Raw genomic sequence first — 56,746 nt, 5'->3', positions numbered from 1 at the left:
GCTGCCGGTGGCGTCCCGGGAGACCGACTTCATCTACCACCCCTCCGCCTCCCGCTACGCCATGCTCGCCGCCATCGACGTCCTGGCCCTCGAACTGGCCATGCGCCATCGCGAGCGCTCCCGCGACAAGCTGCGCCGCCTGAAACTCACCCTCGACGCCCACCGCGGCGGCGACAACCGCCAGCCGCTGGGAGACTGAGATGACCTACGACCTGCTGATCCGCAATGCCCGGGTGCTCGACGGCACCGGCGCGGCGCCCTTCCGGGGCGACGTGGCGGTGTGTGGCGAGCGTATCGTCGCCATCGGTGACCTGGGCGACGCCGCCGCACGCACGCTGATCGACGCCGGGGGCCGCTACCTGGCGCCGGGCTTCATCGACGTGCACACCCACGACGACACCAACGTGATCCGCACCCCGGCGATGCTGCCCAAGCTCTCCCAGGGGGTGACCACGGTGGTGGTGGGCAACTGCGGCATCAGCGCCAGCCCCGTGACCCTCGAGGACGAGGTGCCCGACCCCATGAACCTGCTGGGCCGGGTCGAGGACTTCCGCTACCCGAGCTTCGCCGCCTATGCCGAGGCCGTGGACGCGGCCACCCCCAGCGTCAACGTCGCCGCCCTGGTGGGGCATACCAGCCTGCGCAGCCAGGCGATGGACGACTTCGCCCGCCCGGCCGGCAACGCCGAGATCGACACCATGGAACGCCTGCTGCGCCGGGCCCTGGCCGAGGGCGCACTGGGGCTCAGCTCGGGGCTCGCCTACCGCAACGCCTTCCATGCGCCCACGGCGGAGATGACGCCGCTGGTGGCCGCGGTGGGCGAGGCCGGCGGCGTCTACACCACCCACCTGCGCGACGAGTTCGCCGGCCTGCCGGGCGCCATGGACGAGGCCTTCGCCACCGCCCGCCAGGGCCGGGTGCCGCTGGTGATCTCGCACCTCAAGTGCGCCGGCGCCGGCAACTGGGGCGGCGCCCCCCCCGCCCTGGCCAAGCTGGAGGACGCGGCGCGGGGGCAGCGCGCCCACTGCGACTGCTACCCCTATACCGCCGGCTCCTCGACCCTCGACCTGGGCCAGGTCACCGACGAGATCGAGATCACCATCACCTGGTCCGAGCCGCACCCCGAGCAGGCGCGCCGCCCGCTCAAGGCGATCGCCGAGGAGTGGAACCTGTCGCTGCGGGAGGCCGCCGAGCGCCTGCAGCCGGCCGGGGCGGTCTACCACAACATGAGCGAGGACGACATGCGCCGGGTGCTGGCCCATCCGCTGTCGATGGTCGGCTCCGACGGCCTGCCCAACGACCCGCATCCGCACCCGCGGCTGTGGGGCGCCTTCCCCCGGGTGCTGGCCCGTTACAGCCGCGACCTGGGGCTGATGCCGCTGGCCGAGGCGGTGCGCAAGATGACCTCGCTCTCGGCGGCCAACTTCGACCTCGTCGACCGCGGCGAGATCCGCGAGGGGGCCTATGCCGACCTGACGCTCTTCGACCTCGCGACCCTGGAGGACACCGCCGACTACGCCACGCCCGTCGCCCCGGCCCGGGGCATCGAGCTGGTGGTGGTCAACGGAACGATCGCCTACCGCCAGGGCGCGGCCACCGGCGAACGCAGCGGGCGCATGCTGCGCCGCACCCAACGCATCGCCAATTCCCTGACCCCACACAGCATGGAGGAGTCCCCATGAGCATCACCCGTTACGGCGTCGAAGGCGGCGTCGGTACCGGCGGCCAGACGCTGCCCTTCGCCCGCGCCGTGGAGGTCGGCGGCTGGCTGCTGGTCTCCGGCCAGACGCCGATGACCGACGGCGAAGTGGTCGAGGGCGGCATCGTCGAGCAGACCCGACTGGCCTTCGACAACTGCCTGGCGATCATGCGCGAGGCCGGCTACGAGGTGGAGGACGTGGTGCACGTCACCGCGGTGCTCACCGACGCCCGCTACTTCTCGTCCTTCAACAAGGTGTTCCGCGAGGTCTTCGGCGACCATCCGCCGGCGCGCATCTGCAGCGTCCAGGACCTGGTGGTGGACTGCAAGGTGGAGGTGGACGTCAAGTGCTTTCGGGCCGACCGGGCCTGATGAAGGGAGTGCCGTGCTCCCGGCAAGGAGCACGGCACCGGACCGCCGCGGTGGACTCGTGACACAAGACGCCGCGGCAATCGTCACATTGCTTACCCTCGGCCGCGGCAACGGCCGGGCAAACAACGACAAGAGGCTACCATGAACAGCCAGATTTTCCTCGCCACCTTCGTGGCCTACGTCGTCGCCATGATCGGCTTCGGCTGGTGGATCTCCCGCCACAAGCGCGGCAGCGGCGACGACTTCCTGCTCGGCGGACGCAGCGTGCCGCTGTTCCTCACCATCGGCACCACCGTGGCCACCATGGTCGGCACCGGCTCGAGCATGGGCGCGGTGGGCTTCGGCTACGCCAACGGCTGGGCCGGCGCCCTCTACGGCATCGGCGGCGCCGTGGGCGTGCTGCTGCTGGCCCTGCTCTTCGCCCCGGTGCGCAAGCTGCGCTTCATGACCATGAGCGAGGAGCTCTCCTACTACGTGGGCGCCAACCGCCTGGTGCGTTACCTGGTGGCGCTGCTGATCTACGTCGCCTGCATCGGCTGGCTGGGCGCGCATATCCTCGGCGGCGGCCTCTACCTGTCGTGGATGGCGGACATCGACCTGACCACCGCGCGCGTCCTGGTGGCGCTGGGCTTCGGCATCTACTGCGTGATCGGCGGCTACTTCGCGGTAGTGTGGACCGACACCGTCCAGGCGGTGGTGCTGTTCGCCGGCTTCCTGCTGATGGCGGTACTGGCCCTGGTCGAGGTCGGCGGTTTCGGCGGGCTCGCCGCGGGCATGGAGGCCGGCGCCGCCGGCTTCCTCGGCATCGGGGCGATCGGCGGCCTGCCGGCGCTGTCGCTGGCCGCGGTGATCGCCGTGGGCGTGCTGGCCACTCCCTCCTTCCGCCAGCGCATCTACTCCGGCGAATCGGTGGCCTCGGTGCGCCGCTCCTTCGTGATCACCGGCGTGCTCTACCTGGGCTTCTCGATCATCCCGGCGATCATCGGCATGGCCACCCACGCCTTGAACCCGGGCCTGGAGAACAGCAACTTCGCCTTCCCCTTCCTGGCCACCGAGATCCTGCCGCTGGGCCTCGGCCTGCTGCTGCTGGTGGCGGGGCTGTCGGCGACCATGTCCAGCGCCAGCTCGGACGCCATCGCCGGGGTCTCGACGCTGATGCGCGACCTCTACGTGCTGGCCACGGGGCATACCCCCTCGGCGCGCAACGTGGTGCGCTTCTCGCGGCTCGCCCTGGTGGCCACCATCGGCCTGGCCCTGGCCTTCGCCCTGACCTCGGACAACGTGATCACCTACATCACCAGCATGATCGCCACCGTCATGGCCGGTCTCTTCGCCTGCGCCCTGCTGGGTCGCTTCTGGCCGCGCTACAACTGGCAGGGCGCGGTGGCCACCCTGGTCAGCGCCTCGGCCACCTCGCTTTCGATCATCGCCAACGCCGACTGGAGCGCCTACTGGGGCAACCCCAGCATCCCGGCGGTGCTGGCGGCCCTGGTCGCCGGGGTGGCGGTCAGCCTGCTGACCCGGGCGCCGCGCACCACCCCGGAACAGGCCCTGGCGATCCTCGACGAGGAGCGCAAGCGCATGGAGCAGGCCCCCGATGCGGCCCTGACGGAAAACCAGGTCGCCGCCACCGGCCGCTAACGCTCCCTCACCGTTCCAGAGCCGGTAACGAATGGGCCCCGCCGAGCGATCGGCGGGGCCCATTTCCGTGTGGGCAACCGTCAGGCCGTCAGTTGCCGTACCGCCAGTTCCACCCCGCGCAGCTCGGCCAGGCCGCGCAGCCGGCCGTAGAGCGGATAGCCCGGGGCGGTGTCGCGGTGCCGGTCGTCGAGCATGTGATGGCCGTGGTCGGGGCGCAGCGGCAGGCGCGGGCCACCCTCGCGCTCGCGGCGCCGCTCCTCCTCCACCAGCGCCTGGATCACCGCCACCATGTCGACGTCGCCGTCGAGATGCGGCGCCTCGTGGAAGGAACGCGGATCCGGTGACTCGCGCCGGGTGGAGCGCAGGTGGGCGAAGTAGACCTTCGGCCCGAAGCGCCGGGCCATGTCGGCCAGGTCGATGTCGGCGCGCACCCCGTAGGAGCCGGTGCACAGCGTCAGGCCGTTGGCCGGGCTGGGCACGGCGTCGAGGAGCCACCGGGCGTCTTCGGGGGTGGAGACCACCCGCGGCAGCCCCAGCATCGGGCGGGGCGGGTCGTCGGGGTGAATCGCCATGCGGATGCCCACCTCCTCGGCCACCGGGATCACCGCGCGCAGGAAGACCGCCAGGTGCTCGCGCAGGCGGTCGGCATCGATCTCGGCATAGTCCGCCAGCACGCCGCGGAACTGCTCCAGGGTGTAGTGCTCCTCGGCCCCCGGCAGGCCGGCGATCAGGGTATCCACCAGCCGGTCGCGCCCGGGTTGGTCCAACCCCTCGAGATAGGCCTTGGCCTCGGCCTGCTCGTCCACGCCGTACTCCGCCTCGGCGCCGGGGCGCCGGAGCAGGTAGAGGTCGAAGGCGGCAAACGCCACCTGGTCGAAGCGCAGCGCGAGCGCTCCGTCCGGCAACGACCAGCTGAGGTCGGTGCGGGTCCAGTCGAGCACCGGCATGAAGTTGTAGCAGACGGTGTCGATGCCGCAGGCCGCCAGGTTGCGCAGGGTCTGGCAGTAGGTGGCGATCAGGGCGTCGCGCTCGGGCCGGCCCTGCTTGATCGCCTCGGGGACCGGCACGCTCTCCACCACCGACCAGGTCAGGCCGGCGGCCTCGATCAGCGCCTTGCGCTCGCCGATCGCCTCCAGCGACCAGACTTCATCGTTGGGCACCTCGTGCAGGGCCGTGACGATGCCGGTGGCCCCGGTCTGGCGGATCTCCTCGAGGCGGATGGGGTCCTTCGGGCCGAACCAGCGCCAAGTGTGTTCCATGGGGGATCTCCTCTCAGGCCTCTTTATGCGCTACTGCATGCCAGGGCGGCGAGCGCCCCGTCGAGGCCCTGTTCGGTCAGGGACCGATAGGCCGTGAGCACCGCTTCGGCAAAGACCGCATCGGCCGCCAGGGCCGGCGGCACCACGTCGTCCATGGCCAGGAAGGCGGTGACCAGCGCCTCGGGGGCCTGGCCGTGACGCGCGTGGAGCTCGGCGAAGCGCGGCGCCAGGGGGTCGTCCACCGCATAGGGTTGGCCCTGGCGGTCCCGGCCGGCGGTATAGCGAATCCAGGCGGCCAGGCCCAGCGCCGTGCAGGGCGTCGCCTGCCCCGCCTCGCGGCGTGCCAGGCTGCCCTGCAGCCAGCGCTGCGGCAGCTTCTGGCTGCCGTCCATGGCGATCTGGTGCAGGCGGTGGCGCAGGCTGTCGTTGGCGAAGCGCGCCAGCAGGGAGTCGGCGTAGGCGGCGAGATCGGTGCCCTCGGGCATGGCCAGGGTCGGCGCCGCCTCCTCCAGCATATAGCGGCGCAGCAGGGCCCGCAGGTCGTCGCGGCTCACCGCCTCGAAGACCGTCTCGATGCCCGCCGGCGCGCCCAGGTAGGCCAGCAGCGAGTGGCTGCCGTTGAGCAGGCGCAGCTTCATGGTCTCGAAGGGCGCCACGTCGGCGACCATCTCCACCCCGTCGGCCGCCCAGTCCGGCCGCCCCTGGGGGAAGTCATCCTCCACCACCCACTGGGCGAAGGCCTCGCCGACCACGGCGTTGGGGTCCGCCACGCCCAGCTCATCGAGCCGGGCGAAGTCGGCCTCGGTCATGGCCGGCACGATGCGGTCGACCATGCTGCAGGGAAAGGCCACCTGGCGCTCGATCCACTCGCCCAGGGTGGCATCGCGCCGCTCGGCCAGCTGGATCACGGCGTTGCGGGTGCGCTTGCCGTTGTCCGGCATATTGTCGCAGGAGAGCACCGTGAAGGGTGGCAGGCCCGCCTCGCGACGCCGCGCCAGCGCCTCCACCAGGATCCCCGGCGCCGTGCGCGGCTGGGTGGGCGTGGCGATGTCCGCGGCGATTATGGGGTCGTCGGCGAGCAGCTCGCCGCTGGCCGGGTTGAGGAAGTAGCCCTTCTCGGTGACGGTGAGGGTGACCAGGCGCGTCCCGGGTGCGGCCAGCCGCGCCAGCAGGGCCTCGAGGTCACGCCCCCAGCGCCCCTCGGCGTCACGGCCGCTGAACAGTGTCTCCTCGATCACCCCTATCTCGCGCAGGGTCAGGGTCTGGCTGTCGGCGTACTCCGCCACGTGATAGCGATGGCCGGCCTCGCGCAGGCCATCCACCAGGCCCACGCTGGCGCGCAGGTTGGCGCTGCAGACCCCCCAGGCGGTATCACCGGTACGCTGACGGTAGCGCTCCAGGTAGACCGCCTGGTGGGCGCGATGGAAGGCGCCGAGACCCAGGTGGACGATGCCGATGCGGCCCGCCTGGGGCGCCGCGGGGAGATGGGTCAGATTCATGGGCATGCCTTTCGTTACAGGATTCGATGGTGTGTCGCCTATTCGCCCAGCAGCAGGGTCGGCAACCACAGCGAGATCGCCGGCACATAGGACACCAGCAGCAGCACGGCGAGGTTGCAGATCAGGAAGGGCACGATGGCCCGCGCCACGGTCAGCATGGGCAGCTTGCCGATCCCCGCGACCACGAACAGGCAGACCCCCACCGGCGGGGTGGTCAGGCCGATCATCAGGTTGAGCACCGCCATGACGGCGAAGTGCACCGGATCCATGCCCACGCCGGTGGCCACCCCCAGCAGCGCCGGGAAGAGGATGATCAGCGCCGCGATGGTCTCCATGAAGGCGCCGACGAACAGCAGGATCAGGTTGAGGATCAGGATGACGACGAGCGGGTTCTCGCTGATGGTCAGGATCAGGGCGGCGATCATCTGGGGGATCTGCTCGCTGGTCAGGATCCAGCCGAAGAGGTTGGCCAGCCCCACCATCAGCAGCAGCGCCGCGGAGGTGAAGACGGTGTCGGTGAGGATCGCTGGCAGCTTGCGCCAGGAGAGCCCCTTGTAGACGTACATGCCCACCACCAGCGCATAGAGGCTGGCGACGATGGAGGCCTCGGTGGGCGTGAAGAAGCCGCCGATGATCCCGTAGAGGATGATCGCCGTCATCAGCAGCGCCCAGAAGGCGGTCCTGGCCTCGCGCAACAGCTGCAGGAAGGGCACCCGGGTCCCCTTGGGATAGCCGCGCCGCACGGCGAGGATGTACACCGTGACCATCATCGCCAGGCCCAGCAGCAGGCCCGGGACGGCACCGGCCAGGAACATGCGACCCACCGAGACCCCGGAGAGCGAGCCGGCGATGATCATCGGCACGCTGGGCGGAATGATCGGCCCCACGGTGGAGGAGGCGGCGGTGACGGCCGCGGCGAACGGCTTGTCGTAGCCGGACTTCGCCATGCCGGGGATCATCACCGAGCCGATGCTGGCCGAGTCGGCCACGGCGGTGCCGGAGATACCACCGAAGATCATCGAGCCCCCCACGTTGGCCAGGCCGAGTCCGCCACGGATATGGCCCAGCAGCGCATTGGAGAAGCGCACGATGTTCTCGGTGATATTGCCGACGTTCATCAGGTTGCCGGCCAGCACGAAACCGGGGATGCACAGCAGCACGAAGGTGTCGATGCCGGCGTACAGGCGCTGCGGCACGATGGTCAGGGAAATGCCTTCCAACAGCAGGTAGGCCAGCGAGGCGATGCCCAGGGCGAAGGCGATGGGCATGCCGATCAACAGCAGGACCAGGAAGGCGCTGAACAGGATGATCACTTCCATCACGGCTTCTCCGATGCGGTGCGCTCAGGCGAACGAAAGATGGCGACGAGCCCCTCCAGGAAGCCGATGGCGCCGTAGACCAGCAACAGCGCGAACATCACCACCGTGGAGAAGAAGATGTAGAGCATGGAGACCTCGAGGGTGGGTGAGGTCTGAAAGGCGCCGTTCTGGGCGTACTGCCAGGCATAGGGCAGCACCACCCCGGCGAAGCCGGCGATCAGCAGGCAGATCAGCGCCTGGTAGGCGGCCCGCGTGCGAGGCCCCAGGTGGTGGTGGAAGAGCTCCACGCTGACGTTGCGATGCTGGCGCAGCACCACCCCCGCCGCCAGGGCCACCATGTAGATGAACAGGTAGCGCGACAGCTCCTCGGTCCAGGCCAACGAGAACGGCAGGAAGAGGCGCGCCGAAATCTGCAGCAGCACCGTACCGGCGATGGCCAGCAACGCCAGGACGGCGAGGACGGTGAACAGGGTGTCGACCCAGCCGATCAGGCGCCCCAGGGCGCCCCGAAAGGTGGGCACGGACGAGAGGGAATCCAGCCGCTCGAGCACTTCCTGCTCGGCCGCCTTGTAGTCGGAGTCCATACGCATTCCTCGTGGTGCCGGCGGGCACCCTTGTGCAGGGGGACGGGCCCATGCCCGGCATGGGCCCGTCCGGATGCGATATCACAGGTCCTGGATGGCCTCGAACAGTTCGCGCTGCTCTTCATTGAGGGCCTCGAGCACCGCCGGGCGGGCCTTCTCGGCGAAGGCGTCGATATCCACCTCGACGAACTCCATGCCGCGCTCCTCGAGATCCTGACGCAGGCGCTCCTCGTCCTCGGCGAAGAGCTCGGCCTCATGGGCCTGCATGGTGTCGGCCGCCTCGAAGACCACCTCCTGCAGCTCCTCCGGCATGCTCTCGAGCTTGTCCTTGCCGATCACCACGTAGATCCAGCTGCGCACGTGGCCGGTGAGGTTCACGTAGTCCTGGACCTCATCGAAGCTGGCGCTCTCGATCAGGCTCAGCGGATTCTCCTGGGCCTCGATGGTGCTCTGCTGCAGGGAGGTGAAGACCTCGCTGAAGGCCATGGGCGTCGGACGCGCCCCCAGCGCCTCCCAGGTATCCACGAACAGCGGCACGTTGGGCACGCGCAGGCGGATGCCGTCGAGGTCGTCGGGTTGCTCGATCGGGCGGTTGGAGGTCAGGTGCCGCGGGCCGCGCTCGAACCAGGCCAGGGGCACCAGGTTGGCACGCTCGGTGATCTGCGCCTCGATCGCCTCGCCGATCTCGCCGTCGACCGCGGCACGCAGCTGCTCGGAGTCGCGGAAGGCATAGGGCACCGCCATCATGGCGGCCTTGGGCGCCCAGTTCTGCAGGCTCTCGCCGGTGATGGTCATGTCCGCGGTGCCCAGCTGGATGCTGTTGATCACGTCCATCTCGGCGCCGAGCTGCTCGTTGGGATAGAGCTGCACCTCGATCCGGCCGTCGGAGTTGGCTTCCACCTCCTCCTTGAACTTCACCGCGGCCTGGTGCCAGATGTTCTCCTCGTTGGCCAGGTGACCGAATTTCAGCGTGAAGTCCGCTGCCAGGGCCGCCTGGCCGCCGATCAGGGCCGCCCCGAGGACGGCGCCGGTGAAGAGCTGTTTCATCATGGTTGAACTCCTGCACGTTGCTGTTGTGCGTTGTGGTGGTGCCTGGGTTGGCGTACCCCTCAGGCGCCGATCTGGATCAGCACCTTGCGGGCCTGCTCGGGATGGTGATCGAGGATCTCGATGCCATCCGGCATCTCGTCGAACGGCAGCCGGTGACTGACCAGCGCCAGGGGATCGAGACGGCCGGCGGCCATCAGCTCGAGCACCTCCGGAAACTTGCGGTTGTTGAGGCGCGACCCCACCAGGGTCAGCTCCTTCTTGATCACCTCGAGTTGCACCAGGTCGCTGGGCGCGGGACTGAAGCCCAGCAGGCCGATGCGACCGGCCGGCGAGGCCAGGCGCAGCATCTGCGGCAGCAGCGCCGGCACGCAGGCGGCGTCGGCGATCAGCGGTACGCCCTCGCCCTCGGTCAGCTCGAGGACCGCCTGTTCGACGTCCCGGTCGCGGCCGTTGAGGACATGGCGCGCGCCGAGCTCCTGCGCCACCGCCAGGCGCTCGTCGATGACGTCGGTGACGATCACCTCCTCGATGCCCTTGGCCCGGGCCATCTGCAGGATGGTCAGGCCGATCACCCCGGCGCCGAACACCAGCAGGCGGTCGCCCGGGTGGGGTTGCATGCGATCGAGGACATTGGCGGCGATGGTGTAGGGCTCCACCAGGGCGGCGGCGTCCAGCCCCAGGTGCTCCGGCAGGTGATGCAGGTTGGCCGCCGGCACGGCGACGCGCTCCTCGAAGCCGCCGTCGCGGTGTACCCCGATCACCTCCAGGGCGGTACAGACGTTGGGCCGGCCGATGCGGCAAGGGTAGCAGTGGCCGCAGCTGATCACCGGATCGATGCAGACGCGATCGCCCACGGCAATGTCCTCGACGCCCTCGCCCACGGCCTCGACCACGCCGGCGAATTCATGGCCGGTGATGCGCGGGAATCGCACGAAGGCGTTGTCGCCGTGGATGATGTGCATGTCCGAGCCGCAGATGCCGGCGAAGGCGACACGTACCAGCGCCTCACCGGGAGCGGCGCGCGGCGCCTCGACCTCGGCCAGGCGGTAGTCGAGCGGCGCGTTGACTTGGAATGCCTTCATGAACTCTCTCCTCACCAGTGCCACAGGGTGCCGTCTTCCAGCCGGTTGACCGGCAGGCTGGCACGCTTGTAGGGATACTGCTTCGCCAGCTCCTCATCGATGTCGACGCCGTGTCCCGGCGCCTCGCCGACGAGGAAGTGGCCGTCCTCGAAGCGGTAGTCGTGGGGGAAGACCGCGTCGGTCTCCCCGGTATGGGGCATATGCTCCTGGATGCCGAAGTTGGGCACCCAGGTGTCGAAGTGGATGGCCGCCCCCAGGCACACCGGCGACAGGTCGGTGGGACCGTGGAAGCCGGTGCGCACGTGATAGAGACCGGCCAGGTCGGCGAGGCGCCGCAGGTGGGTGATGCCGCCACCGTGGGAGAGCGGCGTACGGATGTAGTCGATCCACTGGTTCTCGAGCAGCTCCCGGTAGTCGTGGATCGAGTTGAACACCTCGCCCACCGCCAGCGGCGTGGTGGTGTGCTGGCGAATCAGCCGGAAGCCCTCCTGGTTCTCGGCCGGCACGCAATCCTCCAGCCAGAACAGGTGGTAGGGCTCGACCGCCTTGCCCAGGCGCGCCGCCTCGATGGGCGTCAGCCGGTGATGGACGTCATGCAGCACGTGCAGGTCGTCACCGAAGCGCTCGCGCACCGCGGCGAACAGCTTGGGCACGTGATTGAGGTACTTCTCGGTGCTCCAGACGTGCTCGGCGGGCAGCTCGGAGTCCGCCGGTTCATAGCGTTCCCCCTCGCGCTTGGCGACCCCATAGATGGTGGGGATGCCGGGCACGCCGGCCTGCACCCGCACGGCGCGATAGCCGAGCTTGACGTGTGTCTCGACCTCCTCGAGACAGGCGTCGATGTCCTTGCCGGTGCAGTGGGCATAGGTCATCACCCGCTCGCGGCTCTTGCCGCCCAGCAGTTGGTAGAGCGGCATGCCGGCCAGCTTGGCCTTGATGTCCCACAGCGCCAGGTCCACCGCGGCGATGGCACTCATGGTTACCGGGCCGCGGCGCCAGTAGGCGCCCCGGTAGAGGTAGTGCCAGATGTCCTCGATGCGCTGCGGATCGCGGCCGATCAGCGCCGGGATCACGTGCTCCTCGAGATAGGCCACCACGGCCATCTCGCGGCCGTTGAGGGTGGCGTCACCGATGCCGTAGACGCCCTCGTCGGTGACGATCTTGAGGGTCACGAAGTTGCGCCCCGGGGAGGTGACGATGGTATAGGCGCGTTCGATCTTCATAGGCTCGCCTCCTCGACGAGTGACTGGGTCTGGGTCTGCTGGGTTTCGAACATCTCGGGGAAGCGGCGCACCAGGTCGGGCAGGGAAGCGAGGATCTCGCGCAGGTGCTGGCGCATGGCCTCATCGGCCGCCTGCGCGTCGCGATGCTCGATGGCCGTGACGATGGCGGCGTGTTGGTCGATGAGCCGGGCGATGGGGGTGGTATCGGGTACGCTGAGGTAGCGCACCCGGTCGAGCTGCGCCCGTACCTCCTCGACCACCTTCCAGGCGGCCTGCTGTTCCACCCCCAGCGACAGGGTGCGATGGAAGATCTCATCGAGGTGGTAGAAGCGGTCATGGTCGTGAGGCTCGATGCAGCGCCGCTGGCGCTCCAGCAGGTCGTGAAGCTCTGTCAGGGTGGCCGCCGACACGCCCTGGCTGGCCGCCCGCCGCACCACCGCCACCTCGATGGCCTCGCGCACGAAGCGCGCCTCGAGCACCGCCCGCTGCGAGATCTTCACCACATAGGTGCCGCGCTGGGGGCGCACCTCCACCAGGCCGGCCTCGGAGAGCCGGATGAAGGCCTCGCGCACCGGCTGTCGGCTCACCGAGACGGTCTCGGCGATCTCCTTCTCCGACAACGCCTGCCCCGGCACCAGCACCATGCGGATGATCGACTGACGCAACACCTGATAGAGCCGCTGACGAACCGAGTCGCCGCCGCGCGTCTCCTGCCATAGCGCCTGCAAGGTCGTGTTCATGATGCTCGCCCCGATTCGATGGACAGGGAGGCCGGGCCTCCATGACTGATATGACTAGTATGGTAGTATGGCAACAACAAACATTCGCCTAGACTTTGGTAGAAGGATAGACGAGGGATTCCCCGGGTGGCCGGGGAATCGAACGGCTGGGGAGGGACGGCGGGTTCGAGGGGATTATCGCCTGCCCGGGGCGGGCAGGCTGCACCCGACGGCGATCGTCAGGCAGGAGGCGTCGCTGGCGGGAGCCTCGTCGAGGGACGGGAGGGAGGCGTGGTGCCTCAGTGATTGTCCCGCGGCGGGCTCTTGCGTGCCACGTCGCGATACCGGGTCGCGCCCTCCAGGGTCATGCCGCGATCCAGCGGCTCGACCAGCGAGCGCTGGATCTCCTGCCAGGGCGTCTGGTGGCCCGGGTAGCGATAGCCGCCGCTCGCCTCCAGCCTCCGGCGGCGGGCCTCGAGCTCGGCGTCGTCGATCAGCAGCCGCACCTCGCACCGCCCGAGGTCCACGCGCAGCCGGTCGCCGCTCTCGAGCAGCGCCAGCGGCCCGCCGGTGGCCGCCTCCGGCGCGGCGTTGAGGATCGACGGCGAGCCCGAGGTGCCCGACTGGCGGCCATCGCCCAGGCACGGCAGGGATTCGATACCGGCACGAATCAGCGCCTCGGGCGGCTGCATATTGACCACCTCGGCGCCGCCGGGGTGGCCCACCGGGCCGGCGCCGCGCATCACCAGGATGGTGCGCTCGTCGATGGCAAGCTGAGGGTCGTCGATGCGCGCATGGTAGTCCTCGGCGCCGTCGAACACCGCCACCCTGCCCTCGAAGGCGTCGGGGTCGTCCGGATCCTCGAGGAAGCGCGCGCGAAAGTCGGCGGAGATCACGCTGGTCTTCATCAGCGCCGAGTCGAAGAGGTTGCCCTTGAGGTTGAGGAAGCCGGCGTGCTCCACCAGCGGGTTGACGTAGCGGCGGATCACCTCGGCGTCCCGGGTCTCGCGATCGACCAGGTTGTCGGCCAACATCTTGCCGTTGACGGTCGGCGCCGCGCCGTGGAGCTTCCCCGCCCCGAGTAGCTCGTGCATCACCGCCGGCACGCCACCGGCGCGATGGAACTCCTCGCCGAGGTAGGCGCCGGCGGGCATCACGTTGGCCAGCAGCGGGACCTCGTGGCCCAGGCGCTGCCAGTCGTCGTTGTCGAGCTCGACGCCGGCGTGGCGGGCGATGGCGTTGACATGGATGGGCGCGTTGGAGGAGCCGCCCAGCGCCGAGCAGGTGACGATGGCGTTCTCGAAGGCCTCTCGGGTGAGGATGTCGCCGGGCCGCAGGTCCTCCCAGACCATCTCGACGACCCGTTCGCCGGTCTGGTAGGCGACCAGGCCACGCTCCTTGTAGGGGCCGGGGATCATCGCCGAGCCGGGCAGGCTCATGCCCAGTGCCTCGGCCATGGAGTTCATGGTCGAGGCGGTGCCCATGGTGTTGCAGTGGCCCACCGAGGGGGCGGATTCGGTGATCCGCGACAGAAACTCGGCGTAGTCGATGTCGCCGGCGGCGAGCCGCTTGCGCATCTCCCAGACGATGGTCCCGGAACCCACCCGCTCGGCGCCGTGCCAGCCGTTGAGCATGGGCCCGCCGGAGAACACGATGGCCGGGATGTTCACGGTGGCCGCGGCCATCAACGCCGCCGGGGTGGTCTTGTCGCAGCCGGTGGTCAGCACCACGCCGTCCAGCGGATAGCCGTGCAGCACCTCCACCAGGCCCAGGTAGGCGAGGTTGCGATCGAGCGCCGCGGTGGGCCGGCGCACGTTCTCGTGGATGGGGTGCATGGGGAACTCGAAGGGCACCCCGCCGGCGGCGCGGATGCCGTCCTTGACCCGCTTGGCGAGTTCCACATGGTGGCGGTTGCAGGGCGTGAGATCGGATCCCGACTGGCAGATGCCGATGATCGGCTTGCCGCTGGTGAGCTCCTCCAGGGTGATGCCCTGGTTCATGTAGCGCTCGATGCACAGCGCCGTGGTGCCGGGGTGGTCGGGGTTGTCGAACCAGTCGCGCGAGCGCAGCTGGTCGGGCGTGATGCGCGGTCGTGGGGTCATGGTGAACCTCCGCTCTCAGTGTGAATGGCGCGGCACCTCGGCACCCCGGCAGCCCACCAGGAAGTCGAAGTCGCAGCCCTGGTCCGCCTGCAGCACGTGCTCGATGTACAGCTGCCGATAGCCGCCGTCGCTGGCGATCCGCCGCGACCGCTCGGTGGGGTCGTGTTCCGCCAGCCGCGCGGCGAGCTCGGCGTCGTCGACCTCCAGCTGCAACCGCCCGGCGTCGCAGTCGAGCGCGATCCAGTCGCCGTCGCGCACCGCCGCCAGCGGGCCGCCGGCGGCGGCCTCCGGCGCCACGTGCAGCACCACGGTGCCGTAGGCGGTGCCGCTCATCCGCGCGTCGGAAATGCGCACCATGTCGCTGACACCCTGCGCGAGCAGCTTGGCCGGCAGCCCCATGTTGCCCACTTCGGCCATGCCGTGGTAGCCCCGCGGCCCGCAGTGCTTCATCACCAGGATGCTGTCGGCGTCGACCTCCAGGTCGGGGTCGTCGATGCGCGCCTTGTAGTCGTCGAAGTCCTCGAACACCACCGCCCGGCCGCGGTGTGTCATCAACTCGGGGCTCGCCGCCGAGGGCTTGAGTACCGCCCCCTGGGGCGCCAGGTTGCCGCGCAGCACGCACATGCCGCCATCCTCGCGCAGGGGATTGTCCAGCGGGCGGATCACCTCGTCATTGTAGAGCGGCGCGTCCTTGACGTTGTCCCACAGGGTCCGGCCGTTGACCGTCAGGGCGTCCCGGTGGGGCAGGCGGTCGGCCTCGCCGAGGCGCCTGAGCACCGCCGGCAGGCCGCCGGCGTAGTAGAACTCCTCCATCAGGAAGCGCCCCGAGGGCTGCAGGTCGACGAGGGTCGGCGTGCCACGGCCGATGCGCGTCCAGTCGTCCAGCGCCAGGTCGACGCCGATGCGCCCGGCGATGGCCTTCAAGTGGATCACCGCGTTGGTCGAGCCGCCGATGGCGGCGTTGGTGCGGATGGCGTTCTCGAAGGCCTCGCGGGTCAGCACCTGCGAGAGGCGCAGGTCCTCGTCGACCATCTCGACGATGCGATTGCCGGACAGGTGCGCCAGCACGTAGCGCCGCGAGTCCACCGCCGGAATCGCCGCATTATGCGGTAATGAAACGCCCAGCGACTCGGCCATGCAGGCCATGGTCGAGGCGGTGCCCATGGTGTTGCAGGTGCCCGCCGAGCGCGACATCCCGGCCTCAGCGGCCATGAAGTCGTGCATCGAGATCTTGCCCGCCTTGACCTGCTCGGAGAGCTGCCAGACCACGGTACCCGAGCCGATGTCCTTGCCCTCGTGCTTGCCGTTGAGCATCGGCCCACCGGTCACCACGATCGTCGGAATATCACAGCTCGCGGCCCCCATCAGCAGCGCCGGGGTGGTCTTGTCGCAGCCCACCAGCAGCACCACCGCATCCATGGGATTGCCACGGATCGCCTCCTCGACATCCATGCTCGCCAGGTTGCGGGTGAACATCGCCGTGGGGCGCAGGTTGGACTCGCCGTTGGAGAACACCGGGAACTCCACCGGGTAGCCGCCGGCCTCGAGGATGCCCTTCTTGACGTGCTCGGCGATCTTGCGGAAATGCGCGTTGCACGGCGTCAGCTCCGACCAGGTGTTGCAGATGCCGATGATCGGCTTGCCCTGGAACTCGTGGTCGGGGATGCCTTGGTTCTTCATCCAGCTGCGGTACATGAAGCCGTTCTTGTCGGCGCGGCCGAACCATTCGGCGCTGCGCAGGGGGCGCTTGCGGTCGCTCATTCTCTCTTGCTCCTTGCCTGGGGCGCAGCCGGACACACCTGCACCCGCATGGTCGATGGCGACGAAGGTAACCCTTGACGCCCTCGAAGTCGACACATACGAAAGTATATGTTGAACAAATATGGCAAATGTTCAACATTGTGCCCGTCACCTCGTGGCACAGGCCACCCCACAATCAACAGACCCCGACGGAGAGTCCCATGCTCAAGCGCACCTCCTGCCTCCTGCTCACCGGCTCCGCCCTGCTGCTGGGGCTGTCGACCGCCCAAGCCGCCGAGTACGAGTGGAAGTTCCAGGCCTCGGAGACATCCGGTGAACCCAGCTTCCAGATCAAGCAGGAGTGGGCCGACAAGATCACCACCATGACCGGCGGCCGGGTCGAAATCGAAGTCATGCCCATCAACAGCGTGGTGGGGCCGACCGAGACCCTGACCGCCGTCAGTTCCGGCATCCTGCAGGGCCATATGACCGACCCCAGCTACTTCTCGGGCCAGGACCCGGCCTTCGGCATGCTGGGTAACCTCGTCGGCGCCTGGCAAAACCCCTACGACTTCCTGGAGTTCATGAAGCACGCCGAGGGCGAGGCCCTCTACAACGAGTTGGTCAACCCCTACGGCGTGCAGCTGATCGGTGCCGCGACCTTCCCGCTGGAATCCGTGCCCTCAACGGTGCCCATCGAGACCCTCGAGGATTTCGAAGGGCTGAAGATCCGGGCCCCCCAGGGCATGGTCTACAACATCTTCGAGCGCATCGGCGCCACGCCGGTCAACCTGCCCGGCTCCGAGGTGTACACCGGCCTGGAGAAGGGCGTGATCGACGCCGCCGACTCCACGGTGCTCTCCAACAACGACGCCATGGGTCTGCACGCCTTCGCCCCCTACCCGCTTTACCCGGGCTTCCACTCCATGCCGATGATCGCCGTGTCGATCAACAAGGAGATCTGGGATGGGCTCCCCGAGGAGCTGCAGATCACCCTCAAGACGGCCTTCGACGGCATGGCCTACGACCTGATCGCGCGCCTCAAGCAGCAGGACATCGAGACCCTGCAGAAGCTCCAGGATGACCCCGAGGTGCACCCCTTCGACCTGCCGGCCGAGGAGCGCAAGAAGTTCCGCGCCGCCGCCGAGGAGGAGTGGCAGGAATGGGCCGATGAGAACGCGATGACCCAGAAGATCTACGACTCGGCCACTGCCTTCCTGCGTTCGCGCAACCTGCTCTGAACCGGCGTCTTCACCCCCAACCGACCCATCGCCCGAGGCCCCCCTCGGGCGATGGGCGCAGAGACGAGCCATGTCGCAAAAAACGTCTGACACTCAAGACCTCGCTCCGGATACCCAGGACCTTTCCGACATCCTCGAGAAGGTGGAAGAGGTCTCCCCCGAGCGTAACGCCCTCGACCGCGTGATCGCCCGCGGCGGCCGCGGCGCCGCCTGGCTGGTGCTGCTGGCCATGGGGATCAGTGTGGTCGAGGTTTTCATGCGCTACGCCTTCAACAATCCCACCTCCTGGGTTCACGAGACGGTGGTGTTCCTGATCGCGGTCATCTTCGCTCTGGGCGGGCCGGCGGCGATGGCCCGCAACAGCCATATCCGCGTCAAGGTGCTCTACGACAGCGTCGGCCCCCGCTTCAGGGGCTGGATGGACCGTTTCAACGACCTCGTGACCCTGGGTTTCTGCGTGTCCATGAGCTATGCCGCCTTCCACATGTTCTGGGGCGCCTCGCACAACCCCCTCGGCGAGTGGCAGCTGGAGCGTTCCGGGACCTCCTGGAACCCGCCGTTCCCGGCGTTTGTCAAGGGCATGATCCTGTTCGCCCTGGCGCTGATGACCCTGCAGGCGTTGCTGCACCTGATCCAGTCGCTGCGTGCTCGCCCTGCCGCCGAGGAGACACGCTGATGGATATCGGAACCGCAACGCTGCTCATGGTCGGCGCCATCTTCGCGCTGCTGGTCACCGGGCTGCCGCTGGCCTTCATCACCGGCCTGGTGGCCATGGCCTTCACCTTCGGCTGGTTCGGCGAGACGGCCCTGCCGCTGGTCACCAGTCGGATCTACGGCTTCATCACCGAGTACTCGCTGGTGGCCGTGCCCATGTTCGTGCTGATGGCCTCGCTGCTCGACCGCTCGGGGATCGCCAAGGACCTGTTCAACGCCATGCGCGTCTTCGCCGGCCGCCTGCCCGGTGGCGTGGCGGTGCAAACCATCGTAGTGGCGTTCTTTCTCGCCGCGCTGTCGGGCATCATCGGCGGCGAGATCGTGTTGCTGGGCATCCTGGCCCTCCCCCAGATGCTGCGCCTGGGCTACGACAAGCGGCTCTCCATCGGCGTGGTGTGTGCCGGCGGCGCCCTGGGCACCATGATGCCGCCGTCGATCGTGCTGATCATCTACGGCCTGATCGCCAGCGTGTCGATCGCCGAACTCTTCACCGCGGCCGTCACCCCGGCGGTGATCCTGATGGGCTCCTACATCGCCTACGTGCTGGTGCGCTGCCTGAAGAATCCCGCGCTTGGTCCACCCCTGGATGAATCCACCCAGGACAACCCCTTCGCCGGCAAGCTCGATGCCGTCAAGGCCATCCTGCTGCCGGGCATGATCGCCTTCCTGGTGCTGGGGACCATCTACGGGGGGATCGCCTCGGTCACCGAGGCGGCGGCCATGGGCGTGTTCGGGGTACTGCTCGCCATCGCCGTCCGAGGCGAGTTCACCCTCGGCATGCTGCACCACAGCCTGGGCCAGACCCTCAACACCTGCGGCATGATCATCTGGATCGGCATCGGCGCCGCGGCCCTGGTCGGGGTCTACAATCTGATGGGTGGCAACCGCTTCGTGTCGGGCATGATTCTGGGCCTCGAGGTCGCGCCCATCGTGATCATCCTGGTGATGATGGCGATCATGCTGGTGCTGGGGCTCTTCCTCGACTGGATCGGCATCGCCATGCTGGCCCTGCCGATCTTCCTGCCCATCGTCACCCAACTGGGCTACGACCCCATCTGGTTCGGCATCCTCTTCGCCGTGAACATGCAGGTCTCCTTCCTGTCGCCGCCCTTCGGCCCTGCCGCCTTCTACCTGAAGAGCGTGGCGCCACCGGATATCAGCCTCAAGGACATCTACTTGTCGGTGCTGCCTTTCATGGCCATCCAACTGTGCGTCCTTGCCGCACTGCTGATGTGGCCACAACTGGCGATCTGGCCGCTGTGATGCAGGCACCCCCTACTCGGAGGACACTCCCCATGCGCTTGATTCAATGTGAACATCAGGGCCAGGCTCACGCCGCCCTGGTCGAGAGCGCCGAGCGGGTCCGACTGCTCGACGCCGACACCTACACCCTGGCCCGGCGCGCCATCGCCGCCGGCCGCCCGCTCGCCGAAGTGGTGGAAGCGGCATTGACCGAGATCCGCCTCGACTACCAGCAACTGGTCGACGAACGACAGTTGCTGCCGCCGCTGACCCATCCCGACCCGGCTCACTGTCTGGTGACCGGCACCGGCCTGACCCACCTGGGCAGCGCCGATACCCGCTCGGCGATGCACGCCAAGACCCAGGTCGATGAGGCCGAGTTGACCGATTCCATGCGCATGTTCCAGCTGGGCGTGGAAGGCGGCAAGCCGGCCCCCGGTCAGGTGGGCGCCCAGCCGGAGTGGTTCTACAAGGGCGACGGCGACTGCGTGGTGGCCCCCGAGGCGGCGCTGCCTTCGCCGGCCTTCGCCGAGGACGCCGGCGAGGAGCCGGAGCTCGCCGGGCTCTACGTGATCGGCGACGACGGCCAGCCCTGGCGGGTCGGCTACGCCATCGGCAACGAGTTCTCCGACCACGTCACCGAGCGCTTCAACTACCTGTGGCTGGCCCACTCCAAGCTGCGCGCCTGCAGCTTCGGCCCGGAGCTCTTGATCGGCGAGTTGCCCGACCACCTGGAGGGCACCAGCCGCATCGTGCGCGACGGCGAGACGCTGTGGGAGAAGCCCTTCCTCACCGGCGAGGCCAACATGGCGCATAGCCTGGCCAACCTGGAGCACCACCACTTCAAGTACGAAGGCTTCCGGCGTCCCGGCGACGTCCACGTGCACTTCTTCGGCACCGCAACCCTGAGCTTCGCCGACGGCGTCCAGCCCCGCGACGGCGACCGCTTCGAGATCGCCCTGGCCGAGTTCGGCCGGCCGCTGCGCAACCCGCTGGGTGTGGAACCGGACGCCCTCCCCGTCGACATCCATGCACTCTGATAATCAGGAGTTCCCCATGACATTGGAAGGCAAGCTACTCATCGGCCAAGAGGCCGTCAGCGGCAACTCCACTGCCATCAACGCCGTCGACCCGTCCACCGGCAAGACGCTGGACCCCACCTATGCCGGCGGCAGCAAGGCGAACGTCGAGCGCGCCTGCGAACTGGCCGAGGCGGCGTTTTCCACCTACCGCGAGACCTCACTGGAAGCGCGCGCCGCCTTCATCGAGGCCATCGCCAGCGAGATCGAGGCGATCGGCGACGACCTGATCGAGCGCGCCATGGCCGAGACCGGCCTGCCCCGGGCCCGCCTGGAAGGCGAGCGCGGCCGCACCTGCGGCCAGCTGCGGCTGTTCGCCTCGGTGGTGCGCGCCGGCGAATGGCTCGACGTGCGCCTCGACCCCGCCCTGCCCGATCGGCAACCCATGCCGCGGGTCGACCTGCGCCAGCGCCACGTGGCCCTGGGGCCCGTCGCGGTATTCGGTCCCAGCAACTTCCCGCTGGCCTTTTCCGTGGCGGGCGGCGATACCGCCTCGGCGCTGGCCGCCGGCTGCCCGGTGGTGGTCAAGGCGCACTCCGCCCACCCCGGCACATCGGAACTGGTCGGTCGTGCCGTGCAGGCCGCGGTGGCCAAGTGCCAACTGCCCGAGGGTGTCTTTTCCCTGCTGTTTGGCTCAGGCCGCGAGGTCGGCGCCGCGTTGGTCGCCGACCCGCGCATCCAAGCGGTGGGCTTCACCGGCTCGCGCAGCGGGGGCACCGCGCTGATCGAGATCGCCCAGAACCGCGCCCAGCCGATCCCCGTCTATGCCGAGATGAGCAGCATCAACCCGGTGTTCCTGCTGCCCGAAGCGCTCCAGGCACGCGGCAAGGCCATCGCCGAAGGCTTCGTCGGCTCGCTCACCATGGGGGCCGGCCAGTTCTGCACCAACCCAGGGCTGATCATCGGGGTGAAGGGCGAGGCCCTGGACGCCTTCCTCAAGGCCACCGGCGAGGCCCTCAAGGCCAGCGCCGCCCAGACCATGCTCACCCCCACCACCCATCGTGCCTATCAGGAAGGCGTGGAACGGCTGTCGAATCACGCCAAGGTACGGGAAGTCGCCCGCGGACAGGCCGGCGATGGCCCGCACGATTGCCAAGCGGCCCTCTTTGCCACCTCGGCAGCCGACTTCATCGCCGACGCGAGCCTGCAGCACGAAGAAGTGTTCGGCGCCTGCTCCCTGGTCGTCGAGTGCACCACCCTGGAGGATCTTCGACGCATCGCCGAACGACTCGAAGGTCAGCTCACCGCCACCCTGCAGCTGGACGACGGCGACGTCGAGGCGGCCCGTACCCTGCTGCCGGTGCTCGAGCGCAAGGCCGGGCGGGTGTTGGCCAACGGCTGGCCCACCGGCGTCGAGGTCTGCCACGCCATGGTCCATGGCGGGCCCTTCCCGGCCACCTCGGACGCGCGCAGCACCTCGGTGGGCAGCGCCGCCATCCAGCGCTTCCTGCGCCCGGTGTGCTACCAGAACCTGCCCGCGGGCCTGCTGCCCGAGGCACTCCAGGACGGCAACCCGCTGAACCTCAGCCGCCTCTATGGTGGTAAACGCGAAGGATGACCCGATGATACCAGCGGTAACGGGCCCCTTAGCGCCCGTTACCGCTGAGGCGCACAACACATCGTCAACTCAGGACTAGCACACAGCGTCATAGCCGAAGAATCAATCGATTTGGTTTCTGCGATGCAGCTTTCATAAACATTGATCCTCCTCAGCATCCGGCAATACAGCGGCGCTTCCTAATTTTCGGTAATTAAATCAGAGTCTTAAAAAAAAGCCGCATACGAAAGTATATGTTGAACAATACAGGCATATGTTCTACATTTCTATTGGGATAGGCTGAAGGGCCACGCTTGGAGGAAATTCGAGCCGAACAAGACGCATGACCTATTCCAACATCTTTATGCAGACTGCATTTCGCGGTTACAACAACAGGAGAGGGCTCCATGAAGAAAATCTTACTAAAAAGCATTGTTGGTGGCACATGCATCCTTGGAATCACAGCGGCAAGTACAGGAACAGTGCTCGCACAGTCATATTCCGCCACGTTTGCCTACTTTGATTCAAACGTAGACTTTCAACTTCCCGCCGCCGAAGCCTTCAAGAATTACATAGAAGTAGCCACCGATGGTGATATGGAGATCAATATCACTACCGTTGGCGGACTAGGAGGGGACGAACGTGAAGTCTTGGACCAGTTGCGACTGGGTGAGCTTCAGTTCATGACACCCAACGCCGGGGGCCTCGCCGGGGCATTCCCGGCGGCCCAGGTGTGGAACCTTCCCTTCCTCTTCGCCGGTCGCCATATCGCCTGGAAGGTATTCCAGGACCGCGAGTATATCTCTCTGGTAAACGATCAAATCCAGGCCGATACCAACGGGCAATTGCGCTTCCTTGGCGCGGCTGAAAACTCTGTCCGCCATCTCTATACTACCCGCGGCCCTATCCGTGAGCCGTCCGACCTTGATTCCGAAGGCATCAAGATTCGCACCATGCAAGCTCCGATGCATCAGGCTGTCTGGACTGAGCTCGGCGCCCCCTCGGTCGTTGCCCTACCAGCGGCGGAGCGCTATACCGGCCTTCAGACGGGGCTCATCGATGCAACCGAAGGGGGGCTAAACTCGGCCTGGAATGCCGGGCTGCTCGAAGTTGCCGATTATGTGTCGCTGACCGCACACATGTATGACGTTACCAGTTATATTGTAAGTAACAGCTTCTTCGAAAGTCTGCCTGAACAATATCAGAGGATTGTGGAAGAAGCTTCCTCGCTTGCCATCGATGTACAGAATTCTCATGCACTCATTGAGGACAACAAAGCATTGACACGCATTATCGAAGCTGGAAAAACAGTCGTAGAACCAAACGCCGAAGAGCGTGCTGCATGGCGCGAACTGGCTGAACCCGTGGGCCGTGAATTCGTCGGTGAAGTTGCCGACCCTGACTTCATGCAGGCAACTCTCGATACCGTATCCCGAGTGGAAAACTCCTTCTACACTCAGCAATAAGCCAACCCCACACCATTATGACTGAAAAGCCCCTGGTAAGCTCTATGCAAGCCAGGGGCGCTTATTACAACAGCGTAACCTGGAGATTTCACCGTGGTCATTGTGCTGTTACTGGGGATTCTTTTTTTCCTTATCTTTTTAGGCGCTCCCGTATTTTTGGCGATGATCTTTGCCAGTCTTGTGCACTGGGTCGATGTCGGGCGCGACTCCGCTCTGATCGTCCTAGTTCAGCGCTTCTACGGCGGCATGACATCCTTCACCTTGCTGGCAATACCGATGTTTCTTCTGGCCGGCAACATCATGACCAAGGGGGGCTTGACCGACCGCCTGATCGGACTTGCCCGGGCAATGGTCGGCCATTTCAAGGGAGGACTTGCCCAGATCAACATTCTTTCCAGTGTCTTCTTCGGAGGTATTTCCGGGTCTGCCTACGCCGACATTGCAGCAATGGGCACAGTCTTTATTCCATCGATGAAGAAGGAGGGATACCCGGAAGGCTTGGCAGGAGCGATTACCGCCGTGTCAGGAACAATGGCGCCGATGATTCCGCCTAGCATAGTGCTGATTGTCTATGGATCGACATTCGGCGTTTCTATTGGCGCTCTTTTCGCTGCCGGACTCAGCGTGGCGGTATTGATCGCCATTTGCTACATGACCATGACATACTTTCTCATCCGAAAGCTTGGGGTACCCTCTTATCAGAAGGCGTCTTTCAGAACGATAATGGTGGCATTGAAACATGCGTCAGGCCCGCTCGTACTCCCCATCGTAGTGGTTGGCGGCATCTTTGGTGGATTTTTCTCTCCTACTGAAGCAGGGGCAGTAGCAGCGGCGTATGCCATGTTTATTACAGTGGTCATCTATCGAAGCATCAAGGTACGAGATTTGCCAAAGATATTCCTGGAAACGGCACTCACCAGTGGAGCGGTGATGATGCTGATCGGCGCGGCCTTCGCACTCTCCTATGTCATGGCAGCCCGTCATGTTCCGGTAGAGATCACATCGGTCCTGTTGAACCTGACGTCTGACCCGTTCCTTATCTCGATCCTTATACTCGCCATGCTCTTCATCGTCGGCCTGTTCATCGACCGTACAACTGCGGTTCTCCTGTTCGGCGCCATCGTCATACCGATATTCACCACGCAAGCGGGATTCAGTTCCATCCATACGGCGATGATCATCGTCATGGCACTCGGGATCGGACACTTGACGCCGCCCGTGGGGGGCACCTTGCTGATGACAGCGCTGGTTGGAAAAATGTCGGTGACATCGATCGTACGCTATATCTGGCCATTCATTCTCCTCGAAATTGCGATCACGACATCAGTTATCCTGTTTCCTGCCATCAGTGAAACCTTACCTAGATGGCTTGGCCTAGGCGGACTTTAAGGGAGAGCTTCATGATACTTTTTAGTGTCTTTAAAACCGTCGCTGCAAGATTCGATACGTTTTGTGGATATGTGGACCGAGCATCACGGTACACCCTGATTTTCTTGTCAAGCCTTATCTTCATTCTGCTGATGCTACAGGTGGTGATGCGGTATCTGATTCGCTCACCACTCGCCTGGGTAGAAGAGCTCACGAGTTACGCCCTCGCATATCTAGTGCTATTTGCTTGCAGCTCTTATATACGTTCATGGCAACACATTCGCGTAGATACTTTTGCCAACGCGTTTCCAAAAAGCCTTCAAACTATCACTTTTGCCGCCATCAACATCCTGGTGATCTACTTTGCCTACCTCATCATTTTTTCCGGTTATCGTTTAGCACTGTTGGGCGCCGGCGACCTCACTCCCAGCGGGGCCTTCACCCTTTACTGGCCAAGAATGGCATTGGTGATAGGTGGCGCACTAATCATGTTGCAGGCATTCAACAATCTTTTGCGCGCTATTTCCGGAAAGGTGGAAACATTACTGGCGTCAAAGTAACAGGTCGGCTTGCCAACATGGCGAATTGTGAACTGACGAACAAGAGGGGTCATCGTGAAAAAAACTGAAATTCTTGTACCCGTACCTCTGCGAGACATGATCATCGAACAGCTCGATGAAAAGTTCACACTGCACCGTCTGTGGGAACAATCCGATCCAGAAGCCTATCTGGACGCTATTGCCCCACGCATCCGAGGCTTGGCGAATGGCGGCCATCATGTCATCAATGCTGCCCTGCTGGATCGACTACCAGCGCTTGAAATCATTTCCTGCTTTGGTGTTGGTTACGATCACGTGGATGCTGCCTATGCAGGGGAAAAGGGTGTCATCGTCACCAATACGCCCGACGTCTTGACCGATGAAGTCGCCGATGCGGCCGTCGGCCTGCTAATCGCCACGCTACGCCAATTCCCACAGGCCGACCGTTTCGTCCGGGAAGGCAAGTGGCGGCAGGGGGCATTCCCCTTGACCGCAAGCCTGCGCGAACGAACCATCGGCATGGTAGGGTTGGGAAGGATCGGACTCGCCATCGCCCATCGCCTGGAGGCATTCGGCGTTCGGGTCATCTATCACAGCCGCACACCTAAGCATGGCGTAGGCTACACCCATTATCCTTCCCTCATCGACATGGCGAGCGATGCCGACGTTCTGATTGTCACGACGCCTGGCGGAGCCGGCACTCAGCATTTGATCGACGCCCAGGTGCTGGAGGCTTTGGGGCCGCAAGGTGTATTGATCAACATCGCCCGCGGCAGTGTCGTCGATGAGCCGGCCTTGATCGACGCACTCCAGAACCGAACGATTCTGACCGCAGGCCTCGATGTGTTCGAGGACGAGCCGAACGTGCCGCAAGCGCTTACCGACATGGACCATGCCGTTCTCCTGCCACATGTCGGTTCGGGTTCGGTCCACACCCGCAATGCCATGGGCCAACTGGTGATCGATAACCTGACGTCCTGGTTCTCAAACAAGGGGCCGCTGACGCCAGTCGTCGAGACTCCGTATCCATCCAAGAACGATTGAAAGACAACGATGCCCGGCATCCAGATAGAGGGAGAGCAGCATGTCATTCGTCATCAATTACTTGACCCGGATTCGTTTTGGTCATGGAGCCATCGAAAGTCTCGGAGAAGAACTCGAACAACTCGACGTCAAGGTCCCCCTAGTGGTTACTGACAAGGGTTTGAAAGCCAGTGGGCTAGTCGACGAATTCATCGAGGCCAGCAAATTACCGGCCGAGGTGGCGATGTTCGACGAGACACCGGCTAACCCCACAGAAACGGCGGTAGAGAACGCACTCAGAGTGCTAGAGGATCATGGCTGCGATGGAATCGTAGCTGTGGGAGGCGGCTCCAGCATCGACCTTGCCAAGGGGGTGGCCTTGCTGGCGACACATAAGCCCCCTTTGCGGCAATACGCCCTGATCGAAGGAGGATTACAACGCATTACTGCCGGCACCTTGCCACTCGTCGCAATCCCCACTACTGCCGGCACCGGAAGCGAAGTCGGCCGTGCGGCACTCATCTCCATGCGAGACAAGCGAAAATTAGGATTCCTTTCACCGCACCTCATCCCATCTGTGGCCATCTGCGACCCACAACTGACCCTGAGCTTGCCACCCTTCCTTACCGCAGCGACGGGTATGGATGCCATTTCACATTGCGTGGAAACCTTCCTTAGCCCGAAAGAGAACCCTCCCGCGGATGCCATTGCCTTGGATGGACTGGGACGCGCAACACGTCACATTCACGAAGCCGTCAAAGACGGAAACAATCAGCAAGCTCGTCAAGAAATGATGATGGCGGCACTCGAAGGCGCGATGGCCTTCCAAAAAGGCCTCGGTGCAGTCCATTCACTGTCGCATGCACTGGGTGGCTTCCACGAGTTGAATCTACACCATGGAACACTGAATGCCTTGCTCATGCCTGTGGTTCTGCGATTCAATCAGAGTCATTGCAAAGACAAGTACGAGCGTATCCGACAGGTGATGAACCTTGCCCCTGATACCGACCTAGCGGCAGCATTCGAGGAACTTAATGAGAAACTCGGCATACCGACGCGCCTTGAGAAACTGGGTGTGACCGAAGATATTCTGGATCAGGCTGCCCAGTGGGCCTATGAAGACCACTCCACTCCCACCAATCCGAGACCTGCTCGGAAAGAGGACTTTTACCAAATGCTGACCGACGCTTTCTGACGGTGTATTGCCGAACAGGTCGGAATGGTATCCCCATGTAGCGATTGAAGGAATCAAGATGAACAATTCTCGGAACATCGGCTTTATCGGTACGGGAATCATGGGCACACCAATGGCTAAACGCCTCGCCGAGGCAGGACATCGCGTGCGTGCCTGGAACCGTACCCCGGGCAAGACCGGCACCCTCACGCCACTGGGTATCGAGATCATGAGCACGCCCAACGAGGCTGCTGACGGAGCCGATATCGTCATCGTCATGCTCAGTTCCGGTCCCGTCTGTGACGAGATCCTCCTGGGTCCAGATCGCCTTCTCGACGCCATGAAGCCAGGCAGCACAATCGTAGTCATGAGCTCGATTCCAGTCGAAACAGCACAGTGCCAGGCCGAAGCGGCCAAGGCACAGCGCGTCCACTATCTGGATGCACCGGTATCCGGAGGCGAGCAAGGCGCCATCGACGGCACCCTGGCGATCATGGTCGGGGGTGACAAGGCGGGCTTCGAGATGTCTGAGCCCGTCTTCGAGTGTCTCGGCAGGTCGGTGCATGTCGGCCCGGCAGGTAGCGGGGAACTGGCCAAGCTCGCCAATCAGATGATCGTTGCCAATACCATCACCACAGTCGCCGAAGCCCTTCTGCTGGCGGAGCGGGGCGGAGCCGACCCCAGCCGAGTGCGTGAAGCCCTGCTGGGTGGCTTTGCCGATTCGACGATATTGCGCATCCACGGCCAGCGTATGATTCGTCAGGATTTCACGCCAGGTGGTCCCGCGAAATGGCAACTGAAGGACACCCGCACGGCCCTGTCGCTCGCTGATGAACTGGATCTCGAATTGCCCGTAGGGTCACTGGTGAATCAGCTCTTCGAGGACCTCGTCGCGCATGGTGATGGCGAGCTGGACCATAGCGCCTTGATTCGGGAACTGAGACGTCGTAACGGCATGCCGTCATAGCGTTCGGAGACAGGGCCAAGCCCCTCACCATCGACTGCCCAGGCACGCCATGTATTGCACCTAGCATGTCGATTGCCAATTCTCAACCTTCATCTCCCTTGGCCAGGGACGTAGCATTAAATCCGGCGATCACATCAGAAATCATCGGCACATAATCCTCACCGTGGCCCGAGTTGACGGCTAAGGCGTAAGTATTTTTCACCGCGTTGGCAAGAGGGTTAGCCATGCTGGCTTCGCTGGCCATGGCATCGAGATAGCGCATATCCTTGAAACCATTTCGCAATGTGAACCTGTGAGCATCGCGATCTCGTTCAAGCACATACTTCATGTAGGTTTGATAAAATCCACAATCCATTCGGCTACCGCGAATCACGCTATCGAAACGGGCAGGCTCTATCCCTACATTTTGTGCGAGGGTCAACGCCTCGGCGTAAAGCGCACCATAGCCGAGAGAGAGGAAGTTATTGATGAGCTTCATCTTATGGCCTTCGCCGACTTCGCCAATATGCACGACGCGTCCTGCCCAGCTATCCAGTACCGGCTTTATTCTCGCAAACGTGTCCGCATCGCACCCCACCATGGTGTCGAGCGTGCCTTCCCATGCCTCTTTGGGGGAACGACCGAGGGGAGCATCGACAAGGGTGACGCCCATCGCGTCTAGTTCTGCAGCCAGTGTCAAGGTGGAAGTTGGGTCTGAGGTGGAGGCGTCGACGACAATTGATCCGGGCTGAAGGCCTTCAGCAAGTCCACCTGGATCGCGAATGATGGCCTCGACTTCACGCGAGCTAGACACGCAAAGAAACACGATATCGGAAGCGACTGCCACGTCCTTCGCGGTCGCGACCTCTTTCGCTCCACGGCTGATCAGGTCCTCGACAGGCGTGCGGTTCCTGTGCGCCATGACCGTCAGCGAAAACCCCTTCTCGACGATATTCTTTGCCATGCCATGTCCCATAAAGCCGACGCCGATAAAGCCAACGCGTTGGTTATCCTCTGTCATACTTTCTCTCCTGTCATCTTGATCTTTCGGATCGCCGCTGTCATCGCGTGCGTCGAGGGTCCCGCCATGCAGCATCGCCGCGTGCGCCTTGATGGCCCACCAAATTCAGGAATATGGCAGCATGCATTCCCCTACAGCCTCACTGAATGTTGAACATACGACAAAATAGTTCAACAGATACTTTGGTGGCATCAGAGAAAATGGCAGTCCATCTCAACGCAAGGCGGGTTGGGTACTGGACAACAGCTGGCTCCACCGGCGTCGAGGTCTGCCCTCCCGCCTACCCCTGACCGGGCATCGCCAGCATATCGCCCAGCAGGCCGTCGCCCGGCTCGATGCCCAGGGCATCGGCCGTGCCCTCCAGCACCGCCTGGGAGGCCTGGAAGGCGCCACGGGCATCGCGGGTGCGGATGCACTCCATCACCCGGCGGTGGCGCTCCAGGCTATCCTCGGGGTCCGTGGCACTGATATTGGACTCCGCCACCAGCAGCTGGATCGACGGGCGCAGGATGTGCGACAGCTGCGACCAGACGATGTTGTGGGTGGCCTTGAAGATGGCGACGTGGAAGGCGACGTCGTAATCGCTGTGCAGCTTGCGCTCCTCGGAGTTGCCGGCGCTGCGCAGGTTCTGGCCCATGCCCTCGAAGGCCTCCTCGATGGCCACCAGGTCCCGTGCCTTGGCGCGCCGGGCCGCGGTCATCGCCACATAGGGCTCCACGTCCAGGCGGAAGGCCAGGATCTCGCGCTGGATGCGTGGGTTGGGATAGGCGAAGCGGGTGATCCAGTCGGTGACCTGGGGATCGAGGATGTTCCACTCCTCGTAGTCCCGGACCTTGGAGCCGTGCCCCGAGATGCGCTCGATGATGCCCACGTCCACCAGCTGGCGCAGGTCGCTGCGCACCGCCGAACGGTTGATGTCGAACTGCTCCGCCAGGGCCATCTCCTTGGGCACGAAGTCCCCCGGCTGGTAATGGCCGGAGAAGATCGCCTCGGCGAGGAAGTCGGCGACGCTGGGACGGCGGGATCGGGAGGCTTTCACGGGGGCAACACGCTGTCGGCAAACAATGCCACATCTTTCCATATGTTCAACATTACGACAAGATTCGCATTGCCCGTTCTATCGCCTTGGGCCATACTTTGACCTACCATCAGGCTAGCATCCTGTCATACCACCAATGCGCCACGGCTCCTCGTTCAACAACCCGATACAATCCAGGAAGCCCGCACCATGCGATTGAAGGACAAGACGGCCCTGATCACCGCCGCCGGCCAGGGCATCGGCCGCGCCACCGCCCTGCGCTTCGCCGCCGAGGGCGCGCGGGTCATCGCCACCGATATCGATCCCGACAAGCTGCGCGACCTGGAAGGCGTCGAGGGCATCGAGGCCCACCGCCTGGACGTGCTCGACGCCGCGGCCGTGGAGGCCCTGGCCGGCGAGCTGCCGCCCCTGGACGTGCTCTTCAACTGCGCCGGCTTCGTGGCCGGGGGCAGCCTGCTCAGCGGCTCGGACGCCGACTGGGAGTTGTCGCTGGCCCTCAACGTCACCGCCATGGCGCGCCTGACCCGCGCCCTGCTGCCGGCCATGATCGACCACGGCGGCGGCAGCATCATCAACATGGCCTCGGTGGCCTCGAGCCTCAAGGGCGTGCCCAATCGCTGCGCCTATGGCACCACCAAGGCCGCGGTGCTCGGCCTGACCAAGTCGATCGCCGCCGACTTCATCGACCGGGGCATCCGCTGCAACGCCATCTGCCCCGGCACCGTGGACTCCCCCTCGCTGCGCCAGCGCATCCGCGACCAGGCCCGCCAGCAGGGGCGCCCGGAGGCCGAGGTGCAGGCCGACTTCCTCGCCCGCCAGCCGCTGGGGCGGCTCGGCACCCCGGAGGAGATCGCCGCCCTGGCCACCTATCTCGCCGCGGACGAGTCCGCCTACACCACCGGCACCGCCCAGGTCATCGACGGCGGCTGGCTGATCTGAATCGGAAGGAGACCCCATGAAACTGCTGCGTTTCGGCCCCCGGGGCCACGAGAAACCCGGCCTGCTCGACGCCGATGGCGTGATCCGCGACCTCTCGGCCCACCTGCCCGACCTCGACGGCCGCCACCTGGGCCGCGAGACCCTGGCCCAGCTGGCCGAGCTCGACCCCTCGCGCCTGCCGGAGGTCCCGGCCGAGACCCGCCTCGGCCCCTGCGTGGGCCGCGTCGGCAAGCTCATCTGCATCGGGCTGAACTACTCCGATCACGCCGCCGAGACCAGCGCCGAGGTACCGCCGGAGCCGGTGGTCTTCAACAAGTGGACCAGCGCCATCTGCGGCCCCAACGACGACGTCATCATCCCCCGCGACTCGCAGAAGACTGACTGGGAGGTGGAGCTCGGCGTGGTGATCGGCAAGGAGGCCCGCTACGTGAGCGAGGCCGAGGCCATGGACTTTGTGGCCGGCTACTGCGTGGTCAACGACGTCTCCGAGCGCGAGTTCCAGCTCGAGCGCAGCGGCAGCTGGGACAAGGGCAAGGGCTGCGACACCTTCGGCCCCCTGGGCCCCTGGCTGGTCACCCCGGACGAGGTCGCCGACCCGCACGACCTGGCCATGTGGCTCGAGGTGGATGGCCAGCGTTACCAGGACGGCAGCACCCGCACCATGGTCTACCAGGTTCCCTTCCTGATCCACTACCTGAGTCGCTTCATGAGCCTGCAGCCGGGCGACGTCATCTCCACCGGCACGCCGCCCGGGGTGGGAATGGGCCAGAAGCCGCCGACCTACCTGAAGCCCGGCCAACGCATGCGCCTGGGCATCGAGGGGCTCGGCGTGCAGCAGCAGGCCGTCGTCGCCGAACCCAGCCGCTGATCCGGAGGCCATCATGCGAACCGTCGTCTGTCAGGAACCCGGCCGCCTGAGCCTAGAGGAGCGCGCCGCGCCGACTTGCGCGCCCGGCGAGGCCCTGCTGCGCATCCGCCGGGTCGGGGTGTGCGGCACCGATATCCACGCCTTCGGGGGCAACCAGCCCTATTTCCAGTACCCGCGGGTGCTCGGCCACGAACTGGCCGGCGAGATCGTGGCGGTGGGTGACGGGGTCGACCCGGCGCAGATCGGCCGCAACGCCTACGTCATCCCCTACCTGCACTGCGGACAGTGCCGGGCCTGCCGCCAGGGCCGCACCAACTGCTGCCGCCGCATGCAGGTGATCGGCGTGCACCGCGACGGCGGCATGTGCGACACCCTGGCGGTGCCCGCCGACCACCTGGTGACCTCCGAGACCCTGCCCCTGGACCAACTGGCCCTGGTCGAATGCCAGGCCATCGGCGCCCACGCCGTGCGGCGCAGCGAGCTGGCCGAGGGCGAGCTCGCCGTGGTGGCCGGGGCCGGCCCCATCGGCATGGGCGTGGTCCAGCTGGCCCGCGCGCGCGGCGCCCGGGTGGTGGTGGTCGACACCAACCCCGAGCGTCTGGCCTTCTGCCGCGAACGGCTGGGCATCGCCCACACCCTGAATCCCGCCGAGGAGGACGTCATCGCGGCACTGGAAGCCCTCAGCGACGGCGAGCTGGCCGACGCCGTCTTCGACGCCACCGGCAACCCCGCCGCCATGCAGCAGGGCTTCGACCTGGTCGGCCACGCCGGCCGCTACGTGCTGGTCAGCATCGTCAAGGCGGACATCACCTTCCACGACCCCGACTTCCATCGCAAGGAGATGACCCTGCTCTCCAGCCGCAACGCCACCCGGGAGGACTTCGACGAGGTGTGCCGACTGATGGAGGCGGGCCGCCTGCCGGCCAGCACCATGATCACCCACCGCGCCGAGCTCGATGAACTGCCCAGCCGCATGCCCGCCTGGTGCGCCCCGGGCAGTGGCGTGGTCAAGGCGATGATCGAACTCGATTCCCCTGGACACGCTGAAGCGGAGGCCGACCATGCCCCAGACCATCGCCAGTGATCTCGGCCAGTTGGCCAGCCTGCGCGTGCATGCCGACGACAACGTGCGCGTCGCCCTCAAGGACCTGCCCGCCGGCAGCGAGATCGACGACGACGGCCACCCCCTGCGCCTGGCCGAGGCGGTCCGTCACAAGCACAAGTTCGCCCTGCGTGACCTCGCCCCCGGCGAGGCGGTGATCATGTACGGCGTCACCGTGGGCCGCGCCACCCGGCCCATCGCCGCGGGCGCGGCCATCACCACCGAGAACACCGAGCACAGCACCGCCACCAGCGAGCCCCAGGCGCAGCGCGGCGAGTGGCGCGCCCCCGACGTGGCGGCCTTCCGGGGCGCCACCTTCGACGGCTACCCCCGCCCCGACGGCAGCGTCGGCACCGCCAACGTCTGGCTGGTGGTCCCCCTGGTGTTCTGCGAGAACCGCAACATCGAGGTGCTGCGCCAGTGCGTCGCCGACGCCCTGGGCGAGGATCCCTTCCGGGACTACAAGCGCATGGCCCGCGAGCTGCTCCACGGCGCCGCCGGCCAGGCGCCGGCCGAGCCACCCGGCGAGCGGCTCTTCCCCAACGTCGACGGGGTGCGCTTCCTCACCCATACCCTGGGCTGCGGCGGCACCGACGACGACGCCGAGGCGCTGTGCCGGCTGCTGGCCGGCTACATCTGCCACCCCAACGTGGCCGGCGCCACGGTGCTCAGCCTGGGCTGCCAGAAGGCGCAGATCGAGATGCTGCGTGCCGCCGTGGCCGAGCGCGATCCCCATGGGTTGCGCCCGGTGCACTACCTGGAGCAGCAGGCCAGCCACAGCGAGTCGGCACTGATCCGCGAGGCGCTGACCACCATCTTCGACGGCCTGGCCGAGGCCAATCGGGTCGAGCGCGCCCCGGCGCCGCTCTCGGCACTGACCCTGGGCGTGGAGTGCGGCGGCTCCGACGGCTTCTCGGGACTCTCCGCCAATCCCCTGGTGGGCGCGGTGGTCGACCGCCTGGTGGCGCTGGGCGGCAGCGGCATATTGAGCGAGTTCCCCGAGCTGTGCGGCGTGGAACACGAGTTGATCGCCCGCTGCACCGATGACGCCGTGGCCGAGCGCTTCCAGGCCCTGATGGGGGCCTACCAACGGCACGCCGCCCGGGTGGGCGCCGACTTCTCGATGAATCCCTCGCCCGGCAACATCCGCGACGGCCTGATCACCGATGCCATGAAGTCCGCCGGTGCCGCCAAGAAGGGCGGCGACAGCCCGGTGGTCGACGTCCTCGACTACACCGAGCCCCGCACCCGGGCCGGCCTCAACCTGCTCTGCTCGCCGGGCAACGACGTGGAGTCCACCACGGCGCTGGCCGGCTCCGGCGCCAACCTGATCCTATTCACCACCGGGCTGGGCACGCCCACCGGCAACCCGGTCACCCCGGTGCTCAAGATCGCCAGCAACAGCGAGCTGGCCGGGCGCATGGGCGACGTCATCGACTTCGATGCCGGCCCCATCATCCGCGGCGAGACGAGCATCGACGCGCTGGCGGAACGCCTGCTGGCGCTGTGCCTCGACGCCGCCTCGGGACGCTACCGGTCCCGCGCGGTGCAGCTGGCCCAGCACGACTTCATTCCCTGGAAGCGCGGCGTCTCCCTGTAAGACGGGACCCAACAATGGAGCCGGCCCGCTGCCGATGGCAGAGCGGGCCCGGCCAAACGGCCGATAACTCCACCGGGGCGCCCGACGCACGGCGGCGCCGAAGCATCGAATCACGCCCCTGCGCAGGCCCCTCAGTCGGCGGAGAGGCGCTTCTTGAGCTGCATATAGGTGCCGTAGTGGCGGTCCAGGTGGCGGCGCATGGCCGCCTCGGCGGCGTCCGGGTCGCGGGATTCGAGGGCCTCGACGATCTCGATGTGGGCCGCCAGCGCCGCCTTGTCCTCGTCCTTCTGCTGCAGCACCTGGGCGCGGCGGTCGTCGAGCCACTCGGAGAGCGCCACATGGATGGCGTCGAAGATGGGATTGCGGGCGATGCTCGCCAGCACGCCGTGGAAGTCGTTGTCGGAGCGCTTGAAACGCGCCTCGTCGCCCATGGCGTCGCGATTCTCCTGCAGGGCCGCGCGCAGGCGTGCCAGGTCCTCGTCGCTGGCGTGGCGCGCCGCGTAGCGGGCCAGCGAGATCTCGAACAGCGCCCGGGCCTCCTGGAAGTACTGCTGGCCGTCGGGCTTGGCGAGCAACTGGCGGGTCACCCCGGAGAGCCGCGCCATCACCGCCTCGGCGGTGGGCCGGATCACCCGCGCCCGGGTGCCGCTGTTGATGGCGATCAGGCCCAGCTGCTGAAGGTGGAAGAGCGCCTCGCGCACCGCCGGGCGGCCGACGCCGAACTGCTCCATCAGCTCGCGCTCGGAGGGTAACTGGTCGTTCTCGCCGAGCCGCCCCTCGAGGATCTCCGCCTCGAGCTGCTCGGCGACCTGTTCGGAGAGCGTCTTGCGCTCGATCCGGTATCGGGACATGGGCTGGTTCTCCTGGTTACCCCGCTGTTGGCTGCCATGTTACTGCATTTAAGCCCCCTCCGGCTCAGGCCAGGGGCCGCAACGCCTGCACCTCCAGGGCCTCGGCCAGTTCGGCGTAGGCACGCTGGTTGGCGCTGTCCAGCGGGATGCCCTCGGCGTCGCGGCGCGCCCGGCAGGCCCACTCGCGGTCCCCGGGCGCCATGACCCGGGCGCCGTCGCGGCCCGGCTGGGCGCGCAGGTCGTCCAGATAGGCACGCAGGCAGGCCGGGAAGGGGTCGCCCGGGGCGAAGGCATCGGGCCTGAGCGCCAGGCAGAAGTGCCCCACCCCGCGCGGGGTCGCCATGTCGGGGCCGCCCATGGGCAACAGGCGGAAGCCGTGCAGCATGCCGGCCAGCGTCGAGCTGAGCACCTCCACCATGCCGCCGAGCCCCGCCCCCTTGAAGCCGAAATCGCTGCCCCCCAGCGGCATCAACGCCGCCACCTCCGCCGGGGTGCGGGTCACCTCGCCCGCCGCATCGGCGGCCACCTGGTCCGGCAGCTCGCGGCCGATGGCCCCGTACTGCTGGACCCGGTTCCAGGGGATCGAACTGGTGGCCATGTCGAGCAGGTAGGGCGCCTCGCCCTCCACCGGGGCGGCGAAGGCGATGGGATTGGTCCCGTGGAAGGGCCGGCTGCCCTGGTGCAGCAGCACGAAGGGGTCGGAGTTGCACACCGTCAGGCCGATCAGGCCACGCTCGGCGGCGGCCAGGGCGTAGCAGCCCGCCGCCCCGAAGTGCGAGGAGTTGCCCACCGCCACGGCGCCCACGCCCACCTCGTCGGCCATGGCCGCGGCGTGCTCCATGGCGGTGTAGCCGGCCAGGTGCCCGAAGCCGTCGCCGGCATCCAGGTAGCCGGTGGCGGGCAGGCGCCGCTGGAAGCGCATCCGGGGCGCCCCCGCGATGCGCCCGCCCTGCAACGCGCGGATGTAGTGCGGCAGCAGGCGCAGGCCGTGGCTGTCGGTGCCCATCCGCGAGGCGGTCACCAGCGCCCGGGTCACCGCCTCGGCCGAGACGGCATCGGCGCCGGCGCGCGCCAGCGCCGCCAGCATGAAACGTTCCAGCTCGCCACGCTCGACGCGGAAATCCTGGCAGGCGTCACTCATCGGTCGGTCTTCCTCATGATCAACGGTATATCAGGGTCGGCAACCACATGGAGATCGCCGGGATGAAGGTCACCATCAGCAGGGCGATCACCAGCGGCACCAGGAACGGCAGGGTCCCGCGCATGCACTTCTCGAAGGAGATGTTCGACACCCGCGAGAGCACGTAGAGCACCATGCCCACCGGCGGCGTCAGCAGCCCGATCATCAGGTTGAGGACCATGATCACCCCGAAATGCACCGGGTCGACCCCGACGCCCATCGCCAGCGGCAACAGCACCGGCACCAGGATGGTGATGGCGGCGATGGTCTCCATGAAGCAGCCGACGATGATCAGCACGAGGTTGATGATGATCAGGGTGGCGACCGGGTTGTCGGCGAAGGGCCCGAGCAGCTCGACCACATGCTGGGTGACCTGGTTGCTGGTCAGGATCCAGGCGAAGATCGAGGCGCCGGCGACGATCAGCAGGATCACCGCGGTGGTCTCGATGGTCTCCATGCTGACCCTGAGCAGGCGCCGCCAGGTCAGGCTGCGATAGACCACCCCGCCGAGGAAGAGCGCATAGACGACGGCGGCGATGGCGGCCTCGGTGGGGGTGAAGGCGCCGCTCATGATGCCGCCGACGATGATCACCGGGGTGAGCAGCGACAGGAAGGCGCGTTTGAAGGTGTGCCCCAGCACCGACAGGGCGAAGGCCGCGTCGCGGGGATAGCCGCGCCGCCGCGCCAGCAGGGTGATCATCACCATCAGCACGGCGCCCATCAGCAGTCCCGGGATCAGGCCGGCCACGAACAGCTGGCCCACCGACACCGAGGCCATCACGCCGTAGATCACCATGGGCAGGCTGGGCGGGATGATGGGGCCGATGGTGGAGGACGCCGCGGTGATGCCCACCGCGAACTCCTGATCGTAGCCGGCATCGCGCATCGCCTTGATCTCGATGGTGCCCAGGCCCCCGGCGTCGGCCACGGCGGCGCCGGACATGCCGGAGAAGACGATGCTGGCGCCGACGTTGACGTGGCCCAGGCCGCCGCGCATCCAGCCCATCAGGGCCTTGGCGAAGTCGAAGATGCGCGTGGTGATGCCGCCGTTGTTCATCAGGTTGCCGGCCAGGATGAAGAAGGGGATGGCCAGCAGCGGGAAGCTGTCGACGCCGTTGATCATGCGGTGTACCACCACCACGTCGGGCACGCGCCCGGTCAACAGCACATAGATCAGGCAGGACCCCGCCAGACTGACGGCGATGGGCACGCCGAGCACCAGCATGGTGAACAGCGCGGCGAAGAGGAACAGCAGGTACTGCTCGGTGACCGCCAGGGCGATGCAGCCGAGGATGGCGAGCGCCGCGATGATCGGTGGCAACAGGGCCCCGCGCCGCCGCAGGATCAGGGTATTGGGCATGGACAGGCTCTCCCGGTCGTCGTCACCGTGACCCCAGCAGCTCGCTGGTGCCGCTGCGCCAGTGGCGAATGGCCACCTGGACGGCGCGCGCCAGCATCAGCAGGAAGCCCAGCATCACGATGTAGTAGAGGTAGCTCTTGGGGATATCCACGGACGCCATCAACGCCGTGGTGCGGCCGGCCAGCTTGAAGGTGATCCAGGCCATGGCGGCGAAGAAGGCGATGTTGACCAGGTCCACCAGCGTCGAGGCCGTACGCGCCATCCAGGACGGCATGTAGCGGTAGAAGAACTCCACGGCGATGTGCGAGCCCTTGCGCACCGCCATGGTGCCGCCCATGAAGCCCACCATCACCAGCAGGTAGCGGGCCATCTCCTCGGTCCAGGCGATGGAGTTACCCAGCACGTAGCGGGTGAAGAACTGCAGGAAGACGTCCAGCGCCAGCAGCCAGAAGATCCCCAGGGTCAGGTAGTCCTCGAGGCCATGGTCTCGCGCGTCGAAGGTATCCTCCTCGAGGAAGTCGAAGGCGGGCGCCTCGTCTCGGTCCGATTGGTTCATGTCAGACTCCCGCGCACCACCCCCGCCCCGGGGGTGGTGCGACGTCCGCGATGGCAGGTGGGGTTACTGGCCGATGGCCTGGAGGCGGTCGTAGGTCTCCTGGTCCCAGGTGGCGGCGTCGCTGTTGTGGGCGGGCAGCGTGGCCTCGCGGAAGGGTTCGGTGTCCACCTCGTTGACCGTGGTGCCCTGCTCCTCGAACCAGCTCACCAGTTCCTCCTCGGCCTGCAGGATGTCCTGGGTGATGCGCTCGCCGGCCTCGGCGTAGACCTCGCGGAAGATCTCGCGGTCCTCCTCGGAGAGGCGGTTCCACAGCGGCCCGCCGGCGATGGTGATCAGCGAGTCGGTGATGTGGCCGGTCAGGTTGATGTAGTCCTGCACCTCGTGGAAGGCCTTGGCCTTGATGGTGGGTAGCGGGTTCTCCTGGGCGTCGACCACGCCCTGCTGCAGCGCCAGATAGACCTCGGCGAAGGCGATGGGGGTGGGATTGGCGCCGACCGCCTCGGGGAACATCATGTACATGGGCGCGTTGGGCGTGCGGATCTTCAGGTCTTCCATGTCCTCGGGGGTGTCGATCGGCTCGTTGGAGGTGACGTGGCGGCGCCCATAGTAGTTCATGGCCAGCGGCACATTGCCCGTCTCGTCCTGATAGCCCTGGGAAATCTCGTCGAAGAGGTCGCTGTCGGCGTAGGCCTGCCAGTGGTCGAAGTCGCGGAACATGTAGGGCGCGCCGGCGATGCCGATGGGCCCGTAGAAGCGCCCGGCGAACTGGTTGCCGGTGTAGATCAGGTCGACGGTGCCCAGTTGCAGGCCCTCGTTGATGTCCGCCTCCTTGCCCAGCGAAGAGGCCGGGTGCACGGTGATGGAGTAGCGGCCGTCGGTGCGCTCCTCGATCTGCTCCGCCGCCCACAGGGCCCACTCGTGGTAGGGCTCCGAGGTCTCGTAGACGTGGGCGAAGTTCAGCTCCTCGGCCTGAACGGCACCGGCCAGGCTGACGCCACCGGCGATCAGCATGGCGGTCATCACCCGGGATAGCGTGAACTGGCGTTGAGGCTTGTCGCTCATCTTGTACTCCTCACAACCCTTGGGTTTGTTGTGCTTGTGGTGGGAACGGTGGCGCTCGCGTGCTTACCTGAGCGTCTGGCTGTATACGTATCATACCACCAACTTCAAGCTAGCCCTTCCCGCCGCCCCACGCAACCAATGGCCCGGCTTTCGGCATTCGCCTTTAGTAGCAGCCGCGGTGCAGGCGCTGTAACAGGTCCGGCGCCCCGAAGCCGCCGGCCTTGGTCATCACCAGGCGACGCGGATCGCCATCCAGGCGACCCAGGGCCACGCCCGGCGCCCACTCGGCCTCGACCCGGATGAAGCCGACCCCCAGGCGGGTCAGGGCCGCCATGGCGGTATCGCCTCCGGTGAGGAACAGCAGCCCCCGAGCCTCCGGCGACCAGGTCGCCAGCACCTCGGCCACCCGCTGCCCCATGGCCAGGGCCACCGCCGCCGGATCGTGCGCCTCTCCCTCGCCGCCGGGCACCAGCAATCGAGCCGGCGTCACGCTATCCGGCGGGTGAGCGGCCAGGGCATGGCATACCGGCAGCGACGGCGCCTCCGCCTGCAGCCGGTCGCGTTGCTCCAGCGCCCGGGGGCTGCGCGAGCCCAGCGCATAGAGGCGGTGGGTCACCCGCTGCAGCGGCAGCGAGGCGGCGCCGAGCCGGCCGAAGCAGCGCTGGGCGATGGCGGTGGCCAGTCCCGCGGCGCCCACCATCAACCAGGCATCGCGCTGGACCAGGGCGGCATCGTAGAGGCGGGCCAGGTCCTGGGCACTTTCGGCATCGGCCACGCAGTCGTGATCGGGCAGGGCGTCGTCCCCGGGGCGGTGGCGCCCCAGCACGACCCCCGCGGCGGCGAAGGCGCGATCCAGCGGACCGGTCAACGGCGCCGAGCGGGCATCGTCGGCATAGGCGCTCGCGGCCAGCGGCACGCCCTCCACCCACACCGCGGCGTCACGCACCACCCGCCCCTGGGCCGGCACTGCCGGTGCCACCAGCAGGCGGCGCCCGGTGGCCTCGCGCATGGCCAGGCTCTCGGCCACCACCCGACCACGCAGGGTGGAGTCGACCTTCTTGAACCATACCCGGGGCGCCACCCGGGCCAGCCGCCGCGACGCCTCGGCGACCCGCGCGGCGGCCGCATCGGCCGCCAGGTGGCGCGTCTCGGTATTCACGGCGAGCACCTCCGGCCACTCGCCCTCCCAGGTCGCCAGGCAGGCCTCCAGCCGCTCCAGGGCGACCACCACCCGGGTATCGGCGCCCCGGGCGGCGAAGGGGGCGGCGGCGTCCAGGGCCCCGGTCAGGTCGTCGGCGACGATGGCCACCCGGCAGCGGCTCATGGCCCGGCACCCTCCGCCAGGCGACGGGCGTAGGCGATGGCCGCCCCCAGGTTGGTGGCATCCGCCCTACCCTGCCAGGCGATGTCGAAGGCGGTGCCGTGGTCCACCGAGGTGCGCTGGATCGGCAGGCCCAGGCTGACGTTGACCGTGGTGTCGAAGGCGATCAGCTTGACCGGGATGTGCCCCTGGTCGTGGTACTGGGCCACCACCAGGTCGAACTCGCCGCGGCTGGCGCGATAGAAGACGGTATCGGCGGATATCGGCCCCTGGACGTCATAGCCGCGGCTGCACAGCGCCCTGACCGCCGGGGCGATGATGCGCTCGTCCTCGTCGCCGAAGATGCCGCCCTCGCCGCAGTGGGGGTTGAGCCCGGCCACGGCGATGCGCGGCTTGGCGAGGCCCATGGCCACCAGGTGGTCGTGCCCCACCGCCACGGTCTCCGCGATGCGCGCCTCGGTGACCCGCTCGATGGCCCCGCGCAGCGACACATGGGTGGAGACGTGCAGGGTGGAGAGGCGCTCCGAGGCCAGCAGCATGAAGGAGGACGGCGCCCCGGTGAGGGCCGCCAGCATGCCGGTATGGCCATCGTAGTAGTGGCCGGCGGCGTGCAGCGCCGCCTTGTTGAGCGGCGCGGTGACGATCACCCGGGCACGGCCCGCCTGGACCAGCTCCACCGCCCGCTTCACGCAGCGAAACGCCAGATCGCCCGCGGCAGCACTGATACGGCCGTCGGGAATCTCGCTCTCGGCCGCCACCTCGGCCACCGCCACGCCACCGTCGCCGGGCCTGGCCGACTCCAGGGACACGAACTCCAGCGCGGCATCGATCTGTGCCGCGGCGCGGCGATAGATGGCGGGGTCCCCCACCACCAGGCTGCGCCCGCGCTCGGCTGGCGACATGGCGGCCAGGGCACGGCAGATGATCTCCGGGCCGATCCCCGCCGGGTCGCCCATGGTGATGGCGATCTCGTATCGGCCCTTTCCTTCGTCGAACATCGCGCTCTCCCACTGATTGAGGGCTGATGGCCGGCTCCCCGGCGTCGGTATCGGACTATCGACCCGGTGCCGTACCTTGCGCTAGAGTGAAGCCATTGGCATACCTGTCATACAACACTACATCAATAACATGATAGGCGAACGCTGGCCAGACGCCAGCTCGCCCCATCCAGGAGGCATCATGCAACCCCTTTCCGCCCGCGACTGCCTGCCCCGGGACCTCGACCGCGCCCTGCTGGTCGGCCGCGCCTGGTGCGAGTCGCCCCGCCCCGGCCCGGTGCTGTTCATGGTCCGCGACGACCAGGCCCTCGACATCACCCACCTGGGCCCCACCATGGCCGACCTGCTGGAGCGCGACGACCCGATCGAGGCCCTGCGCGGCGCCGAGGGCCCGTCGCTGGGTCCCGTCGAGACCCTGCTGGAGAATTCCCTGACCGAGCCCCAGCGCGCCCCCCACCTGCTGGCCCCCTGCGACGTCCAGGCGGTGAAGGCCTGCGGGGTGACCTTCGCGGTGAGCCTGCTGGAGCGGGTAATCGAGGAGCAGGCCGGCGGCGACCCGGGCCGCGCCGCACGGCTGCGCGAGGAGCTCCAGGCACTGATCGGCGGCGACCTGTCGCGCATCGTGCCGGGCTCCGAGGAGGCCATGGCGCTCAAGCGCGAGCTCCAGGCCCGCGGCGGCTGGTCGCAGTACATGGAGGTGGGCATCGGCCCCGACGCCGAGGTCTTCACCAAGGCCCAGCCGCTCTCCTCGGTGGGCCTGGGGGCCGGCGTGGGCCTGCACCCGGCATCGCAGTGGAACAACCCGGAGCCGGAGATCGTGCTGGCGGTGGACGGCCGCGGCAGCGTCAAGGGGGCGACGCTCGGCAACGACGTCAACCTCCGCGATATCGAGGGGCGCAGCGCCCTGCTGCTGGGCAAGGCCAAGGACAACAACGCCTCCAGCGCCATCGGCCCCTTCATCCGGCTGTTCGACGAGACCTTCGGCATCGACGATGTGCGCCGTGCCCAGGTGACGCTGCGCATCGAGGGCGAGGACGACGACTTCCTGCTGCAGGGCGAGAGCGACATGGCCGAGATCAGCCGCGACCCCCTGGAGCTGGTGCGCCAGACCCTCGGCAGCCACCACCAATACCCCGACGGCGTCATGCTCTACCTGGGCACCATGTTCTCGCCGATCCAGGACCGCGACGGCGAGGGCCAGGGCTTCACCCACCACCCCGGTGACCGGGTGACCATCGCTACCCCGGCGCTGGGCGCCCTGGTCAACCGCGTCGGACGCAGCGACGCCCTGCCGCCCTGGACCTACGGCATCCGTGCGCTGATGCGCGACCTGGCGGCTCGTTGAACCACCCCCTTCCCCACTTCGGAGCCACCGATGACTACCATCACCCATATCGAAGTGCAGGATATCCGCTTCCCCACCTCCCGCTCCCTGGACGGCTCGGACGCCATGAACGCCGCCCCGGACTACTCCGCCAGCTACGTGATCCTGCACGTCGACGACGGCGGGGCCGAGGGCCATGGCCTCACCTTCACCATCGGCCGCGGCAACGAGATCGTGGTCACCGCGGTGCGCTCGCTGGCCCCCTTGATCGAGGGGCGCACCCTGGCCTCCATCACCGAGAACATGGGCGCCTTCTGGCGCGAGATCACCGGCGACAGCCAGCTGCGCTGGATCGGCCCCGACAAGGGCGCCATCCACCTGGCCACCGCGGCCATCGTCAATGCCGTCTGGGACCTGTGGGCCAAGCGCGAGGGCAAGCCGGTGTGGAAGCTGCTGGCGGACATGAGCCCCGAGCAGCTGGTGCGCTGCCTCGACTTCCGCTTCGTCACCGACGCCCTGACCCCGGAGGAGGCCATCGCGCTGCTGCGCCGGCAGGAGGCGGGCAAGGCCGCCCGGGAGGCGGAGATGAAGCGCGACGGCTATCCTGGCTACACCACCTCGGCGGGCTGGCTCGGCTACAGTGACGACAAGGTGCGCCGCCTGGCCCGGGAGGCCCTGGCCGAGGGCTGGACCCACTTCAAGCAGAAGATCGGCGGCAACCTCGACGAGGACGCCCGCCGCGCCGCCCTGCTGCGCGAGGAGATCGGCCGGGAAAACGTGCTGATGATGGACGCCAACCAGGTCTGGGAGGTGGACGAGACGGTAAGCAAGATGCGCCGGCTGGCCGAGTTCGACCCGTTGTGGATCGAGGAGCCCACCAGCCCCGACGACATCCTCGGCCATGCCGAGATCCGCCACCGCGTCGCGCCGATCGGCGTGGCGACCGGCGAGCACTGCCACAACAAGGTGATGTTCAAGCAGTTCCTCCAGGCCGACGCCATCGACTACTGCCAGCTCGACGCCGCCCGCCTGGGCGGGCTCAACGAGGTGATCCTGGTGACGCTGATGGCCGCCAAGTTCGGCGTGCCGATCTGCCCCCACGGCGGCGGCGTGGGGCTGTGCGAGTACACCCAGCATATCTCGCTGTTCGACTACATCGCCGTCTCCGGCAGCCTCGAGGGGCGGGTGCTGGAGTACGTCGACCACCTGCACGAGCACTTCGTCGACCCGGTGGTGATCGAGCGCGGCCGCTACCGGGTGCCCGAGGCGCCGGGCTACAGTATCACCATGCACCCCGAGTCCCTGACCCGGCACCGCTATCCTGAGGGTGCCGCCTGGCAGGAGGAGGCCTGAGATGAACACCCCGTCCCACCGACACGCCCTGCTCGAGGCCCTGGGCGAACGCCTGGGCGAGCGCGGCCTGCTCCGCGATCCCGCGGCCATGGCCCGCTACACGGCCGACTGGGCTGACGACCGGCTTGGCGAACCGCTGGCCGTGGCCCGCCCCGCCTCCACCGCCGAGGTGGCCGAGACGGTGCGCCTGTGTCGCGAGCACGGCGTGGCCATGACCCCCCAGGGCGGCCACAGCGGCCTGGTGGCCGGCGCCCTGCCCGCCGCCGACGGCGGCGAGCTGGTGATCAGCCTGGAGCGCCTGGACCGGGTGCGCGACCTCGACCCGGTCAACTTCACCATGACCGTGGACGCCGGCTGCATCCTCGAGAGCGTCAAGCAGGCCGCCCTGGAGCACGACTGTGACTTCCCGCTGTCGCTGGGCGCCCAGGGCAGCTGCCAGATCGGCGGCAACATCGCCACCAACGCCGGCGGCCTCAACGTGCTGCGCCACGGCATGATGCGCCAACTGGTGCTGGGCCTGGAGGTGGTGCTGCCCGACGGCCGCGTCTGGAACGGCCTCACCGCCCTGCACAAGGACAACCGCGGCCTCGACCTCAAGCAGCTGTTCCTGGGCAGCGAGGGCACCCTGGGCATCGTCACCGGCGCCGTGCTCAGGCTCTCGCCGCGCCACATCCAGAGCCGCACGGCGCTGCTCGGCCTGCCCTCGGTGGCGGCGGTGATCGACCTCTACGGTCATGCGCGACGCGACTGCAGCGACCTGCTCTCCGCCTTCGAGCTGATTCCGCGGCGCTGCCTGGAGCTGGCCATGGAGGCCACGCCCGAGCTGGCCGACCCGCTGGACACCGCCTACCCTTGGTATGTGCTGATGGAGGTGGCCGCCAGCGGCCCCCTGGACCTGGACGCCATGCTCGAACAGCTGCTGGAGCGGGGCATGGAGCGCGGGCTGGTGCTGGACGGCGCGCTGGCGTCCAGCGACACCCAGGCCCAGCGGCTCTGGCAGTTCCGCGAGAGCATGCTGGAGGGCCAGCGGCGGCGCGGCGAGCACCTGCGTACCGATATCTCGGTGCCCATCTCGGCGATCCCCGCCTTCGTCGAACGCGCCGGCGAGGCGGTGATGGCCGAGTCGCCCAACTGCGAGATCATCGCCTACGGCCATGTGGGCGACGGCAACCTGCACTTCAATATCCTGCCGCCGCCGGACATGGCCGAGGCCGACAAGCGCGATCACCTGCACGAGCTGGAGGAGCGGCTCTTCGCGGTGCTCGACGAGTTCGGCGGCAGCCTCAGCGCCGAGCACGGCATCGGCCGCACCAAGCGGGCCGCCTACCTGGCGCGGCTGTCGCCGGTGGAGCGCGAGCTGGTGGAGGGCATCAAGGCGCTGTTCGACCCCGACGGGCTGATGAACCCGGGGCGGATCCTGCCGCCCCGCTGAGGCTCGGGCCGGCCGGAAGCGCCCGGCCAGACCGCGCAGCGCCTCGGCCAGCAGGCGGCGCTTGAAGTCGCTGGTGGGCGTGCGCCTCCATGAGGCTCCTCTTCTCAAGTGAGTCATGAAAAAGCCTGGGAGCGTTGATGTTTTTTCATCCTCGCAAACTTGTCATACAAGCATACACTCCGCCATAGTGATTCCTGCACAACAACGCCAACACGCCTCCCCGCGACATCGCCGGGAACCGGAAAGGAGAACTCCATGAGCACACTCTTGCGCAACACCCTTATCTTCGCCGGGGCCGCCACCCTGGGCGCCGGCCTCGTTCAGGCCCAGGAAACCCCGGACCTCTCCGAGCCGCCCGCCATCGAGGGTGACAAGGTCGGCGACCACGGCAGCCATAACTTCCGCCTGGGCATCGGCCTGGCGGAAAGCTCGCCGCAGTACCTCTCCAGCGAATACTTCGCCGAGATCCTCGAGGAGCGCAGCGACGGTCGCCTGACCGTGGACATCTTCCCCAACAGCCAGATCGGCGACGACGTCCAGATGATGGAGATGCTGCAGACCGGCACCCTGGACATGACCTATCCGTCCACCTCGCCGGCCACCAGCTATGTCGAGGAACTGGCGGTCTTCGACCTGCCGTTCCTGTTCCCCACCCGCGAGGCCGCGGTGGAGGTGATGCAGAGCGACGTGGCTCAGGAAATGCTCGACGCCTTCGACGGCAGCGGCATCAAGGCGCTGGCCTTCTCCGAGAACGGCTACCGGCAGCTCTCCAACAGCGCGCGCCCGGTGGAGTCCCCGGAGGACGTGGCCGGCATGGACGTCGGCGGGCTGACGATCCGTACCATGGAGAACCCCGTCCACCTGTCGATCTGGGAGACGCTTGGCGCCAACCCCACCCCCATGGCCTTCGGTGAGTTGTTCTCGGCCATGGAGCAGGGCGTGGTCGACGGGCAGGAGAACCCCTGGAGTACCATCCTGACTTCCAACTTCTATGAGGTGCAGGACTACGGCACCGAGACGCGCCACGTCTACACGCCGTTCATCCTGATGATGTCCGAGAGCACCTGGGACGGCCTGCACGAGGAGTACCAGGCGCTGGTCCAGGAGGCCGCCCGTCAGTCCGCCGAGTACGAGATCCAGCTCGCCACCGAGTACGACGACTGGTCGCGCAAGCAGCTCGAGGAGCGCGGCATGGAGATCACCCGCCTCGATGACGACCAGATCGCCGCCTTCCAGGAGGCCGTGCAGCCGGTCTACGAGGAGTGGGCCCCCGAGATCGGCGAGGACCTGATCGAGGAGATCCAGGCCATCGTCGAAGAGACCACCAGCGACTGATCCACGCCCGCCACCACCGGCATGAGACAGGGGGCCAGCAGGGCCCCCTGTCATTGCCCTGGAGTGTACGATGACCGAATCATCCCCCCTGCCCGATCCCGCCGAGTATCGGGTCGACCCCAACCAGCGGCCGCTGGAGATCGACCCCGAGGCGCGGCGGGGCCCCGCACTGTTCCGCGTCCTGACCCTGTGGATGGAGCGCCTGATCGGCGTGATCCTGCTGGCCCTGATCGTCTCGGTCTCGGCCAACGTGGTGGGCCGCTCGCTGCTCAATCACTCGCTGCCCTGGGCCGACGAACTGGCCCGCATGCTGTTCATCTGGATGATCTTCATCGGCGCCGCGGCGGCCTTCCTGCGCTACGAACACATCGCGGTGGATATCCTGGTGCGCAAGCTTCCCCCACGCGGCGCCCATGTGCTCTACATGCTGCAACATCTAATCATTGCCGGCCTGATGGCGGTGATGATCTGGGGCGGCGGCAACGTCATGGTCAAGGCCTCCGGGCGCACCGCCATCCTCGACGTCCCCTGGAACCTGATCAACGCCTCGGTGGTGATCTGTGCGCTCGTCATCGGTGCCGTGGCCCTGTGGCGGGCCGCGCAGAGCCTGCGCCTGATCCGCTCCCCCGACCCTTCTTCATCCGACCGCGGAGACTAAGCCATGCTGTGGATCTTCCTGGGCATCCTCTTCGCCTCCATCATCATCGGCCTGCCGATCGCCTTCGGCCTGGGCATCGCCGCCCTGGTCATGGCGCTGCTATCCGGCGTGCCGCTGTCGATCCTGGTCGAGCAGTCGGTGCGCGGCGTCAACAGCTTCCCGCTGCTCGCCATCCCCTTCTTCATCCTGGTCGGCGAGGTGATGAGTACCGGCGGCATCGCCCGGCGCCTGATGGACCTCGCCGGGGCGCTGGTGGGCTTCATCCGCGGCGGCCTCGGCCAGGTGGCGATCACCGGTTCGATGTTCTTCGGCGGCATCAGCGGCTCCGCCGTGGCGGACACCGCCGCCACCGGCGCCATGATGATTCCCTCCATGAAGCAGCAGGGCTATACCGCGCCTCATGCCACCGCCATCAATACCGTCTCGTCGGTGATCGGGATCATCATTCCGCCATCGATCCCGTTGATCCTCTACGGGATCGTCACCGAGACCTCGATCAGTCGCCTGTTCATCGCCGGCATCGTGCCGGGCATCCTGATCGGTTTCGCGCTGATGGTCACCACCTTCATCATGGCCAGCCTCGAGCACTCCGGGCAGACCCGCAAGTTTCGCCTCGACGTGCTGTGGCAGGCCTTCAAGGCCGCCTGGTTGGCGCTGGTGCTGCCGGTGATCGTGGTCGGCGGGATCATCGCCGGGGTCTTCACCGCCACCGAGGCGGCCGTGGCGGCGCTGCTCTATTCGCTGTTCATCTCGCTGGTGGTCTATCGCGAGTTCCACGTCCGCGAGCTGTGGGGCATGTTGATCCGCACCGCGCGGCTGACCGGCATGGTGCTGCTGCTGCTGGCGTTCGCCACGGTGATCGCCTGGTTCCTGACCATCAACATGGTGCCCCAGACGCTGGTCTCCCAGGTGCAGGCGATCACCCAGGATCCCTTCCTGCTGCTGCTGATCGTCGCCGGACTGCTGCTGCTGGTGGGCTTCGTGATGGACCTCACCCCGGCCATGGTGATCATGGCGCCGATGCTCATGCCGATCGTCACCTCGGTGGGCATCGACCCGGTCTACTTCGGGGTGCTGATGGCCTTCGTGCTGGGCATCGGCCTGCTGACGCCGCCGGTGGGCACCTGCCTCTACGTCGGCTGCGGCGTGGGCAAGGTCTCCATGCAGCAGCTGGTCCGCGCCATGCTGCCCTACTACGGCGCCCTGCTGGTGGTCCTGGTGATCCTGGTCGCCTTCCCGGGCATCGTCACCTGGCTGCCCGACCTCACCAGGGTGCAGGGCAACTGAGGCGCGGCGCCTTTCAGGGATCGAGCCCGGCACCGAGGCGGCGCTGCCTCAGCTCCAGCCGCCGGTCGTAGAGGCCCTTCGCCACCAGGGTGCCCAGCACCAGGCCACCCCCCACGAAGGCCAGCGGCGAGGGTTGTTCGTGGAGGATCCACCAGGCCCAGAGGGTGCCGACCACCACCTCCAGGAGCAGCAGCAGGCCGACCTCGGCGGCGGGCAGGTAGAGGGGGCCACGCTGCAGCAGGGTCACGCCCGCCGGCACGATGACCAGGCAGAGCAGCACCACCAGCAGCCAGCGCTCCAGCTCGGGGAACGGCACGCCGCCCCCGAGCAGCAGGACCAGCGCCCCGCCACTGCCCACGATCAGGCCGTTGAACACCAGCATCGGGCTCATGTCCACGCCGGGACGCCGCCGGCAGAGGGTGAAGTTGAGGGCGAGGGTAGTGGCCGCCATCAGCGCGAAGCCGTTGCCCACCCAGGAACCGACGCCGGCATCGTCGATCACGATCATGCCGATGCCGAGCATGCAGGCGCCGATGGCCAGCCAGGTGCGCCGCGGCAACCGCTCGCCCAGGATCAGCCGGGAGAGCAGCGCGGCGATCAGCGGCGAGGCGGCCAGGATCATCAGCACGTTGCCGGCCTTGGTGTACTGGTTGCCCAGCACGAAGCCGCAGGTGGTCAGGCTGAACAGCAGCGCCACGGCGATGCCCGTGCCGCCGCAGCGACGGTAGACGCCCAGGGTCCCGCGGCCGTGACGCACCACGGCGATCAGCAGGAACCCCAGCGCCGAGAGGAAGCCCCGCCACATCAGGATCTCGGCGTCGGGCAGGGCGGCGAGCTTGATGAGCAGGGCATCCGGGGACATGATCAACGCCCCGCCACCGGTGAACAGCAGCCCCTGCTGCCGCCGGGAGAGCGTACGCAAGGGGTTCACCCGAGCCGCAGGCACGCCGATCATCGCGCCCGCAGGGCCGGCAGGCCGACCCCGGTCGACTGGAAGCCGCCGTCCGCGGCGATCACCTGCCCGGTCACATAAGAGGCCTTGTCGGAACACAGGAAGACGATCACCTCGGCGATCTCGCGCTCGGAGCCGTAGCGGTTCAGCGGGATGGCGTCGTGGTAGGCGGCACGGATCTCGGCGGTGTGCACGGCCAGCGCCAGCTTGGTATCCACCGGACCCGGCGCCACGCAGTTGGCACGGATGCCGTACTCGCCGAGCTCGGCGGCCTGCTGCTGGGTCAGGTGGATCACCGCCGCCTTGGAGGTACCGTAGGCGACCCGCAGCGTGCTGGCCCGCAGCCCGGAGATGGAGGCGATGTTGACAATCGCCCCGCGGGCCGCCTCGAGCAACGGCAGCAGCGCCTGGGAGGTGAGGAAGACGCCGTCGAGATTGGTCGCCATGACCCGCCGCCAGATGGCGAAGTCGGTACCCGCCAGGGGACGGAAATCGGCCACCCCGGCGTTGTTGACCAGGGCGTCGACCCGGCCGTGGCGTCGCGTCAGCACCTCGGCCATGCTCGCCACCTGATCGGGCTCGGAGACGTCGCACACCAACGGTTCGGCGCCGGCCAGCGCGGCCGCCGCCTTCTCCAGCTCGGGAGCATCGCGGTCGACCATCACCACCCGGAAGCCCTGTTCGAGGAAGAGGTGAGTCGTCGCCAGGCCGATGCCGCGGGCGGCGCCGGTCACCACGGCGATAGGGGTCGAAGTCGTCATTGCCGGGTCCTCGTCGGTCGAATCAGTTCAGCGCGTCCACCAGCATCAGCGACAGCGCGGGGAAGGCCGCGATGATGGCCAGGCCCACCAGGCAGACCAGCATGAACGGCAGGGCCCCTCTGGCCACCTGCTCGATGGACAGCCGAGTCACGTTGGCCGCCACGTAGAGGTTGATACCCACCGGCGGGGTGATCAGCCCGATGGAGAGGTTCACCATGATCAGCACGCCGAACCACACCGGGTCCCAGCCCATCTGGTGGACCACCGGCAGGAAGATCGGCAGCGAGATGAACATCACCGTGACGGCGTCCATGAACATCCCCACCACCAGCAGGATCAGCATGATCGCCAGCAGGATCACCCACTCGTTGTCGCTCAGCCCCAGCAGCAGGCCGGAGTAGGTGCCCACCAGGTCGTCCACGGTGACCACCCAGCCGAACAGGCTGGCGTAGGCCACCACCAGCATCACCACCGCCGAGGAGGCCGCGGCATCGCCGAGCGCCTCGTAGAGCTTGGGCACGCTCAGGGTGCGGTAGGCCAGGGCCCCGACGCAGAGCGCGTAGACGGTGGCCACCAGCGCCGCCTCGGTGGGCGTGAAGATGCCGGAGTAGATGCCGCCGAGGATCACCACCGGGGTCATCAGGCCCCAGAAGGACTCGCGGAAGGTCCGCCACAGCCGCCGGCGGTAGGGAAGCTCCCGGTAGGGCGTCAGGCCCATGGCCCTCAGGCTGGGGGAATCCTCCAGGCTCGCCGCCCCCACCGAGTGGCGGGGGATCCGCCCCAGCGGCAGGGTCACCACCATGATCAGGCCCATCAGGATGCCGGGCAGGATGGCGGCGAGGAACAGCTTGGAGATGGAGGTCTCGGCGATGACCCCGTAGATCACCAGGCCGATGGAGGGTGGAATCACGATGGACAGCGCCGCCCCGGTACACACCAGGCCCGCCGCGTAGGTGCGGCGATAGCCGTCCTCCTCCATGCCCTTGATGATCATCGGGCCGATCGCCGCCACCGAGGCGGGCCCCGAGCCGCTGACCGCCCCCCAGAACAGGCAGACCACGGTACCCACCACCCCCATGCCGCCCGGCAGTCCGCCGACCAGCACGCGAAAGAAGCGGATCATGCGCTCGGCGATGCCCAGCGAGCCCATCAGGGTGCCCGCCAGGATGAAGAAGGGGATCGCCAGCAGCGAGAACTTGGTGATGCCGGTGGCGATCAGGTCGCCGGCCATGTCCAGGCCGAAGCCCATGTGCCACATGGCATAGACGGCGGAGAGCCCCAGCGAGAAGGCCACCGGCACGCGCAGCAGCATCAACAGGAAGAACACCAGTATCATCTGGGTGCCGGCGGTGAGCTGGGTGAGGGCATCAAACATCGGGAATCCCCCGGTCCGCGGCCGGTCCCTTCCTGGCCTCCTCCACCAGGCGCTGCAGGTAGCGGACGATGATCAGCGCGAAGCCGAACGGCACCGCCACGTGGTAGTACCAGGCCGGCAGGCCCAGCCCGTAGGAGCGCATGCCGGAGTCCAACTGGTTCATCAGCACCTCCCAGGAGAAGTAGGCGGACAGGGCCAGCAGCGCGATGGACAGCGCCCCGGAGACCACGAACACCAGCTTGCGCAGGACGCCGGGCAGCGCATCGTAGACGAGGGTGACCGCCAGGTGCTCGCCCCGGCGGGCGGCGATGGCGGCGCCGAAGATGGTCAGGACCAGGAAGCCGTTGGTCAGCAGTTCCTCGGTGGCCGCCAGGGAGTAGTTGGTGCCGTAGCGCACCACCACATTGGCGAAGCCCAGCAGGGTCATGCCCAGGAAGAGCACCGCACAGACGATCTTCTCGGCTTCTCGCAGCAGGAATTTCATGTCAGGTCCAGCCTTGGGAGGAACCGGTGGGGCGAGGGCCCTGGCCCCGAAAGCGGCCAGGGCCCGGCACGCGGGATCGGGCGATCAATCCTCGATCGCCTCCTGGAAGGCCGCGACGATCTCGGGACCGACCTTATCGGCCCACTCGTCGAAGGCCGGACGGGTCGCCTCACGGAAGGCGGCGATCTCCTCCTCGGAGAGCTCGGTGATCTCCATGCCCTGCTCGCGCAGGAAGTCGAGGCCCTCCGCGGTGCTCTCGCGGGTAATCTCCACCTGGTAGGCCATGGCCTCCTCCGCCGCCTGGCGGATCGCCGCCTGGGTGTCGGCGTCGTAGTCGTTCCACTTCTCCTCGGAGATGCCCAGGAAGATGGGATCGTAGGAGTAGTGCCAGGCCGTCAGGTAGTCCTGCACCTCGTAGACCTGCTGGGGGATGATCACCGCGCCGATGGGGTTCTCCTGGGCGTCCACCACGCCCTGCTGCAGGGCGGTCATGGTCTCGGTCCACTGCATCTGCTGCGGGTTGGCGCCCAGGGCGTTCATTACGTCGACGTACATGGGGCCAGCCACCCGCACGTTGAGGCCCTGCATGTCCTCGGGGGTGCGGATCGGCCCCACGCTGTTGGTCAGCTCGCGGAAGCCGTTCTCGCCCCAGGCCAGCACCACGATGCCCTTCTCCTCGAGGATATCCTCCAGCAGCTCGACCGGCTCGCCCTGGGTGGTGGCGTCGACCTGCTCGTAACCGGAATAGAGGTAGGGCAGCGAGAAGACCGCCATCTCCGGTACCAGCGGCGTCACGTTGATCGCCGAGGTGACCAGCAGGTCCAGGGCGCCACGGCCCACCATCTCGGCCTGGCGCATCTGGTCGCCGCCGGAGAGCTGGGCGTTGGGGAAGACACGCACGTTCAACTCGTCGCCGGTGGCCTCCGCCAGCAGCTCGGCGAAGCGCTCCGCCCCCTGGTGCCAGGTGGTGGAATCGCCGGTGTTGTGGGACAGGCGCAGTTGTTCGGCGGAGGCGGTGCCGGCCGCCATCGCCGCGGCCACGGCGGCGGTCAGGGCCAGCTTGCGAACATCGAGGCATTTCATTGTGTTGTACTCCTGGTGGCGCGCTCGTTGGGTCGAGCCTGGTTTCTTATCGATCCACATCGTGGACCACTATGCATTCAGGCGACAAGTGAAACTTGCCAAAGCCCCCTGTTAAAGTCAAAGTGAAGCGCAAAGTCCCGTTATCAACGCATCAAGCGCCAGAGACCCATGGTCCATATTGCGGAACACACGAAAACCGACAGCGCCGCCGGCGCCAGGACCTCGGGGGCCCAGAGCGTCGACCGGGCCCTGACCCTGCTGAGCCTCATCGGCCGCCACGCCGGCGAGGGGTTGTCGCTCGCCGAGCTGACGACGGCGAGCGGACTCAACAAGCCGACGGTACGACGCCTGATGCTGGCCCTGATCAACGGCGGCATGGTCGATCAGTGTAGCCATACCCATCGCTACCGGCTGGGGCCCGAGGCCTACCTGCTCGGCCTGCGGGCCGCGGAACGCCATGGCTTGGTCAGGACCGCCACCCGTCACGTGGCACGCCTGGCCACGGCCACCGAGGACGCCGCCTGCCTCTCCGTGCGACGCGGGCTCCATTCGCTCTGCCTGCACCGCGAGGACGGCCCCTACCCGATCCGCACCCATGCCCTGATGCCGGGCGCCTACCACCCGCTGGGCGTGGGCGCCGGCTCGCTGGCCATGCTGGCGGCACTCTCCGATGCCGAGGTCGAGGCGACCCTGGCGGCGAATCGCGAGACGCTGGAGGCGGAGTACCCCTTGCTACCACCCAAGCGGCTCCGCGAGCTGGTCGCCGAGACCCGCCGCCAGGGCCATGCCCTGAACCCGGGACTGGTGTTCCGCGACTCCTGGGGGCTCGGCGTCGCCCTGCGCTGGCCCGACGGCAGCCTCGCCGGGGCGCTGTCGCTGGCGGCCATCGAGAGCCGCATGCAGGAACCGCGACGCAGCCAGGAGCTGCTGCCCCTGCTCGAGCGGGAGGCCCGGGAGATCGAGGCCCAGCTCGCCCGCGACTATGCGGCGCACCATCCCGGCTAGGAGGCCAAGGCCGCTGGGCGAGGAAGGGTAGGAGGGCGACAAGCGCTGTACACCACAGGGCACAACGCCATACCAACAAGAGAAGGAGTGACGCGTGACACAGGCACAGATCGTCGGCTGGGCGCACGGCCCCTTCGGCAAGCGCCCCGAACCCGACACCCAGACCCTGATGCAGGGCGTGGTGGGCGATGCCCTGATCCACGCCGGGCTGGCCCCCGAGGACATCGACGGCCTCTTCGTGGGCGTCTACAACAACGGCTTCTCGCGCCAGGACTTCCAGGCCGCCCTGGTGGCCATGGGCGACGAGCGCTTCGCCCACACCCCCGCCACCCGCTACGAGAACGCCTGTGCCACGGGCAGCGCCGCGCTGCACGGGGCGCTGGATTTCATCGAGTCGGGCCGCGGCCGCCTCGCCCTGGTGGTCGGCGCCGAGAAGATGAGCGCCACCCCCACCGCCGAGGTGGGCGACATCCTGCTCAGCGCCAGCTACCACCGCGAGGAGGCCGACATCCAGGGCGGCTTCGCCGGCCTGTTCGGCCGCATCGCCGAGGGCTACTTCCAGCGCTACGGCGACCGCTCCCGGGAACTGGCCATGATCGCCGCCAAGAACCACGCCAACGGCGTCGCCAACCCCTGGGCGCAGATGCGCAAGGACATGGGCGTCGACTTCTGTGCCAGCGTCTCCGAGCGCAACCCCCTCGTCGCCGGCCCGCTGCGCCGCACCGACTGCTCGCTGATCTCCGACGGCGCCGCCGCCCTGGTGGTCGCCGACGCCGAGACGGCGGCGCAGCTGCAACGCGCCATCGGCTTCCGCGCCCGCACCCAGGCCAACGACCTCATGGCACTGTCGCGCCGCAACGTGCTGGAGTTCCGCGGCGCCGCCCTCGCCTGGCGCCAGGCGCTCGAGGCCGCCGGCCTCGGCCTGGACGACCTCTCCCTGGTGGAGACCCACGACTGCTTCACCATCGCCGAGATGCTCGAGTACGAGGCCATGGGGCTCGCCGCCCCCGGCGAGGGTCACCGGGTGATCCGCGAGGGCGTCACCCACAAGGACGGCAGGCTGCCGGTCAACCCCTCGGGCGGGCTCAAGTCCAAGGGCCACCCCATCGGCGCCACCGGGGTCTCCATGCACGTCATGGCCGCCATGCAGCTGATGGGCGAGGCCGGCGACATGCAGATCCC

51 protein-coding genes (2 of these 51 cut by a window edge) are annotated in these 56,746 nt (G+C 67.2%); 27 read left to right on the top strand and 24 right to left on the bottom strand.

Annotated features, from left to right (window positions below; translation table 11 throughout):
- The 4 genes from QWY80_RS17010 to QWY80_RS16995 form a co-directional block, all read left to right on the top strand.
- Positions 1–199: the final stretch of a MurR/RpiR family transcriptional regulator gene (locus QWY80_RS17010; RefSeq protein ID WP_290234125.1), read on the top strand. It extends 347 nt beyond the left edge of the window; only the last 199 of its 546 coding nucleotides appear in the window; the start codon falls outside the window, past its left edge; its stop codon occupies positions 197–199.
- 1 nt (position 200) lies between these two features.
- Entirely contained in the window at positions 201–1,682 is a 1,482-nt protein-coding gene (locus tag QWY80_RS17005) for an N-acyl-D-amino-acid deacylase family protein (RefSeq protein ID WP_290234124.1), read from the top strand.
- A complete protein-coding gene (locus QWY80_RS17000; protein WP_290234122.1) occupies positions 1,679–2,071 on the top strand; it encodes a RidA family protein in 393 nt (130 codons plus the stop codon). The genes QWY80_RS17005 and QWY80_RS17000 overlap by 4 nt, the downstream gene beginning before the upstream one ends.
- Positions 2,072–2,212: 141 nt before the next feature.
- The gene (locus QWY80_RS16995; RefSeq protein WP_290234119.1) at positions 2,213–3,712 is read left to right on the top strand and encodes a sodium:solute symporter family protein; all 1,500 of its coding nucleotides are present in this window, start codon (positions 2,213–2,215) and stop codon (positions 3,710–3,712) included.
- Positions 3,713–3,792: 80 nt separating this feature from the next.
- Here QWY80_RS16995 and uxuA read toward each other — a convergent pair whose 3' ends face one another.
- The 10 genes from uxuA to QWY80_RS16945 form a co-directional block, all read right to left on the bottom strand.
- A complete protein-coding gene (uxuA, locus tag QWY80_RS16990; protein ID WP_290234117.1) occupies positions 3,793–4,971 on the bottom strand; it encodes a mannonate dehydratase in 1,179 nt (392 codons plus the stop codon).
- Between the two features lie 23 nt (positions 4,972–4,994).
- Positions 4,995–6,470: a mannitol dehydrogenase family protein gene (locus QWY80_RS16985; protein ID WP_290234115.1), complete on the bottom strand. Its 1,476-nt coding sequence runs from the start codon at positions 6,468–6,470 to the stop codon at positions 4,995–4,997.
- Between the two features lie 38 nt (positions 6,471–6,508).
- Positions 6,509–7,789, bottom strand: a complete 1,281-nt coding sequence (locus QWY80_RS16980) for a TRAP transporter large permease (protein ID WP_290234113.1) — start codon at positions 7,787–7,789, stop codon at positions 6,509–6,511.
- The gene (locus tag QWY80_RS16975; protein ID WP_290234111.1) at positions 7,789–8,373 is read right to left on the bottom strand and encodes a TRAP transporter small permease; all 585 of its coding nucleotides are present in this window, start codon (positions 8,371–8,373) and stop codon (positions 7,789–7,791) included. Before QWY80_RS16975 ends, QWY80_RS16980 begins: the two co-directional genes overlap by 1 nt.
- An 81-nt stretch (positions 8,374–8,454) precedes the next feature.
- Positions 8,455–9,423, bottom strand: a complete 969-nt coding sequence (locus tag QWY80_RS16970; protein ID WP_290234109.1) for a TRAP transporter substrate-binding protein — start codon at positions 9,421–9,423, stop codon at positions 8,455–8,457.
- A gap of 59 nt (positions 9,424–9,482) precedes the next feature.
- Positions 9,483–10,505 (bottom strand): Zn-dependent oxidoreductase, encoded by a 1,023-nt coding sequence (locus QWY80_RS16965; protein ID WP_290234107.1) that lies wholly within the window; start codon positions 10,503–10,505, stop codon positions 9,483–9,485.
- A gap of 11 nt (positions 10,506–10,516) precedes the next feature.
- Positions 10,517–11,728 (bottom strand): D-mannonate dehydratase ManD, encoded by a 1,212-nt coding sequence (manD, locus tag QWY80_RS16960; RefSeq protein WP_290234103.1) that lies wholly within the window; start codon positions 11,726–11,728, stop codon positions 10,517–10,519.
- Positions 11,725–12,468 (bottom strand): GntR family transcriptional regulator, encoded by a 744-nt coding sequence (locus tag QWY80_RS16955; RefSeq protein WP_290234099.1) that lies wholly within the window; start codon positions 12,466–12,468, stop codon positions 11,725–11,727. Before QWY80_RS16955 ends, manD begins: the two co-directional genes overlap by 4 nt.
- Before the next feature lie 278 nt (positions 12,469–12,746).
- Positions 12,747–14,549, bottom strand: coding sequence for an IlvD/Edd family dehydratase (locus tag QWY80_RS16950; RefSeq protein WP_290234097.1), 1,803 nt, complete (start codon positions 14,547–14,549; stop codon positions 12,747–12,749).
- A 15-nt stretch (positions 14,550–14,564) separates the two neighbouring features.
- Positions 14,565–16,310 carry an IlvD/Edd family dehydratase gene (locus QWY80_RS16945; protein ID WP_290234094.1) on the bottom strand — a complete coding sequence of 582 codons (1,746 nt, stop codon included), beginning with the start codon at positions 16,308–16,310 and terminating at the stop codon, positions 14,565–14,567.
- A 200-nt stretch (positions 16,311–16,510) separates the two neighbouring features.
- Here QWY80_RS16945 and QWY80_RS16940 point away from each other — a divergent pair, with 200 nt between their 5' ends.
- The 11 genes from QWY80_RS16940 to QWY80_RS16890 all read left to right on the top strand — a co-directional run bounded on the left by QWY80_RS16940 (position 16,511) and on the right by QWY80_RS16890 (position 28,639).
- Complete coding sequence (locus tag QWY80_RS16940) at positions 16,511–17,530, top strand: TRAP transporter substrate-binding protein (protein ID WP_290234091.1); 1,020 nt, start codon at positions 16,511–16,513, stop codon at positions 17,528–17,530.
- Positions 17,531–17,600: 70 nt separating this feature from the next.
- Positions 17,601–18,206 carry a TRAP transporter small permease subunit gene (locus QWY80_RS16935; protein ID WP_290234088.1) on the top strand — a complete coding sequence of 202 codons (606 nt, stop codon included), beginning with the start codon at positions 17,601–17,603 and terminating at the stop codon, positions 18,204–18,206.
- A complete protein-coding gene (locus QWY80_RS16930) occupies positions 18,206–19,507 on the top strand; it encodes a TRAP transporter large permease (RefSeq protein ID WP_290234085.1) in 1,302 nt (433 codons plus the stop codon). Before QWY80_RS16935 ends, QWY80_RS16930 begins: the two co-directional genes overlap by 1 nt.
- 32 nt (positions 19,508–19,539) lie before the next feature.
- Positions 19,540–20,526 (top strand): AraD1 family protein, encoded by a 987-nt coding sequence (gene araD1, locus QWY80_RS16925; protein ID WP_290234081.1) that lies wholly within the window; start codon positions 19,540–19,542, stop codon positions 20,524–20,526.
- Positions 20,527–20,542: 16 nt separating this feature from the next.
- Complete coding sequence (locus tag QWY80_RS16920) at positions 20,543–22,123, top strand: aldehyde dehydrogenase (NADP(+)) (RefSeq protein WP_290234077.1); 1,581 nt, start codon at positions 20,543–20,545, stop codon at positions 22,121–22,123.
- A gap of 386 nt (positions 22,124–22,509) precedes the next feature.
- Complete coding sequence (locus QWY80_RS16915; RefSeq protein WP_290234075.1) at positions 22,510–23,568, top strand: TRAP transporter substrate-binding protein; 1,059 nt, start codon at positions 22,510–22,512, stop codon at positions 23,566–23,568.
- Positions 23,569–23,661: 93 nt separating this feature from the next.
- The gene (locus QWY80_RS16910) at positions 23,662–24,957 is read left to right on the top strand and encodes a TRAP transporter large permease (RefSeq protein ID WP_290234071.1); all 1,296 of its coding nucleotides are present in this window, start codon (positions 23,662–23,664) and stop codon (positions 24,955–24,957) included.
- Between the two features lie 11 nt (positions 24,958–24,968).
- Complete coding sequence (locus tag QWY80_RS16905) at positions 24,969–25,496, top strand: TRAP transporter small permease (RefSeq protein WP_290234068.1); 528 nt, start codon at positions 24,969–24,971, stop codon at positions 25,494–25,496.
- Between the two features lie 96 nt (positions 25,497–25,592).
- Positions 25,593–26,519, top strand: coding sequence for a 2-hydroxyacid dehydrogenase (locus tag QWY80_RS16900; RefSeq protein ID WP_290234065.1), 927 nt, complete (start codon positions 25,593–25,595; stop codon positions 26,517–26,519).
- 40 nt (positions 26,520–26,559) lie between these two features.
- Positions 26,560–27,693, top strand: a complete 1,134-nt coding sequence (gene gbd / locus QWY80_RS16895; RefSeq protein WP_290234060.1) for a 4-hydroxybutyrate dehydrogenase — start codon at positions 26,560–26,562, stop codon at positions 27,691–27,693.
- 58 nt (positions 27,694–27,751) lie between these two features.
- The gene (locus tag QWY80_RS16890) at positions 27,752–28,639 is read left to right on the top strand and encodes an NAD(P)-dependent oxidoreductase (RefSeq protein WP_290234057.1); all 888 of its coding nucleotides are present in this window, start codon (positions 27,752–27,754) and stop codon (positions 28,637–28,639) included.
- Between the two features lie 82 nt (positions 28,640–28,721).
- Here the strand turns inward: QWY80_RS16890 and QWY80_RS16885 are convergent, their stop codons facing one another.
- Complete coding sequence (locus QWY80_RS16885; protein ID WP_290234054.1) at positions 28,722–29,639, bottom strand: NAD(P)-dependent oxidoreductase; 918 nt, start codon at positions 29,637–29,639, stop codon at positions 28,722–28,724.
- Positions 29,640–29,919: 280 nt separating this feature from the next.
- Positions 29,920–30,720 carry a FadR/GntR family transcriptional regulator gene (locus QWY80_RS16880; RefSeq protein ID WP_290234051.1) on the bottom strand — a complete coding sequence of 267 codons (801 nt, stop codon included), beginning with the start codon at positions 30,718–30,720 and terminating at the stop codon, positions 29,920–29,922.
- 147 nt (positions 30,721–30,867) lie between these two features.
- Here QWY80_RS16880 and QWY80_RS16875 point away from each other — a divergent pair, with 147 nt between their 5' ends.
- From QWY80_RS16875 to QWY80_RS16860, 4 genes are read left to right on the top strand one after another with little or no spacing between them, the layout of a single operon-like run.
- On the top strand, positions 30,868–31,617 hold the full coding sequence (locus QWY80_RS16875) for an SDR family oxidoreductase (protein WP_290234049.1): 750 nt from the start codon (positions 30,868–30,870) through the stop codon (positions 31,615–31,617).
- A gap of 16 nt (positions 31,618–31,633) precedes the next feature.
- Positions 31,634–32,485 (top strand): fumarylacetoacetate hydrolase family protein, encoded by an 852-nt coding sequence (locus QWY80_RS16870; RefSeq protein WP_290234046.1) that lies wholly within the window; start codon positions 31,634–31,636, stop codon positions 32,483–32,485.
- Between the two features lie 13 nt (positions 32,486–32,498).
- Positions 32,499–33,569 carry a zinc-binding alcohol dehydrogenase family protein gene (locus QWY80_RS16865; RefSeq protein WP_290234043.1) on the top strand — a complete coding sequence of 357 codons (1,071 nt, stop codon included), beginning with the start codon at positions 32,499–32,501 and terminating at the stop codon, positions 33,567–33,569.
- Positions 33,547–35,187, top strand: a complete 1,641-nt coding sequence (locus QWY80_RS16860; RefSeq protein WP_290234041.1) for a UxaA family hydrolase — start codon at positions 33,547–33,549, stop codon at positions 35,185–35,187. The genes QWY80_RS16865 and QWY80_RS16860 overlap by 23 nt, the downstream gene beginning before the upstream one ends.
- A gap of 131 nt (positions 35,188–35,318) precedes the next feature.
- Here QWY80_RS16860 and nanR read toward each other — a convergent pair whose 3' ends face one another.
- From nanR to pdxA, 7 genes are all read right to left on the bottom strand, one after another.
- Positions 35,319–36,038 (bottom strand): transcriptional regulator NanR, encoded by a 720-nt coding sequence (gene nanR / locus QWY80_RS16855; protein WP_290234038.1) that lies wholly within the window; start codon positions 36,036–36,038, stop codon positions 35,319–35,321.
- A 64-nt stretch (positions 36,039–36,102) separates the two neighbouring features.
- A complete protein-coding gene (locus tag QWY80_RS16850; protein ID WP_290234035.1) occupies positions 36,103–37,179 on the bottom strand; it encodes an Ldh family oxidoreductase in 1,077 nt (358 codons plus the stop codon).
- A 19-nt stretch (positions 37,180–37,198) separates the two neighbouring features.
- Complete coding sequence (locus QWY80_RS16845; RefSeq protein WP_290234032.1) at positions 37,199–38,578, bottom strand: TRAP transporter large permease; 1,380 nt, start codon at positions 38,576–38,578, stop codon at positions 37,199–37,201.
- 22 nt (positions 38,579–38,600) lie between these two features.
- Positions 38,601–39,134 (bottom strand): TRAP transporter small permease, encoded by a 534-nt coding sequence (locus QWY80_RS16840; RefSeq protein ID WP_290234029.1) that lies wholly within the window; start codon positions 39,132–39,134, stop codon positions 38,601–38,603.
- 63 nt (positions 39,135–39,197) lie between these two features.
- Complete coding sequence (locus QWY80_RS16835; protein ID WP_290234027.1) at positions 39,198–40,196, bottom strand: sialic acid TRAP transporter substrate-binding protein SiaP; 999 nt, start codon at positions 40,194–40,196, stop codon at positions 39,198–39,200.
- Positions 40,197–40,359: 163 nt separating this feature from the next.
- On the bottom strand, positions 40,360–41,520 hold the full coding sequence (locus QWY80_RS16830) for a four-carbon acid sugar kinase family protein (protein WP_290234025.1): 1,161 nt from the start codon (positions 41,518–41,520) through the stop codon (positions 40,360–40,362).
- On the bottom strand, positions 41,517–42,515 hold the full coding sequence (pdxA, locus tag QWY80_RS16825) for a 4-hydroxythreonine-4-phosphate dehydrogenase PdxA (protein ID WP_290234022.1): 999 nt from the start codon (positions 42,513–42,515) through the stop codon (positions 41,517–41,519). Before pdxA ends, QWY80_RS16830 begins: the two co-directional genes overlap by 4 nt.
- A gap of 181 nt (positions 42,516–42,696) precedes the next feature.
- Here pdxA and QWY80_RS16820 point away from each other — a divergent pair, with 181 nt between their 5' ends.
- The 6 genes from QWY80_RS16820 to QWY80_RS16795 all read left to right on the top strand — a co-directional run bounded on the left by QWY80_RS16820 (position 42,697) and on the right by QWY80_RS16795 (position 49,904).
- Positions 42,697–43,860: a fumarylacetoacetate hydrolase family protein gene (locus tag QWY80_RS16820; protein WP_290234019.1), complete on the top strand. Its 1,164-nt coding sequence runs from the start codon at positions 42,697–42,699 to the stop codon at positions 43,858–43,860.
- Positions 43,861–43,890: 30 nt separating this feature from the next.
- On the top strand, positions 43,891–45,192 hold the full coding sequence (locus tag QWY80_RS16815; protein ID WP_290234016.1) for an L-fuconate dehydratase: 1,302 nt from the start codon (positions 43,891–43,893) through the stop codon (positions 45,190–45,192).
- A 1-nt stretch (position 45,193) separates the two neighbouring features.
- On the top strand, positions 45,194–46,624 hold the full coding sequence (locus QWY80_RS16810; RefSeq protein WP_290234013.1) for an FAD-binding oxidoreductase: 1,431 nt from the start codon (positions 45,194–45,196) through the stop codon (positions 46,622–46,624).
- A 255-nt stretch (positions 46,625–46,879) separates the two neighbouring features.
- Positions 46,880–47,959 carry a TRAP transporter substrate-binding protein gene (locus QWY80_RS16805; protein WP_290234011.1) on the top strand — a complete coding sequence of 360 codons (1,080 nt, stop codon included), beginning with the start codon at positions 46,880–46,882 and terminating at the stop codon, positions 47,957–47,959.
- 70 nt (positions 47,960–48,029) lie between these two features.
- Positions 48,030–48,617, top strand: coding sequence for a TRAP transporter small permease (locus tag QWY80_RS16800; RefSeq protein WP_290234009.1), 588 nt, complete (start codon positions 48,030–48,032; stop codon positions 48,615–48,617).
- Between the two features lie 3 nt (positions 48,618–48,620).
- Positions 48,621–49,904: a TRAP transporter large permease gene (locus tag QWY80_RS16795; protein ID WP_290234007.1), complete on the top strand. Its 1,284-nt coding sequence runs from the start codon at positions 48,621–48,623 to the stop codon at positions 49,902–49,904.
- Positions 49,905–49,917: 13 nt separating this feature from the next.
- Here the strand turns inward: QWY80_RS16795 and QWY80_RS16790 are convergent, their stop codons facing one another.
- From QWY80_RS16790 to QWY80_RS16770, 5 genes are all read right to left on the bottom strand, one after another.
- A complete protein-coding gene (locus QWY80_RS16790; protein WP_290234003.1) occupies positions 49,918–50,859 on the bottom strand; it encodes a DMT family transporter in 942 nt (313 codons plus the stop codon).
- A complete protein-coding gene (locus QWY80_RS16785) occupies positions 50,856–51,617 on the bottom strand; it encodes an SDR family NAD(P)-dependent oxidoreductase (RefSeq protein ID WP_290234000.1) in 762 nt (253 codons plus the stop codon). Before QWY80_RS16785 ends, QWY80_RS16790 begins: the two co-directional genes overlap by 4 nt.
- A 22-nt stretch (positions 51,618–51,639) precedes the next feature.
- A complete protein-coding gene (locus QWY80_RS16780; protein WP_290233997.1) occupies positions 51,640–52,992 on the bottom strand; it encodes a TRAP transporter large permease in 1,353 nt (450 codons plus the stop codon).
- Entirely contained in the window at positions 52,985–53,476 is a 492-nt protein-coding gene (locus QWY80_RS16775; RefSeq protein ID WP_290233993.1) for a TRAP transporter small permease, read from the bottom strand. The genes QWY80_RS16780 and QWY80_RS16775 overlap by 8 nt, the downstream gene beginning before the upstream one ends.
- Positions 53,477–53,560: 84 nt before the next feature.
- Entirely contained in the window at positions 53,561–54,559 is a 999-nt protein-coding gene (locus QWY80_RS16770; RefSeq protein ID WP_290233991.1) for a DctP family TRAP transporter solute-binding subunit, read from the bottom strand.
- A gap of 168 nt (positions 54,560–54,727) precedes the next feature.
- On the opposite strand from QWY80_RS16770, the gene QWY80_RS16765 reads away from it, so the two are divergent.
- Entirely contained in the window at positions 54,728–55,564 is an 837-nt protein-coding gene (locus QWY80_RS16765) for an IclR family transcriptional regulator (RefSeq protein ID WP_290233987.1), read from the top strand.
- 94 nt (positions 55,565–55,658) lie between these two features.
- On the top strand, positions 55,659–56,746 hold the 5' portion of the coding sequence (locus tag QWY80_RS16760) for an acetyl-CoA acetyltransferase (RefSeq protein ID WP_290233985.1). Its footprint extends 82 nt past the window's final position; the window shows 1,088 of its 1,170 coding nt (coding positions 1–1,088); its start codon is at positions 55,659–55,661; the stop codon falls past the right edge of the window.

The sequence above is a fragment of the Halomonas ramblicola genome (assembly GCF_030409215.1).
GTDB lineage: Bacteria > Pseudomonadota > Gammaproteobacteria > Pseudomonadales > Halomonadaceae > Halomonas > Halomonas ramblicola.
Note: the sequence above shows the minus strand (reverse complement) of the source record. Positions and strands in the feature narration are given on the sequence as shown.

What these genes read in the sequence shown, in the direction of transcription:
- QWY80_RS16885 (WP_290234054.1), bottom strand. Translation starts at nt 29,639, where the DNA reads ATGACAGAGGATAACCAACGCGTTGGCTTTATCGGCGTCGGCTTTATG.
- QWY80_RS16980 (WP_290234113.1), bottom strand. Translation starts at nt 7,789, where the DNA reads ATGGAAGTGATCATCCTGTTCAGCGCCTTCCTGGTCCTGCTGTTGATC.
- pdxA (WP_290234022.1), bottom strand. Translation starts at nt 42,515, where the DNA reads ATGTTCGACGAAGGAAAGGGCCGATACGAGATCGCCATCACCATGGGC.
- QWY80_RS16935 (WP_290234088.1), top strand. Translation starts at nt 17,601, where the DNA reads ATGTCGCAAAAAACGTCTGACACTCAAGACCTCGCTCCGGATACCCAG.
- QWY80_RS16860 (WP_290234041.1), top strand. Translation starts at nt 33,547, where the DNA reads ATGCCCCAGACCATCGCCAGTGATCTCGGCCAGTTGGCCAGCCTGCGC.
- QWY80_RS16780 (WP_290233997.1), bottom strand. Translation starts at nt 52,992, where the DNA reads ATGTTTGATGCCCTCACCCAGCTCACCGCCGGCACCCAGATGATACTG.
- QWY80_RS16845 (WP_290234032.1), bottom strand. Translation starts at nt 38,578, where the DNA reads ATGCCCAATACCCTGATCCTGCGGCGGCGCGGGGCCCTGTTGCCACCG.
- araD1 (WP_290234081.1), top strand. Translation starts at nt 19,540, where the DNA reads ATGCGCTTGATTCAATGTGAACATCAGGGCCAGGCTCACGCCGCCCTG.
- QWY80_RS16815 (WP_290234016.1), top strand. Translation starts at nt 43,891, where the DNA reads ATGACTACCATCACCCATATCGAAGTGCAGGATATCCGCTTCCCCACC.
- QWY80_RS16850 (WP_290234035.1), bottom strand. Translation starts at nt 37,179, where the DNA reads ATGAGTGACGCCTGCCAGGATTTCCGCGTCGAGCGTGGCGAGCTGGAA.
- QWY80_RS16975 (WP_290234111.1), bottom strand. Translation starts at nt 8,373, where the DNA reads ATGGACTCCGACTACAAGGCGGCCGAGCAGGAAGTGCTCGAGCGGCTG.
- QWY80_RS16900 (WP_290234065.1), top strand. Translation starts at nt 25,593, where the DNA reads ATGATCATCGAACAGCTCGATGAAAAGTTCACACTGCACCGTCTGTGG.
- QWY80_RS16830 (WP_290234025.1), bottom strand. Translation starts at nt 41,520, where the DNA reads ATGAGCCGCTGCCGGGTGGCCATCGTCGCCGACGACCTGACCGGGGCC.
- QWY80_RS16795 (WP_290234007.1), top strand. Translation starts at nt 48,621, where the DNA reads ATGCTGTGGATCTTCCTGGGCATCCTCTTCGCCTCCATCATCATCGGC.
- QWY80_RS16805 (WP_290234011.1), top strand. Translation starts at nt 46,880, where the DNA reads ATGAGCACACTCTTGCGCAACACCCTTATCTTCGCCGGGGCCGCCACC.
- nanR (WP_290234038.1), bottom strand. Translation starts at nt 36,038, where the DNA reads ATGTCCCGATACCGGATCGAGCGCAAGACGCTCTCCGAACAGGTCGCC.
- QWY80_RS16810 (WP_290234013.1), top strand. Translation starts at nt 45,194, where the DNA reads ATGAACACCCCGTCCCACCGACACGCCCTGCTCGAGGCCCTGGGCGAA.
- QWY80_RS17005 (WP_290234124.1), top strand. Translation starts at nt 201, where the DNA reads ATGACCTACGACCTGCTGATCCGCAATGCCCGGGTGCTCGACGGCACC.
- QWY80_RS16965 (WP_290234107.1), bottom strand. Translation starts at nt 10,505, where the DNA reads ATGAAGGCATTCCAAGTCAACGCGCCGCTCGACTACCGCCTGGCCGAG.
- QWY80_RS16880 (WP_290234051.1), bottom strand. Translation starts at nt 30,720, where the DNA reads ATGGAAAGATGTGGCATTGTTTGCCGACAGCGTGTTGCCCCCGTGAAA.
- gbd (WP_290234060.1), top strand. Translation starts at nt 26,560, where the DNA reads ATGTCATTCGTCATCAATTACTTGACCCGGATTCGTTTTGGTCATGGA.
- QWY80_RS17000 (WP_290234122.1), top strand. Translation starts at nt 1,679, where the DNA reads ATGAGCATCACCCGTTACGGCGTCGAAGGCGGCGTCGGTACCGGCGGC.
- QWY80_RS16940 (WP_290234091.1), top strand. Translation starts at nt 16,511, where the DNA reads ATGCTCAAGCGCACCTCCTGCCTCCTGCTCACCGGCTCCGCCCTGCTG.
- QWY80_RS16790 (WP_290234003.1), bottom strand. Translation starts at nt 50,859, where the DNA reads ATGATCGGCGTGCCTGCGGCTCGGGTGAACCCCTTGCGTACGCTCTCC.
- QWY80_RS16955 (WP_290234099.1), bottom strand. Translation starts at nt 12,468, where the DNA reads ATGAACACGACCTTGCAGGCGCTATGGCAGGAGACGCGCGGCGGCGAC.
- QWY80_RS16985 (WP_290234115.1), bottom strand. Translation starts at nt 6,470, where the DNA reads ATGAATCTGACCCATCTCCCCGCGGCGCCCCAGGCGGGCCGCATCGGC.
- QWY80_RS16870 (WP_290234046.1), top strand. Translation starts at nt 31,634, where the DNA reads ATGAAACTGCTGCGTTTCGGCCCCCGGGGCCACGAGAAACCCGGCCTG.
- QWY80_RS16905 (WP_290234068.1), top strand. Translation starts at nt 24,969, where the DNA reads ATGATACTTTTTAGTGTCTTTAAAACCGTCGCTGCAAGATTCGATACG.
- QWY80_RS16950 (WP_290234097.1), bottom strand. Translation starts at nt 14,549, where the DNA reads ATGACCCCACGACCGCGCATCACGCCCGACCAGCTGCGCTCGCGCGAC.
- uxuA (WP_290234117.1), bottom strand. Translation starts at nt 4,971, where the DNA reads ATGGAACACACTTGGCGCTGGTTCGGCCCGAAGGACCCCATCCGCCTC.
- QWY80_RS16800 (WP_290234009.1), top strand. Translation starts at nt 48,030, where the DNA reads ATGACCGAATCATCCCCCCTGCCCGATCCCGCCGAGTATCGGGTCGAC.
- QWY80_RS16840 (WP_290234029.1), bottom strand. Translation starts at nt 39,134, where the DNA reads ATGAACCAATCGGACCGAGACGAGGCGCCCGCCTTCGACTTCCTCGAG.
- QWY80_RS16915 (WP_290234075.1), top strand. Translation starts at nt 22,510, where the DNA reads ATGAAGAAAATCTTACTAAAAAGCATTGTTGGTGGCACATGCATCCTT.
- QWY80_RS16775 (WP_290233993.1), bottom strand. Translation starts at nt 53,476, where the DNA reads ATGAAATTCCTGCTGCGAGAAGCCGAGAAGATCGTCTGTGCGGTGCTC.
- QWY80_RS16995 (WP_290234119.1), top strand. Translation starts at nt 2,213, where the DNA reads ATGAACAGCCAGATTTTCCTCGCCACCTTCGTGGCCTACGTCGTCGCC.
- manD (WP_290234103.1), bottom strand. Translation starts at nt 11,728, where the DNA reads ATGAAGATCGAACGCGCCTATACCATCGTCACCTCCCCGGGGCGCAAC.
- QWY80_RS16875 (WP_290234049.1), top strand. Translation starts at nt 30,868, where the DNA reads ATGCGATTGAAGGACAAGACGGCCCTGATCACCGCCGCCGGCCAGGGC.
- QWY80_RS16765 (WP_290233987.1), top strand. Translation starts at nt 54,728, where the DNA reads ATGGTCCATATTGCGGAACACACGAAAACCGACAGCGCCGCCGGCGCC.
- QWY80_RS16770 (WP_290233991.1), bottom strand. Translation starts at nt 54,559, where the DNA reads ATGAAATGCCTCGATGTTCGCAAGCTGGCCCTGACCGCCGCCGTGGCC.
- QWY80_RS16890 (WP_290234057.1), top strand. Translation starts at nt 27,752, where the DNA reads ATGAACAATTCTCGGAACATCGGCTTTATCGGTACGGGAATCATGGGC.
- QWY80_RS16970 (WP_290234109.1), bottom strand. Translation starts at nt 9,423, where the DNA reads ATGATGAAACAGCTCTTCACCGGCGCCGTCCTCGGGGCGGCCCTGATC.
- QWY80_RS16865 (WP_290234043.1), top strand. Translation starts at nt 32,499, where the DNA reads ATGCGAACCGTCGTCTGTCAGGAACCCGGCCGCCTGAGCCTAGAGGAG.
- QWY80_RS16835 (WP_290234027.1), bottom strand. Translation starts at nt 40,196, where the DNA reads ATGAGCGACAAGCCTCAACGCCAGTTCACGCTATCCCGGGTGATGACC.
- QWY80_RS16820 (WP_290234019.1), top strand. Translation starts at nt 42,697, where the DNA reads ATGCAACCCCTTTCCGCCCGCGACTGCCTGCCCCGGGACCTCGACCGC.
- QWY80_RS16785 (WP_290234000.1), bottom strand. Translation starts at nt 51,617, where the DNA reads ATGACGACTTCGACCCCTATCGCCGTGGTGACCGGCGCCGCCCGCGGC.
- QWY80_RS16930 (WP_290234085.1), top strand. Translation starts at nt 18,206, where the DNA reads ATGGATATCGGAACCGCAACGCTGCTCATGGTCGGCGCCATCTTCGCG.
- QWY80_RS16945 (WP_290234094.1), bottom strand. Translation starts at nt 16,310, where the DNA reads ATGAGCGACCGCAAGCGCCCCCTGCGCAGCGCCGAATGGTTCGGCCGC.
- QWY80_RS16920 (WP_290234077.1), top strand. Translation starts at nt 20,543, where the DNA reads ATGACATTGGAAGGCAAGCTACTCATCGGCCAAGAGGCCGTCAGCGGC.